Source organism: Streptomyces sp. NC-S4, from assembly GCF_054353315.1.
Genome location: NZ_CM135937.1, coordinates 3,501,306 through 3,558,976 on the forward strand (window position 1 = coordinate 3,501,306; position 57,671 = coordinate 3,558,976).

At 71.0% G+C, this 57,671-nt stretch carries 44 protein-coding genes and 3 rRNA genes (1 of these 47 only partly in view); 19 read left to right on the top strand and 28 right to left on the bottom strand.

What is annotated here, in order from left to right:
* Positions 1–1,456, bottom strand: partial view of a preprotein translocase subunit SecA gene (secA, locus tag ACXNSR_RS15365; protein ID WP_458642578.1) — the 5' portion only. It extends 1,343 nt beyond the left edge of the window; the window shows 1,456 of its 2,799 coding nt (coding positions 1–1,456); the start codon lies at positions 1,454–1,456; the stop codon falls past the left edge of the window.
* Positions 1,457–1,696: 240 nt separating this feature from the next.
* Here secA and ACXNSR_RS15370 point away from each other — a divergent pair, with 240 nt between their 5' ends.
* Both ACXNSR_RS15370 and ACXNSR_RS15375 read left to right on the top strand, forming a co-directional pair.
* Positions 1,697–2,278, top strand: a complete 582-nt coding sequence (locus ACXNSR_RS15370; RefSeq protein WP_458642579.1) for a GNAT family N-acetyltransferase — start codon at positions 1,697–1,699, stop codon at positions 2,276–2,278.
* A 10-nt stretch (positions 2,279–2,288) separates the two neighbouring features.
* Positions 2,289–3,461, top strand: coding sequence for a winged helix-turn-helix domain-containing protein (locus ACXNSR_RS15375; RefSeq protein WP_458642580.1), 1,173 nt, complete (start codon positions 2,289–2,291; stop codon positions 3,459–3,461).
* Positions 3,462–3,473: 12 nt separating this feature from the next.
* Here the strand turns inward: ACXNSR_RS15375 and ACXNSR_RS15380 are convergent, their stop codons facing one another.
* From ACXNSR_RS15380 to mtrA, 6 genes are all read right to left on the bottom strand, one after another.
* On the bottom strand, positions 3,474–4,217 hold the full coding sequence (locus ACXNSR_RS15380) for a response regulator (RefSeq protein ID WP_458642581.1): 744 nt from the start codon (positions 4,215–4,217) through the stop codon (positions 3,474–3,476).
* A 210-nt stretch (positions 4,218–4,427) separates the two neighbouring features.
* Positions 4,428–5,123 carry a ribosome hibernation-promoting factor, HPF/YfiA family gene (gene hpf, locus ACXNSR_RS15385; protein WP_030010104.1) on the bottom strand — a complete coding sequence of 232 codons (696 nt, stop codon included), beginning with the start codon at positions 5,121–5,123 and terminating at the stop codon, positions 4,428–4,430.
* Positions 5,124–5,449: 326 nt separating this feature from the next.
* The gene (locus tag ACXNSR_RS15390) at positions 5,450–6,220 is read right to left on the bottom strand and encodes a ComF family protein (RefSeq protein WP_458642582.1); all 771 of its coding nucleotides are present in this window, start codon (positions 6,218–6,220) and stop codon (positions 5,450–5,452) included.
* Positions 6,221–6,283: 63 nt separating this feature from the next.
* Positions 6,284–8,170: an LpqB family beta-propeller domain-containing protein gene (locus ACXNSR_RS15395; RefSeq protein WP_458642583.1), complete on the bottom strand. Its 1,887-nt coding sequence runs from the start codon at positions 8,168–8,170 to the stop codon at positions 6,284–6,286.
* Positions 8,160–10,130: an MtrAB system histidine kinase MtrB gene (gene mtrB / locus ACXNSR_RS15400; protein ID WP_458642584.1), complete on the bottom strand. Its 1,971-nt coding sequence runs from the start codon at positions 10,128–10,130 to the stop codon at positions 8,160–8,162. Before mtrB ends, ACXNSR_RS15395 begins: the two co-directional genes overlap by 11 nt.
* 1 nt (position 10,131) lies before the next feature.
* Entirely contained in the window at positions 10,132–10,821 is a 690-nt protein-coding gene (gene mtrA / locus ACXNSR_RS15405; protein ID WP_189747360.1) for a two-component system response regulator MtrA, read from the bottom strand.
* 313 nt (positions 10,822–11,134) lie between these two features.
* On the opposite strand from mtrA, the gene ACXNSR_RS15410 reads away from it, so the two are divergent.
* The 5 genes from ACXNSR_RS15410 to ACXNSR_RS15430 are packed head-to-tail and all read left to right on the top strand — an operon-like array spanning position 11,135 to position 16,670.
* Positions 11,135–12,394, top strand: a complete 1,260-nt coding sequence (locus tag ACXNSR_RS15410; protein WP_458642585.1) for a glycerophosphoryl diester phosphodiesterase membrane domain-containing protein — start codon at positions 11,135–11,137, stop codon at positions 12,392–12,394.
* Between the two features lie 7 nt (positions 12,395–12,401).
* Positions 12,402–13,082 (top strand): DUF4129 domain-containing protein, encoded by a 681-nt coding sequence (locus ACXNSR_RS15415; protein WP_458642586.1) that lies wholly within the window; start codon positions 12,402–12,404, stop codon positions 13,080–13,082.
* A complete protein-coding gene (locus ACXNSR_RS15420; RefSeq protein WP_458642587.1) occupies positions 13,079–14,377 on the top strand; it encodes a DUF4350 domain-containing protein in 1,299 nt (432 codons plus the stop codon). Before ACXNSR_RS15415 ends, ACXNSR_RS15420 begins: the two co-directional genes overlap by 4 nt.
* The gene (locus tag ACXNSR_RS15425; RefSeq protein WP_458642588.1) at positions 14,374–15,360 is read left to right on the top strand and encodes an AAA family ATPase; all 987 of its coding nucleotides are present in this window, start codon (positions 14,374–14,376) and stop codon (positions 15,358–15,360) included. The genes ACXNSR_RS15420 and ACXNSR_RS15425 overlap by 4 nt, the downstream gene beginning before the upstream one ends.
* Positions 15,360–16,670, top strand: a complete 1,311-nt coding sequence (locus ACXNSR_RS15430; RefSeq protein ID WP_458642589.1) for a DUF58 domain-containing protein — start codon at positions 15,360–15,362, stop codon at positions 16,668–16,670. Before ACXNSR_RS15425 ends, ACXNSR_RS15430 begins: the two co-directional genes overlap by 1 nt.
* A gap of 4 nt (positions 16,671–16,674) precedes the next feature.
* On the opposite strand, the gene ACXNSR_RS15435 is transcribed toward ACXNSR_RS15430, so the two are convergent.
* From ACXNSR_RS15435 to ACXNSR_RS15460, 6 genes are all read right to left on the bottom strand, one after another.
* Positions 16,675–16,965: a hypothetical protein gene (locus tag ACXNSR_RS15435; protein ID WP_458642590.1), complete on the bottom strand. Its 291-nt coding sequence runs from the start codon at positions 16,963–16,965 to the stop codon at positions 16,675–16,677.
* A complete protein-coding gene (locus ACXNSR_RS15440; protein ID WP_458642591.1) occupies positions 16,962–17,330 on the bottom strand; it encodes a DUF6247 family protein in 369 nt (122 codons plus the stop codon). Before ACXNSR_RS15440 ends, ACXNSR_RS15435 begins: the two co-directional genes overlap by 4 nt.
* Before the next feature lie 87 nt (positions 17,331–17,417).
* Positions 17,418–17,534: ribosomal RNA gene (gene rrf, locus ACXNSR_RS15445) — 5S ribosomal RNA — on the bottom strand.
* Positions 17,535–17,611: 77 nt separating this feature from the next.
* Positions 17,612–20,731: ribosomal RNA gene (locus ACXNSR_RS15450) — 23S ribosomal RNA — on the bottom strand.
* A gap of 280 nt (positions 20,732–21,011) precedes the next feature.
* A 16S ribosomal RNA gene (locus tag ACXNSR_RS15455) occupies positions 21,012–22,535 on the bottom strand.
* The 16S, 23S and 5S rRNA genes sit together here, the layout of an rRNA operon.
* A gap of 607 nt (positions 22,536–23,142) precedes the next feature.
* Positions 23,143–24,150: a stage II sporulation protein M gene (locus ACXNSR_RS15460; RefSeq protein ID WP_458642592.1), complete on the bottom strand. Its 1,008-nt coding sequence runs from the start codon at positions 24,148–24,150 to the stop codon at positions 23,143–23,145.
* 114 nt (positions 24,151–24,264) lie between these two features.
* Between ACXNSR_RS15460 and ACXNSR_RS15465 the strand changes: the two genes are divergently transcribed.
* Positions 24,265–25,164 carry an RDD family protein gene (locus ACXNSR_RS15465; protein WP_458642593.1) on the top strand — a complete coding sequence of 300 codons (900 nt, stop codon included), beginning with the start codon at positions 24,265–24,267 and terminating at the stop codon, positions 25,162–25,164.
* A gap of 4 nt (positions 25,165–25,168) precedes the next feature.
* Here the strand turns inward: ACXNSR_RS15465 and ACXNSR_RS15470 are convergent, their stop codons facing one another.
* Both ACXNSR_RS15470 and ahcY read right to left on the bottom strand, forming a co-directional pair.
* Positions 25,169–25,789 (bottom strand): hypothetical protein, encoded by a 621-nt coding sequence (locus tag ACXNSR_RS15470; protein ID WP_458642594.1) that lies wholly within the window; start codon positions 25,787–25,789, stop codon positions 25,169–25,171.
* Positions 25,790–25,888: 99 nt separating this feature from the next.
* On the bottom strand, positions 25,889–27,325 hold the full coding sequence (gene ahcY, locus ACXNSR_RS15475; protein ID WP_458642595.1) for an adenosylhomocysteinase: 1,437 nt from the start codon (positions 27,323–27,325) through the stop codon (positions 25,889–25,891).
* Between the two features lie 380 nt (positions 27,326–27,705).
* Here ahcY and lepB point away from each other — a divergent pair, with 380 nt between their 5' ends.
* Positions 27,706–28,356 (top strand): signal peptidase I, encoded by a 651-nt coding sequence (lepB, locus tag ACXNSR_RS15480; RefSeq protein WP_458642596.1) that lies wholly within the window; start codon positions 27,706–27,708, stop codon positions 28,354–28,356.
* A gap of 75 nt (positions 28,357–28,431) precedes the next feature.
* Here the strand turns inward: lepB and ACXNSR_RS15485 are convergent, their stop codons facing one another.
* The 6 genes from ACXNSR_RS15485 to ACXNSR_RS15510 all read right to left on the bottom strand — a co-directional run bounded on the left by ACXNSR_RS15485 (position 28,432) and on the right by ACXNSR_RS15510 (position 34,088).
* Positions 28,432–29,355 carry a cation diffusion facilitator family transporter gene (locus ACXNSR_RS15485; protein WP_458642597.1) on the bottom strand — a complete coding sequence of 308 codons (924 nt, stop codon included), beginning with the start codon at positions 29,353–29,355 and terminating at the stop codon, positions 28,432–28,434.
* A 72-nt stretch (positions 29,356–29,427) separates the two neighbouring features.
* The gene (gene manA / locus ACXNSR_RS15490; RefSeq protein WP_458642598.1) at positions 29,428–30,585 is read right to left on the bottom strand and encodes a mannose-6-phosphate isomerase, class I; all 1,158 of its coding nucleotides are present in this window, start codon (positions 30,583–30,585) and stop codon (positions 29,428–29,430) included.
* A 37-nt stretch (positions 30,586–30,622) separates the two neighbouring features.
* Entirely contained in the window at positions 30,623–31,756 is a 1,134-nt protein-coding gene (locus tag ACXNSR_RS15495) for an SIS domain-containing protein (protein WP_458642599.1), read from the bottom strand.
* A 104-nt stretch (positions 31,757–31,860) separates the two neighbouring features.
* Positions 31,861–32,046, bottom strand: coding sequence for a Trm112 family protein (locus ACXNSR_RS15500; protein WP_327385137.1), 186 nt, complete (start codon positions 32,044–32,046; stop codon positions 31,861–31,863).
* Between the two features lie 217 nt (positions 32,047–32,263).
* Entirely contained in the window at positions 32,264–33,634 is a 1,371-nt protein-coding gene (locus ACXNSR_RS15505) for a phosphomannomutase/phosphoglucomutase (protein WP_458642600.1), read from the bottom strand.
* Positions 33,635–33,713: 79 nt separating this feature from the next.
* Positions 33,714–34,088, bottom strand: coding sequence for a DUF3499 domain-containing protein (locus tag ACXNSR_RS15510; RefSeq protein ID WP_458642601.1), 375 nt, complete (start codon positions 34,086–34,088; stop codon positions 33,714–33,716).
* Between the two features lie 90 nt (positions 34,089–34,178).
* Here ACXNSR_RS15510 and ACXNSR_RS15515 point away from each other — a divergent pair, with 90 nt between their 5' ends.
* Positions 34,179–34,658 carry a metallopeptidase family protein gene (locus tag ACXNSR_RS15515; RefSeq protein WP_458642602.1) on the top strand — a complete coding sequence of 160 codons (480 nt, stop codon included), beginning with the start codon at positions 34,179–34,181 and terminating at the stop codon, positions 34,656–34,658.
* Positions 34,659–34,712: 54 nt separating this feature from the next.
* Here the strand turns inward: ACXNSR_RS15515 and ACXNSR_RS15520 are convergent, their stop codons facing one another.
* From ACXNSR_RS15520 to ACXNSR_RS15530, 3 genes are all read right to left on the bottom strand, one after another.
* Positions 34,713–36,194 carry a DUF5719 family protein gene (locus tag ACXNSR_RS15520; protein WP_458642603.1) on the bottom strand — a complete coding sequence of 494 codons (1,482 nt, stop codon included), beginning with the start codon at positions 36,192–36,194 and terminating at the stop codon, positions 34,713–34,715.
* Positions 36,191–39,856 (bottom strand): glycosyltransferase family 2 protein, encoded by a 3,666-nt coding sequence (locus tag ACXNSR_RS15525; RefSeq protein WP_458642604.1) that lies wholly within the window; start codon positions 39,854–39,856, stop codon positions 36,191–36,193. The genes ACXNSR_RS15520 and ACXNSR_RS15525 overlap by 4 nt, the downstream gene beginning before the upstream one ends.
* 181 nt (positions 39,857–40,037) lie before the next feature.
* Positions 40,038–40,301: a WhiB family transcriptional regulator gene (locus tag ACXNSR_RS15530; RefSeq protein WP_003983763.1), complete on the bottom strand. Its 264-nt coding sequence runs from the start codon at positions 40,299–40,301 to the stop codon at positions 40,038–40,040.
* Between the two features lie 629 nt (positions 40,302–40,930).
* On the opposite strand from ACXNSR_RS15530, the gene ACXNSR_RS15535 reads away from it, so the two are divergent.
* The 3 genes from ACXNSR_RS15535 to ACXNSR_RS15545 all read left to right on the top strand — a co-directional run bounded on the left by ACXNSR_RS15535 (position 40,931) and on the right by ACXNSR_RS15545 (position 43,866).
* The gene (locus ACXNSR_RS15535; protein WP_458642605.1) at positions 40,931–41,470 is read left to right on the top strand and encodes a cysteine dioxygenase; all 540 of its coding nucleotides are present in this window, start codon (positions 40,931–40,933) and stop codon (positions 41,468–41,470) included.
* 141 nt (positions 41,471–41,611) lie between these two features.
* Positions 41,612–42,571, top strand: coding sequence for a 2-phospho-L-lactate transferase (gene cofD, locus ACXNSR_RS15540; RefSeq protein WP_458642606.1), 960 nt, complete (start codon positions 41,612–41,614; stop codon positions 42,569–42,571).
* The gene (locus ACXNSR_RS15545; protein ID WP_458642607.1) at positions 42,568–43,866 is read left to right on the top strand and encodes a coenzyme F420-0:L-glutamate ligase; all 1,299 of its coding nucleotides are present in this window, start codon (positions 42,568–42,570) and stop codon (positions 43,864–43,866) included. Before cofD ends, ACXNSR_RS15545 begins: the two co-directional genes overlap by 4 nt.
* Before the next feature lie 257 nt (positions 43,867–44,123).
* Here ACXNSR_RS15545 and ACXNSR_RS15550 read toward each other — a convergent pair whose 3' ends face one another.
* A complete protein-coding gene (locus tag ACXNSR_RS15550; RefSeq protein WP_458642608.1) occupies positions 44,124–45,122 on the bottom strand; it encodes a DNA-3-methyladenine glycosylase family protein in 999 nt (332 codons plus the stop codon).
* 329 nt (positions 45,123–45,451) lie between these two features.
* The gene (locus ACXNSR_RS15555; RefSeq protein WP_458642609.1) at positions 45,452–46,840 is read right to left on the bottom strand and encodes a peptidoglycan recognition protein family protein; all 1,389 of its coding nucleotides are present in this window, start codon (positions 46,838–46,840) and stop codon (positions 45,452–45,454) included.
* Positions 46,841–46,979: 139 nt separating this feature from the next.
* On the opposite strand from ACXNSR_RS15555, the gene ACXNSR_RS15560 reads away from it, so the two are divergent.
* The 4 genes from ACXNSR_RS15560 to ACXNSR_RS15575 all read left to right on the top strand — a co-directional run bounded on the left by ACXNSR_RS15560 (position 46,980) and on the right by ACXNSR_RS15575 (position 52,878).
* Entirely contained in the window at positions 46,980–47,729 is a 750-nt protein-coding gene (locus ACXNSR_RS15560) for a TIGR03089 family protein (RefSeq protein WP_458642610.1), read from the top strand.
* A 185-nt stretch (positions 47,730–47,914) separates the two neighbouring features.
* Positions 47,915–49,141 (top strand): LCP family protein, encoded by a 1,227-nt coding sequence (locus tag ACXNSR_RS15565; RefSeq protein WP_458642611.1) that lies wholly within the window; start codon positions 47,915–47,917, stop codon positions 49,139–49,141.
* Between the two features lie 222 nt (positions 49,142–49,363).
* Positions 49,364–51,106 (top strand): LCP family protein, encoded by a 1,743-nt coding sequence (locus ACXNSR_RS15570; RefSeq protein WP_458642612.1) that lies wholly within the window; start codon positions 49,364–49,366, stop codon positions 51,104–51,106.
* 59 nt (positions 51,107–51,165) lie between these two features.
* Positions 51,166–52,878 carry an LCP family protein gene (locus ACXNSR_RS15575; protein WP_458642613.1) on the top strand — a complete coding sequence of 571 codons (1,713 nt, stop codon included), beginning with the start codon at positions 51,166–51,168 and terminating at the stop codon, positions 52,876–52,878.
* A gap of 76 nt (positions 52,879–52,954) precedes the next feature.
* Here ACXNSR_RS15575 and ACXNSR_RS15580 read toward each other — a convergent pair whose 3' ends face one another.
* Positions 52,955–53,980: a glycosyltransferase family 2 protein gene (locus ACXNSR_RS15580; protein ID WP_458642614.1), complete on the bottom strand. Its 1,026-nt coding sequence runs from the start codon at positions 53,978–53,980 to the stop codon at positions 52,955–52,957.
* A 188-nt stretch (positions 53,981–54,168) separates the two neighbouring features.
* Here ACXNSR_RS15580 and ACXNSR_RS15585 point away from each other — a divergent pair, with 188 nt between their 5' ends.
* Positions 54,169–55,662 carry an LCP family protein gene (locus ACXNSR_RS15585; protein ID WP_458642615.1) on the top strand — a complete coding sequence of 498 codons (1,494 nt, stop codon included), beginning with the start codon at positions 54,169–54,171 and terminating at the stop codon, positions 55,660–55,662.
* Between the two features lie 18 nt (positions 55,663–55,680).
* Here ACXNSR_RS15585 and ACXNSR_RS15590 read toward each other — a convergent pair whose 3' ends face one another.
* Positions 55,681–56,217 carry an acyl-CoA thioesterase gene (locus ACXNSR_RS15590; RefSeq protein ID WP_030014427.1) on the bottom strand — a complete coding sequence of 179 codons (537 nt, stop codon included), beginning with the start codon at positions 56,215–56,217 and terminating at the stop codon, positions 55,681–55,683.
* Between the two features lie 106 nt (positions 56,218–56,323).
* Here ACXNSR_RS15590 and ACXNSR_RS15595 point away from each other — a divergent pair, with 106 nt between their 5' ends.
* On the top strand, positions 56,324–57,643 hold the full coding sequence (locus tag ACXNSR_RS15595; RefSeq protein ID WP_458642616.1) for an LCP family protein: 1,320 nt from the start codon (positions 56,324–56,326) through the stop codon (positions 57,641–57,643).
* Positions 57,644–57,671: the final 28 nt, after the last annotated feature.

The following is a 57,671-nucleotide window of genomic DNA, read 5'->3' on the forward strand; positions in this document are numbered from 1 at the left end:
CCTGGGCGACGATCGTCGCCTCACGGTCGTGCTGCTTGGCGTTGAGCACCTCGTGCGGGATGCCGCGCTTGGAGAGCTGCTGGGAGAGGTACTCGGACTTCTCGACCGACGTCGTACCGACGAGGATCGGCTGGCCCTTCTCGTGCTTCTCCGCGATGTCGTCGACGACGGCGGCGAACTTCGCGACCTCGGTCCGGTAGATCAGGTCCGGCTGGTCCTTGCGGACCATGCCCCGGTTGGTCGGGATCGGGACGACACCGAGCTTGTAGATCTGGTGGAACTCGGCGGCCTCGGTCATGGCCGTACCGGTCATGCCCGACAGCTTCGAGTAGAGGCGGAAGAAGTTCTGCAGGGTGATCGTGGCGAGGGTCTGGTTCTCGTCCTTGATGTCCACCCCTTCCTTCGCCTCGATCGCCTGGTGCATGCCCTCGTTGTAGCGGCGACCGGCGAGGATACGGCCGGTGTGCTCGTCGACGATCATGACTTCGCCGTCGATGACGACGTAGTCCTTGTCGTTCTTGAAGAGTTCCTTGGCCTTGATCGCGTTGTTGAGGTAACCGACGAGCGGGGTGTTCACCGACTCGTAGAGGTTCTCGATGCCGAGCCAGTCCTCGACCTTGGCGACACCGGACTCGTGGATGGCGACGGTGCGCTTCTTCTCGTCGACCTCGTAGTCGCCGGTCTCCTCGATGCCCTTCAGCGGCTGGCCGGCCTCGCCCTTGGTCAGGCGGGTCACCAGCTTCGCGAAGTCGCCGTACCACTTCGTGGCCTGGTCGGCGGGGCCGGAGATGATCAGCGGGGTACGGGCCTCGTCGACGAGGATCGAGTCGACCTCGTCGACCACGGCGAAGTTGTGGCCGCGCTGGACGAGCTCGTCCTGGGACCACGCCATGTTGTCGCGCAGGTAGTCGAAGCCGAACTCGTTGTTCGTGCCGTAGGTGATGTCGCAGCTGTACTGTTCGCGGCGCTGCGCCGGCGACATGTTCGCCAGGATGCAGCCGACCTCGAGGCCGAGGAACTTGTGCACCCGGCCCATCAGCTCGGAGTCGCGCTCGGCGAGGTAGTCGTTCACCGTGATCAGGTGGACGCCCTTGCCGGACAGCGCGTTCAGGTACGCGGGCAGCGTGCCGACGAGGGTCTTGCCCTCACCGGTCTTCATCTCGGCCACGTAGCCGAGGTGCAGCGCCGCGCCACCCATGATCTGGACGTCGTAGTGCCGCTGGCCGAGGACGCGCTTGGCCGCCTCGCGTACGGTCGCGAAGGCCTCGGGCAGCAGGTCGTCCAGGCTCTCGCCGTCCTGGAAGCGCTGCTTGTACTCGTCCGTGAGCGCCCGCAACTCGGCGTCGGAGAGGTTGACGAAGTCCTCTTCGATGGAGTTGACCTGGGCCGCGATGCGGTGCAGTTTGCGCAGGATCTTGCCCTCGCCTGCACGCATGAGCTTGTTGAAGACGGACACCGAGGTTTGTCTCCTTGCCGGTCGGGCCTGGGCACTGTGCGTACCTGGGCACGGCAGGTGGGCCCCACCGCAACGGCCATCGTAAGCGAGGACGTGGCCGCGTCGGGAGGTCCGCCGTTCCCGTGAGGGCACGGGTGCCCGTATTGAGAACGTACGGGGGACACCGAAGGTGCCGCATCGCCCGGAGGGATCACCTAAAAATGTTCGCCGCGGATACCCGCGCGGCAGCAGAATTCGTTCATGGAACCCAGAACACTCAGCACGGACCGATTGGTATTGCGGCCTTTCGTCCCGTCGGACGAGGACGAACTGTATGCGGCGGCCCAGGATCCGGACGTCCAGCGCTGGACGCTGGCGCCCTCCCCCTACGAGCGCGAGCACGCGCACACCTTCGTGAACGAGACCGCGCCGAACGACTGGCGCGACGGCAGGGCCTTCGCCTTCGCCGTGCGCCTCGGGGCCGAGGGCCCCCTGGTCGCGTCGGTCGGCGTGCACGTCCACACCGCGGAGAGCACGGAGATCGGCTACTGGGCGGTCAAGGAGCACCGCGGCCGGGGCTACGTGACCGAGGCGGTCCTGGCCGCTGCCCGCTGGGCCTTCACCGAACTGGGCGTCGGGCGGCTGGAATGGCGCGCCGAGGTGGGCAACGCGGGCTCCCGCGCCGTGGCCGAGAAGGCCGGCTTCCGGGTCGAGGGCCTCCTGCGGGCCGGCATCATCCAGCGCGGCACCTACCGCGACTGCTGGGTCGGCGCCCTCCTCCCCTCCGACCTCGGCCTCACCTCGCGGCTTCCGTACCTGCCCGCTGTCAGTGGTGCCGCCTAGGCTTCGGCGCATGAGCAACCCGCCGCCGCACGTGTCCCTGTCCGCCGACGAGGCGCGGCGCATCGCCCTGCGCGCGCAGGGCTTCATCGGCGCCCCCGACCGGCGCGGCGGGGTCCGCGGGGTCCTGCGCCACCTGGGGGCCGTACAGCTGGACACCATCTCGGTCCTGGCCCGCTCGCACGAGCTGATCCCGTACGCGCGCCTGGGCGCGGTGGGCCGGGACACCGTGGAGAAGGCCTACTGGTCGGACCGGCACGCCTTCGAGTACTGGTCGCACGCCGCGTGCATCCTGCCCATCGAGGAATGGCCGCATTTCGCGTTCCGCCGCCGGGCCAACCGGACCCGCGGCCACCGCTGGCACATCCTCCAGGACAAGCAGCACTCGACGCGGGCGGTCCTGGACCGGCTCCGCGCCGACGGCCCGCTGACCGCCACCGAGCTGGGCGGCGCCAAGAACGGCGGCGAGTGGTTCGAGTGGTCCGAGACCAAGATCGCGGTGGAGTGGCTGCTGGACACCGGAGAGGTGGTGTGCAGCGAGCGCCGCGGCTGGAAGCGGGTCTACGACCTCCCCGAGCGGGCCGTTCCCGACGCGCTGCTCCACGACGACCTGGACGACCGCGAGTGCGTACGCCGGCTGGTCGCCCTGGCGGGCCGGTCCCTGGGCGTCGGCACCCGTGCCGACATCGCGGACTACCACCGCCTCAAGGGCGAGCAGTTCGACGCGGTCGTCGCGGACTCGGGGCTGGTGCCGGTCGAGGTGGCGGGCTGGGACAAGCCGGCCTGGGCGGACCCGGCGGCTCTCGCGCAGGCCCCCGGGGGCCGCCACCGCACGACGCTGCTCTCGCCCTTCGACTCCCTGGTCTGGGACCGCCCCCGCACGGAGCGGATCTTCGGTTTCACGCACCGCCTGGAGGCGTACGTGCCCAAGCCGAAGCGGATACACGGGTACTTCGCGATGCCGCTGCTGGCGGGCGGCCGGCTCCAGGGCCGTGTCGACCCGGCCCGCGAGGGCCGCACGCTGGTCGCCCGGCAGCTCTCGCTGACCTCCCCGAAGGCCGCGGGCGCGATGGCACGGGCCCTGCGGGAAGCGGCGGAATGGGTCGGCTGCGAGGACGTACGCGTCGAGCGCGCGAGTTCGCCCGCGGAAGCGGCGGCCGTCACCGCGGAACTGGCCGCGCTCTAGACCGCCCGGCCCTCAGCGGATTTCGAGGATCTTTTCCCGCATCGCGTAGACCACGGCCTCCATCCTGGAGTGCAGTTGCAGCTTCTCCAGGATGTTGCGGACGTGGTTCTTCACGGTGTTCTCGGAAATGAACAACTCCTTGGCGATATCACGGTTGTTCATACCGGTGGCCACCAGTTTCAGGACCTCCAGCTCCCGGTCCGTCAGCCGCGGCGCCGGCACCAGCCGCCGCTCGTCGGTCCGCTGGATCATCGACTTGAACTCGGTGAGGAGCTTCGACGCCATCGACGGGCTGATCTGCGACTGGCCGTCCGCGACCGCGCGGATCGCCGTGGCCACCTCGTCCGTGGAGATCTCCTTCAGGAGGTAACCGGTCGCGCCCGCCTTGATCGCGTCGTAGAGATCGGCCTCCTCGTCGCTGATCGTCAGCATGATGATCTTCGCGGAGGGGGCCACCTCCTTGATCGAGGTGCACGCCTCGATCCCGCCGCGCCGGGGCATCCGCACGTCCATCAGCACGATGTCCGGAAGCAGGTCGGCCGCCTTGTCCACGGCCTCCGCCCCGTCCCCGGCCTCGCCGACGACCTGGATGTCCTCCTCCTGCGCGAGGACGATCTCCAGTCCCCGCCGGAAGAGCGCGTGGTCGTCGACCACGAGCACCCTGATGGGCTCCCGGGCGGGCTCCTGCGCCGGGTCGCTCCCGTGGCAGCCCGCGACGCCACCGTCCGCGCGCACCGGCCCGAAGCTGTCCGCCATCGTTCCTCCCCCTGCATGTGCTCAGCTGCTGGGCCAACCGGACACACACCGCTGCCGGTTGACTGCACGCCATGATTCCATGCCCGCACCACGGCCCGGGGGCCAAAAGTGAGCCACCTGGCGCAAACCCGTCGGATACCGGTCATGCAGGCGCCCCCGCGAAGGCGCCGGAGCGCCCTCACGGGGGCGGTTGTACGGATGTGCCCGGCGTCAGCCGCCGAGCGCGCCACCGGCGCCGCCCCGCGGTTCCTCCGAGCTGGAGGCACCGTCGGGGTTCACGTGGATGACGCCGTAGTCATAGGCATGACGGCGGTAGACGACACTGGGCAACTTCGTCTCGGAGTCGACGAACAGATAGAAGTCGTGACCGACCAGTTCCATCTCGTACAGGGCCTGGTCGAGCGACATGGGCGCGGCCGAGTGGGTCTTCTCGCGAACGATCAGCGGGCCTTCGCCCTGCACCTCGAGGGATCCGATCCGGGTGATCGGCACCCCGTCCGTCTTCTCCTCCGAAACCGGCTGTCCACTGCCGTTCAGCGATGCGACGCCCGGCACCACGTCGGCGACCTCCGCCGCCGAGAGCCGGCCGTTGCCACGGCGGGTGTAACGCTTGTCGTGCTGCTTGCGCAGCCGGGCCTCCAGCTTGTCCTGAGCCAGGTCCAGCGCCGCGTACGCGTCGGCGGCGGCGGCCTCGGCACGGATCACCGGGCCCCGCGAACGCAGGGTGATCTCCACGCGGTCGGAACGGTCGGCCTGGCGCGGGTTGTGCTCCTTGGACACCTCGACGTCCAAGCTGATCACCTTGGCGTCGAGCTTCTGGATCCGCTCCGGATTCAGCTTCTCGGCCACGTGCTTGCGGAACCGCTCGGGCACCTCGGTCTTGCGGCCCTTGACGACGATGTCCACGCAGAACTCCGTTCCCGGATAGCTCCGCCCGACGGGGCGAAGCGTCTCCCTTTCGCACCAGACTCCGGTGAAGGCCGGAGCCTCGGACTTGGCGACTTTCACCTCCTCCTCCCCCATCGGCAAGATCAACACCCCACCGACTTCGGAGTCGAGAGACAGTCTCCTGAGTTCCTTACAACCGAACATATCCCTCTATGGCGGTTGTCGGCACCCGCTACCGGAATGTACTTCCAGTCAGGTGACTGTTCCCTCTTACTACCTGCAACGATGGGCCTTCCCCGCCAGTTCCAAATCTATTCACAAGATTTTTGTTCTGTCCGAGTTGCTCAAAGACGTGGCGTCCGTCCGATCCGTCCGAACGAGTCCGCCGGCGCGGCCACCACCGCCGCCCCCAGCACCGCCCCCGGCCCTGCCCCCGGGGCCGTCGCCACCCCCGCCACCAGCCCCTCGGCGCGCACCGCCCGGGCCGCCTCCGCCAGCGTCGCCCCCGTGGTGATCAGGTCGTCCACGAGCACGATCCGGGCCGCCCCGGCCATCAGCCGCCGCCCGCCCCGACGCACCCCCAGCGCCCCCGTGAGGTTCTCCCGGCGCTCCCGCGCCCCCAGCCCCGCCTGGTCCGCCACCGCCCGCCGCAGCCCCAGTACGGGCGCCACGCGCGCGGGAACACCGGCCCGCCGCAGCCGCCCCGCGGCCGCCAGCGCGATCCTGCGCGCCGGATCGTGCCCGCGCGCCCGGACCTGCCGCCGCGCCGACGGGACCGGGACCAGCGCCACGTCCCCCGCACCGCCCGCACCGCCCGCACCGCCGCGACCGCCCGCCAGGACGGCCGCCGCGAGGCCCGCCCCGAGCACCCCGGCCAGCGGCAGCGCCCCGCGCTCCTTGTGCGCCAGCAGGAGGCTCCGTACGGCCCCCTCGTAGACGGCGGCGGCCCGTACCACCGGCAGGCCCGCGGGCCGCGGGGACGGCCGCACCGGCCCTTCCCCGGCCCCGCTCAGCGCGTCCCGGCACGCGGCGCACACCAGCACCCGGACCGCCCCGCAGCCGGCGCAGTCGACGGGCAGGACCAGCCCGGCGAGCTCCTGCCACCAACCCCGCATGGCTCCACACTGACGGGCCGGGCCACCGGGCGCGACCCCTGTGGAAACCGGCCCGGGGGCAGGTCAGCCCGGGTACACCGGCCCCCGGCCGCCCGCACCCGCCGCCACCGTGCGCCACTGGGCACCCGGCGGCAGCCACACGATCCCGTCCTCCGAGAACGCGACCACCGGCTTCGGCTTCGCCTCGTCCTCCGTGGCCGCGACCGCCACCTCCGACAGCCCGGTGGCCCCGGGCAGGCTCGCCGCGACCATCGAACCGTCGGCCAGCATGTAGCGGGCCTGCTGCACGCCGCCGTTCTCCCGGCCCACCACGAGCAGCCGCCCGCGCGGCGCCCAGCTCATCGCCGTCACGTCGACCATCTGCGGGGCCGCCTGACGCAGCTCGCGCACCGACACCGCCGAGGAGTCGCCCTTGCCGTCGGGCCGCTCGATCCGCCCGACGTAGAGGACCTTGCTGCCGCCGCCGGGCTGCTCCACCAGCAGGGCGATCCGGGCCCCGTCGGCGGACGCCTTCAGCGAGGCGATCTTCCGTCCGTCGAGCCCCGCCACCTGTACCTTCTCGGGCGTTCCGGCACCACCGGGGACCCGCCACAGCCCCGGGGACTGCGGATCCCGGTCCGCGACCCACAGATCACCGGAGGCGTCCCAGCTCGGCGCGGTCAGCAACGCCGTCTTGCCGCCCTTGCCGATCGGCATCGGCTGCGGCATCGCCCCGCCCCCGACCAGCGGCACGACGTACAGCGCGTGCTCGTCCTCGGAGACCACGGCCGCGCGCCGCTCGTCGTGCGAGACCGCCGCCGATCTGACCTTGAACCCGGGAGGGGTGGCCAGCGGCCCCGGCACCGGTTCGGGCCGGACCTGCAGGTCCTCGCTGCTCGTGTCCAGCTTCATCCGGACCAGCCGCTTCTCGCTGTCGACGAAGTACTGGAACTCGGGGATCTTGGGCCGGCCCGCGATCGAGGCCGCGCTCACCTCGCTCACCGAGCACAGCGAGGTCGACTTGCCGCCCGCCCGCACCAGTTCGACCTGGTCGAGCCGGGAACCCGTCAGATCCTTGACCGTGTAGAGGAGTTGGGTGGCCATCTTCTTGCACTGCGGCTGCGCGACGTTCTCGGCCTTCTCGTTGAGCGGCACGCGCAGCGTGTTCTGCCCGTCGTACGAAAGGGACTTGGTGCCCGGGCTCAGTTCCGTACCGGTGGGGAAGCTGGACTCCACGACCGGGGCGAGCCACCGCGACGGCCCCGCCAGCAGCGACTGCACGGTCTGCGTGGTCGGGTCCATCCGCGAGTCCGGGTCGGTGCGCTGACGCACGTAGACGGGGTCGGCGACGAGCGTGCCGCCCGCGAAGTAGTACTTGTTGACCGGCATGTAGATGCGCTGGAAGTCCGACTCGCTGAGCACGAGCCCGCTCGGCGGGGTCGAGATCCGCCACTGCTTGTCCTCGTTCTGGACGAGCTGGAGGAACTCCTCGTACTCCCTTGCCCCGGTCTGCGGCTGGTACGCGCTGTGCTCGTCGACGGTCGCGAGCTTCTTGCCGGTCACCTTCCAGCGGGGACCCTCGGGGTCCTTCTCGCCCCGGTTCGGAACCCGGTTGAGCCCGGAGGAGAGCACGGTGACGGCCGAGCCGGGCTTCCAGCTCTCCGCGGCCGCCTTGGTCAGGTACTTGCGGGCCGTCTCCAGCTGCGGGTCGTCGCTGGTCATCGCCTCCAGGAAGCCGTCGACGATCTCCGCCGGGCTGGCCTTGTCCGCGGGCGGTACGCCGAACACCCGGACCTGCGAATCCACGCCCTGCGAGGCCTGCACCGGGCGGATGTCGCCCCGGTTCGGCATGGAGGCGCACCCCGCGAGCAGCAGCCCGGCCGCGCCGAGGGCGTACGCCCGTACGGTGCGCAGCCGACGGCGCCGCACCCGCGCACGCCCCGCCCGTGCGTCCAAGGGCTCAGCGTCCATCGGCTCGGTCCTCCTGTTGTGCCTGCTCGGCCGGGCGGGCCACGACCCGGGCCCCGTTCCCCGGCAGGGCCGTCGGGTCGGCGGGCACCGGCATCGCCCCGGCGACGGGCGAGCGCGGCGGTATCGGCGAGCGGTCGCCCGCGTCGGCGGGCTTGCGGTCCGCCGCACCGCCCGCGGCCTCGGCCTCGGCCGCGGCCCTGGCCCGGTTGGCGCGGTTGGCCCGGGAGTCCTCGGGCTCCAGCGGGATGGGCGAGCCCCGCAGCGGCTCGTCGGCGGTGCGCGGCAGGGTCAGCCGGAACTGCGAACCGCCGCCCGGCTCGCCCCAGGCCTGCAGCCAGCCCCCGTGCAGCCGGGCGTCCTCGACGGCGATGGACAGGCCGAGGCCGGTCCCGCCGGTCGTGCGCGCCCGCGCCGGGTCGGCCCGCCAGAAGCGGTTGAAGACGCGCGTGGCCTCGCCGGGCTTCAGCCCGACCCCGTAGTCCCGTACGGCGACGGCGACGGCCCCGCCCGCGGACGCCAGCCGGACCACCACGTCGCGGCCCTCGCCGTGCTCCACGGCGTTGACGACCAGATTGCGCAGCACCCGCTCCACACGCCGGGCATCGGCCTCGGCGATGACCGGCTGGGTGTCGCCCAGGACCCGGATCCGGGTGCCCTTGTGCTCGGCGAGCGGCTCGGCACCGTCGATGACCCGGCGCACGACGTCACGCAGGTCGATGGGCTCGGCCTCCAGGGCCGCGGCCCCGGCGTCGAAGCGGCTGATCTCCAGCAGGTCGGCGAGGAGCGACTCGAACCGGTCGAGCTGCCCTGCGAGCAGCTCGGCGGAGCGCGCGGTGATCGGGTCGAAGTCGACCCGGGCGTCATGGATGACGTCGGCGGCCATCCGTACCGTCGTCAGCGGCGTGCGCAGCTCGTGCGAGACGTCCGAGACGAACCGGCGCTGCATCCGGGACAGCTCCTCCAGCTGCTGGATCTTGTTCTGGAGGTTCTGCGCCATCTTGTTGAAGGCCTCGCCGAGGCGCGCGATGTCGTCCTCGCCCGTGACCTTCATCCGCTCCTGGAGGCGCCCGGCAGAGAGCCGCTCGGCGATCCCGGCGGCCATCCGGACCGGGGTCACCACCGAGCGCACCACGAGCCAGGCGATGCCGCAGAGCAGGACGACGACGAACAGCCCCGCGGTCACGATGGTGACCTTGATCAGATTGAGGGACTCCTCCTCCTGCGTGAGCGGGAAAAGGTAGTACAGGTCGTACGGGTCGCCGTTGATGTCCGAGAGCCGCTTGCCGATGACCAGCGCCGGCTCGGGCTCCTTGGCCCCGTCCCCGCTGGTGTAGCGGATCTCGGAGAAGGTCTTGAAGGCACCGGTGGCATGGTTGACGGCCCGGCGCAGCGGAAGCGGGACACTGGCGGTCGGATCCACGTTGCCGGAGGCCCGGGCGCCCTTGACGCCCTGCGTTCCGGGCAGCGCCTCGTCACCCGTGCCCGCGCCCAGCGCGACGACCTCGAAAGCGGTCTGGCCACCACTGGCCAACTGTTTGACCAGCGAGTTCATCCAGGTACTGGCGTCCCGGCCGACCTTGTTGTCGGTGGCGTCGGGCCCGTCGACCGTGGCCGGGGCGTTGGCCTTCTCCTGCGCCACCGCGAACCCGCCCGCGGCCTGGCTCTGCGCCGCCTCCTCCTTGGCCTCCAGGAGACCCCTGCTGACCTGCGCGATGACGACGAACCCCAGCGCGAGGACCACGGCGAGCGAGATCAGCAGGGTGGCGGCGACCACCCGGAGCTGGATGTTGCGCCGCCACAGCCGGACGGCCGGAAGCACCGGCCGGCGCGCCAGGCGCAGGAACAGCCTCAGGACACGGCTGCTGGACGCCCGGTCCCGGAAGAGCCGGCCGAAGCGCAGCCGCCACGGGCGCAGGCCGCCCGGAACCCTGCCGGACACGCCGGACGTACCGGACTGCACGTCAGCTGGGTCCGGCCTTGTAGCCGACACCACGCACCGTCACGACGATCTCAGGGCGCTCCGGGTCCTTCTCGACCTTGGAGCGCAGACGCTGCACGTGCACGTTGACCAGGCGGGTGTCCGCCGCGTGCCGGTAGCCCCAGACCTGCTCCAGCAGCACCTCACGGGTGAAGACCTGCCAGGGCTTGCGCGCGAGGGCGACCAGCAGGTCGAACTCGAGCGGGGTCAGCGCGATCGAGGCACCGTCCCGCTTGACCGAGTGCCCGGCCACGTCGATGACCAGGTCACCGATGGCCAGCTGCTCGGGCGCGGGCTCCTCCGACCGGCGCAGACGGGCCCGGATGCGGGCCACCAGCTCCTTCGGCTTGAACGGCTTCACGATGTAGTCGTCGGCCCCGGACTCCAGGCCCACGACGACATCGACCGTGTCGCTCTTGGCGGTGAGCATGACGATCGGCACTCCGGACTCCGCCCGGATCAGGCGGCACACCTCTATGCCGTCCCTCCCGGGCAGCATGAGGTCCAGCAGCACCAGGTCCGGCTTCGCCTCCCGGAAGGCAGCAAGTGCCTTGTCACCGTCCGCTACGAACGACGGCTCAAAACCTTCTCCACGCAGCACAATGCCGAGCATCTCGGCCAGCGCGGTGTCGTCGTCGACGACAAGGACGCGTCCCTTCATGGTTGACATCATCCCATTAGCTAATCGTGACCCGGCGGTGAGCTGTCCCACAGCCAAAAGGGCTGGAAATCGACCCTCGGACCTGCGTGGAGATCAGCTCCACCAGTCTGCCCCCGATCGGGTCGACTATTGAAGGTACGGGCTGCGAAGAACCCTCGGTACCGCCCGGAACCGTCCGACCGGTCGTGATCACGCCGCAGCGACCCTCCCCACCCCGCCACCGCACCGGATCCGCCGCCCACCCCCTACTCCGTTCGGGCCCCCCACGTGGCACGATGGCAGCGACCAGCGCCCCGCCGCGGCAGGCGCACAAGAAGGAGTGACGATGAACGACTCTCCGGGCTGGGCTTCGCCCGGATCCTCTCCGTCCGACGGCGAGCGGCCGGGCACCGAGGGCGGTACGCAGCAGCCCGCACCGTCCGCCCAGCCCGCACCTCCCGCGCAGCCCGCCGGCGACCCGAAGTGGTCCGCCGAGCAGCCGCCGCCCGGTCAGTGGTCGAGCCCGGGCACCACTCCGGCGGCCCCGCAGGCGCAGCCGCAGCCCACCACGGGCTGGGGGCAGCAGCCGGGCACCCCGCAGGCGGGCCAGTACGGCCCCCAGCAGGGCTACCCGGGCGGCCCCGGCCAGTGGGGCCAGCCCCCCGCCGCCAAGCCCGGTGTGATCCCCCTGCGGCCCCTGGGACTCGGCGAGATCCTCGACGGCGCGGTCGCCACCATGCGCACCCACTGGCGCGCGGTACTGCCGATCACCCTGGTCGTGGCCACCGTCGTCCAGGTGATCAGTGTGATCGTCCAGAAGTTCATGCTGGACGACCTCGCCTTCGCCACGAACCCGGACGCCGGCCCCGAGGAGATCTTCGACTCGCTCGGCAGGACCCTCGGCGCGTCCGTGGTGATCCAGTTCATCCAGTTCCTCGGAACCATCCTGGTCACCGCGATGCTCACGATGGTCTTCAGCCGCGCCGTGCTCGGCCAGCACTCCTCGGTCTCCGACGCCTGGCGCGAGGCCCGCCCCCAGCTGCTGCGCCTGATCGGGCTCACCCTGCTGATGGCCCTGGGCGCCGTCCTGCTGGGCGCCGTCCTGATCCTGCCCGGCGCCCTCACCGAAAGCATCGGCCTCGTCATCCTCGGCGTCGTCCTCTGGGTGCCGCTCCTGGTCTGGCTGGGCATCAAGTTCACCCTGGCCTCACCCGCCCTGATGCTGGAGAAGAGCAGCGTCTTCAAGGCCTTCGCGCGCTCCTCGAAGCTCGTCAAGAACACCTGGTGGCGCATCTGCGGCATCACGGTGCTCACCACCGTCATCGCCTTCTTCATCTCGGGGATGATCGTCGCCCCGTTCCAGATCATCAGCCTCCTCGCCTTCGGCGGCGGCATCGACGCCCTCGAGGACGGCACCGGCATGAACAGCTGGGGCGCGCTGATCGGCCCCGCGATCGGCCTGATCATCGCGCAGACCATCGTCATGCCGTTCCAGTCCGGCGTCACCGTGCTCCTCTACGTCGACCAGCGCATCCGCCGCGAGGGACTCGACCTGGAGCTCGCCCGCGCCGCCGGCATCGAGAACTACGGCACGACCGGAGGCTGACGCACAGATGATGAGTACGGGGGGCCTCATCACCCGCGCCACGGCGCTCCTGCCGAGCGCCGAGACACCACCGGTGACGACACCGCGCGAACCCGCCAGGGAGGCGGCGGAGCGCGAACTGTCCAAGCCGATGTACCACGAGAACGACCCGAGCCTGTTCGACCGCGCCGTGCGCAAGTTCTTCGACTGGCTCGACGACCTGTTCGGCGCCGCCTCCGGGGCGACCCCCGGAGGCGGCTTCGGCCTCCTCGTCATCCTCCTCCTCGTGGTCCTCGCCGTCGGCGCCCTCTGGTGGCGCCTGGGCACCCCCGGCCGGACCGCCACCGGCCCCGGCGTCCTCTTCGCCGACGGCACCCGCAGCGCCGCCGACCACCGCACCGCGGCCGACGCCCACGCCGCCGCCGGCCGCTGGACCGAAGCCGTGCAGGAACGGATGCGCGCCGTCGTCCGCTCCCTGGAGGAGCGCACCCTGCTCGACCCGCGCCCCGGACGCACCGCCGACGAGGCCGCCGCCGAAGCCGCGGTCTCCCTGCCCGACCACGCCGCGGACCTCCGCGCCGCCGCCCGTACCTTCGACGACGTCACCTACGGCGGCCGCACCGCCGACGCCGACACGTACGCCCGCCTGCGCGCCCTCGACCTCACCCTGGACCGCGCGAAGCCGCTGCTGACGGGACCCACCGCATGACCGGCCCGACCGACCCGGCCCCGAAGGCGGCCGCTTCGGCCCCGACGTCCCCCGCGGCCACCACGGCCACCACGGCCGCCGCCGCTTCCGAGGGGCCGGAGCCCGGGGGCAACGCCACCGCCACCGCCGCCGCCCCGCGCACCCGCAACCTGCGCCGGATCCGCCGCGCCCTCACCGCCGTGGCCGTCCTCGCCGCCGGCGCCATCGCCATGGCCGCCCTCAGCTCCGGCAGCCGCCACGGCCAGCTCGACCCCCGCAGCACCGACCCCTTCGGCAGCCACGCCGTCGCCGAGCTCCTCAAGGAACGCGGCGTCACCACCCGCGTCGTCACCACCGCCCGCGAAGCCGCCGACGCCGCCGGCCCCCGCACCACCCTCCTGGTCACCGCCCCCGACCGGCTCGGCGCCACCCAGCGCGGCGTCATCCGCTCGGCCATCGACCTCTCCGGCGGCCGCACCGTCCTCCTCGCCCCCGGCAGCCACAGCCTCGGCGACCTCTCCCCCGGCGTGCACACCGCCGGCGACGCCCCCACGAACCGCCCCGACCCCGGCTGCACCCTGCCCGCCGCCACCTCGGCCGGCCGCGCCGACACCGGCGGCGGCCTCAGCTACACCACCGCCCTCCCCCGGGCCACCGCCTGCTACCCCAGCGGCGGCCACCCCACCCTCCTCGTCCTCCCCACCGGCCCCACCGGCGGCGACACCGTCCTCCTCGGCTCCGAGACGATCCTCCTCAACGAGTCCCTCGCCGACGAGGGCAACGCCTCCCTCGCCCTCCAGCTCCTCGGCTCCCGCCCGGACCTCGTCTGGTACCTGCCGTCCCTCGCGGACTCCGACCCCGACACCGCGCCCTCCGACGAGGACAAGGGCCTCCTCGACCTCATCCCGGCCGGCTGGTCCTGGGCCCTGCTCCAGCTCTTCGTCGCCGCCGCCCTCGCCGCCCTCTGGCGCGCCCGACGCCTGGGCCCCCTCGTCACCGAGAAGCTCCCCGTCGCCATCCGCGCCTCCGAGGCCACCGAGGGCCGCGCCCGCCTCTACCGCAAGGCCGACGCCCGCGACCGCGCCGCCACCGTGCTGCGCGCCGCCGCCCGCGAACGCCTCGCCGCACTGCTCGGCGTACCGCACACCCAGGCCCACGACCCCGCGGCACTGGTCCCGGCCGTCTCCGCCCGCCTGACCGGCGAGCCCCGTGACGCGACCGCCCTCCTCTTCGGCACCACCCCCTCCGACGACGCGGCACTCGTCGCGCTCGCCGACCACCTCGACGCCCTCGAAAGAGAGGTCCGTACGTCATGACGTACCCGGCCACCGAGTCCACGGCAGTGACCGCGGACAGCGCCCGCGCTTCCCTCGAAGCGCTCCGCACCGAGATCGGCAAGGCCGTGGTCGGTCAGGACTCCGCCGTCACCGGACTCGTCGTCGCGCTCCTGTGCCGCGGCCACGTCCTCCTCGAAGGCGTCCCCGGCGTCGCCAAGACCCTCCTCGTACGGGCCCTGGCCGCCGCCCTCGAACTCGACACCAAGCGCGTCCAGTTCACCCCCGACCTGATGCCGAGCGACGTCACCGGCTCGCTCGTCTACGACGCCCGCACCGCCGAGTTCTCCTTCCAGGACGGCCCGGTCTTCACCAACCTCCTCCTCGCGGACGAGATCAACCGCACCCCGCCCAAGACCCAGTCCTCCCTCCTCGAAGCGATGGAGGAACGCCAGGTCACCGTCGACGGCACCCCGCGGAAGCTGCCCGACCCGTTCCTCGTCGCCGCCACCATGAACCCGGTCGAGTACGAGGGCACGTACCCCCTCCCGGAAGCCCAGCTCGACCGCTTCCTCCTCAAGCTCACCGTCCCCCTCCCCTCCCGCGAGGACGAGATCGGGGTCCTGACCCGCCACGCCGCCGGCTTCAACCCCCGCGACCTGCACGCCGCCGGCATCCGCCCGGTCGCCGGACCGGCCCAGCTCGAAGCCGCCCGCCGGGCCGTCGCCCAGGTGTCCGTCTCCCCCGAGATCGCCGGCTACGTCGTCGACGTCTGCCGCGCCACGCGCGAATCGCCGTCCCTCACCCTCGGCGTCTCCCCCCGCGGCGCGACCGCCCTGCTGGCCACCGCCCGCGCCTGGGCCTGGCTCACCGGCCGCGACTACGTCACCCCCGACGACGTCAAGGCCCTCGCCCTGCCGACCCTGCGCCACCGCGTCCAGCTGCGCCCGGAAGCGGAGATGGAGGGAGTCACGGCCGACGCCGTCATCACGGCGATCCTCTCCCACGTCCCCGTCCCCCGCTGATGGCGCTCACCGGACGCGCCGCCCTGCTGGCGGCCCTCGGCAGCATCCCGGTCGGCCTCCTCGAACCGAGCTGGACCGGCATGCTCGCCGTCAACGGCCCGATCGCCCTGGCCTGCGCGCTCGACTGCGCCCTGGCGGCGCCCGTACGCGGCCTCGTGCTGGCCCGCTCCGGAGACACCTCGGTCCGCCTCGGCGAACCGGCGGACGTCCACCTCACCGTCACCAACCCCAGCAGCCGCAAGCTCCGGGCCCGCGTCCGCGACGCCTGGCCCCCGAGCAGCTGGCTCCCGGGGACGGAGACCGCCGCGTCCCGCCACGAAGTGGTCGTCCCCGCGGGCGAACGCCGCCGACTGACCACCCGGCTGCTGCCGACCCGCCGCGGCGACCGCCGGGCCGACCGCGTCACCATCCGCTCATACGGCCCCCTGGGCCTGTGGGCCCGCCAGGGCTCCCAGGTGCCCCCCTGGACCGTCCGCGTCCTGCCGCCCTTCACCAGCCGCAAGCACCTCCCGTCCCGGCTGGCCCGCCTGCGCGAACTGGACGGCCGTACGAGCGTCCTGACCCGCGGCGAGGGCACCGAGTTCGACAGCCTCCGCGACTACGTCCCCGGCGACGACACCCGCTCCATCGACTGGCGCGCCACGGCCCGCCAGAACAAGGTGGCCGTCCGCACCTGGCGCCCCGAACGCGACCGGCACATCCTCATCTGCCTGGACACCGGCCGCACCTCGGCGGGCCGCGTCGGCGACGCCCCCCGCCTGGACTCCGCGATGGACGCGGCCCTGCTCCTCGCCGCACTGGCCACCCGCGCCGGCGACCGCGTGGACCTCCTGGCCCACGACCGCCGCCCCCGGGCCCAGGTCCAGGGGCGCGCCTCGGCCGACGTCCTCCCGTCCTTCGTGAACGCGATGGCCACCCTCGAACCGGAACTGGTCGAGACGGACTCCCGCACCCTGGTGTCCACCATCCTCCGCAATGCCCCGCGCAGGTCCCTGGTGGTCCTCCTGACGAGCCTGGACGCGGCCCCGATCGAAGAGGGCCTGCTCCCGGTGCTCCCGCGTCTCACGCAGCGCCACACGGTCCTGCTGGCTTCGGTCGCCGACCCTCACGTCGCGGCCATGACAAATTCACGGGGCACGGTGGAGGCGGTCTACGAGGCCGCCGCCGGCACCCAGACCCAGTCCCAGCGCCGCCGCACGGCCGACCAGCTCACCCGCCACGGAGTCCATGTCGTCGACGCCACCCCGGACACCCTGGCCCCGTCCCTGGCGGACGCCTACCTGGCCCTGAAGGCCGCCGGCCGCCTCTGATCGATCAGAGATTGACCCGCTTGAGGTAGACCCGGCAGCGGTGCCCGATGGTCTGGTACCAGACCATCAGGTGCTCGTCCTCGTAGGTACGCAGCCGCATGGGTGCCGGGTCTTCGTACAGGCTGCCGCTCTTCGGGTCGATTCCCATCGCGGCCAGGTCCACCAGGCCGTCCATGATCCGGCTGACGAGCGCTTGGCAGTCGTCGGCCATGTCTCCCAGTACCCACGCACGGCTCGGATCGCACTCCCACGCCCAGCCCTGCTCGTTCTCGACGGCCTCACCGCGGTCGGTCACAGACCGATCTCCCGCTGGGCCTCCGCCAGAATACGACTGCTGGTCTCCATGGATGCCTGGAAGGCCTTCTCGCCCGCCGTCGGGTCGCCCGCGACGCGCTCCGCTTCGGCCAAGGCCGCGGACCTCGCCGGCCACCTGTGGATGGCAACGTGGGTCGCCCACTTGATCAGAAAGAACCGGAGCGGGTTGATGGCCCCCGTCTCGGCTGCCCGGTCGAACGCCTCGTGACACTCCTTGTCGAAGGCCGCGAGGCTCGGCATGTCCAGCCGCCTCACGGCGTCGCGAAGCGCCTCACGAGTCATGGCCGGCTGAGCGATGAGCGGGCCATCGGCTTCTGCGTGCTGTGCTGTCATCGTGTCCTCCACGGAGAACCTTAGGATACCGAGCTCCGCTTGGGTCGTGAACGCAGAAAAGCCCCGCACCATAAGGTGCGGGGCTTTCCCACAATAAAAGTTCGGCGGCGTCCTACTCTCCCACAGGGTCCCCCCTGCAGTACCATCGGCGCTGAAAGGCTTAGCTTCCGGGTTCGGAATGTAACCGGGCGTTTCCCTAACGCTATGACCACCGAAACACTATGAAATTTAGAACGCTGGTGTTTTCACAGCTGTTCGTTATTTCAGAACTAACACAGTGGACGCGAGCAACTGAGGACAAGCCCTCGGCCTATTAGTACCAGTCAGCTTCACCCGTTACCGGGCTTCCACATCTGGCCTATCAACCCAGTCGTCTACTGGGAGCCTTACCCTCTCAAGGAGGTGGGAATACTCATCTTGAAGCAGGCTTCCCGCTTAGATGCTTTCAGCGGTTATCCCTCCCGAACGTAGCCAACCAGCCATGCCCTTGGCAGGACAACTGGCACACCAGAGGTTCGTCCGTCCCGGTCCTCTCGTACTAGGGACAGCCCTTCTCAATATTCCTACGCGCACAGCGGATAGGGACCGAACTGTCTCACGACGTTCTAAACCCAGCTCGCGTACCGCTTTAATGGGCGAACAGCCCAACCCTTGGGACCGACTCCAGCCCCAGGATGCGACGAGCCGACATCGAGGTGCCAAACCATCCCGTCGATATGGACTCTTGGGGAAGATCAGCCTGTTATCCCCGGGGTACCTTTTATCCGTTGAGCGACGGCGCTTCCACAAGCCACCGCCGGATCACTAGTCCCGACTTTCGTCCCTGCTCGACCCGTCGGTCTCACAGTCAAGCTCCCTTGTGCACTTACACTCAACACCTGATTGCCAACCAGGCTGAGGGAACCTTTGGGCGCCTCCGTTACCCTTTGGGAGGCAACCGCCCCAGTTAAACTACCCATCAGACACTGTCCCTGATCCGGATCACGGACCGAGGTTAGACATCCAGCACGACCAGAGTGGTATTTCAACGGCGACTCCACAACCACTGGCGTGGCTGCTTCAAAGTCTCCCACCTATCCTACACAAGCCGAACCGAACACCAATATCAAACTGTAGTAAAGGTCCCGGGGTCTTTCCGTCCTGCTGCGCGAAACGAGCATCTTTACTCGTAGTGCAATTTCACCGGGCCTATGGTTGAGACAGTCGAGAAGTCGTTACGCCATTCGTGCAGGTCGGAACTTACCCGACAAGGAATTTCGCTACCTTAGGATGGTTATAGTTACCACCGCCGTTTACTGGCGCTTAAGTTCTCAGCTTCGCAACCCCGAAAGGTCACTAACCGGTCCCCTTAACGTTCCAGCACCGGGCAGGCGTCAGTCCGTATACATCGCCTTACGGCTTCGCACGGACCTGTGTTTTTAGTAAACAGTCGCTTCTCGCTGGTCTCTGCGGCCACCCCCAGCTCACGGAGCAAGTCCGATCACCAGTGATGGCCCCCCTTCTCCCGAAGTTACGGGGGCATTTTGCCGAGTTCCTTAACCATAGTTCACCCGAACGCCTCGGTATTCTCTACCTGACCACCTGAGTCGGTTTAGGGTACGGGCCGCCATGAAACTCGCTAGAGGCTTTTCTCGACAGCATAGGATCATCCACTTCACCACAATCGGCTCGGCATCAGGTCTCAGCCTTATATGAGGGACGGATTTGCCTACCCCTCGGCCTACACCCTTACCCCGGGACAACCACCGCCCGGGCTGGACTACCTTCCTGCGTCACCCCATCGCTTACCTACTACAAGTCTGGTTCGTCGGCTCCACCACTTTCCTTTCCCCGAAGGGTCCGGAACGGCTTCACGGACTTAGCATCGCCTGATTCGATATTGGGCGTTTCAAAGCGGGTACCGGAATATCAACCGGTTGTCCATCGACTACGCCTGTCGGCCTCGCCTTAGGTCCCGACTTACCCTGGGCAGATCAGCTTGACCCAGGAACCCTTAGTCAATCGGCGCACACGTTTCTCACGTGTGTATCGCTACTCATGCCTGCATTCTCACTCGTGAACCGTCCACAACTAGCTTCCGCTGCTGCTTCACCCGGCACACGACGCTCCCCTACCCATCACAGCGGGCGTTGGCCCTATTGCTGCAATGACACGACTTCGGCGGTACGCTTGAGCCCCGCTACATTGTCGGCGCGGAATCACTTGACCAGTGAGCTATTACGCACTCTTTCAAGGGTGGCTGCTTCTAAGCCAACCTCCTGGTTGTCTCTGCGACTCCACATCCTTTCCCACTTAGCGTACGCTTAGGGGCCTTAGTCGATGCTCTGGGCTGTTTCCCTCTCGACCATGGAGCTTATCCCCCACAGTCTCACTGCCGTGCTCTCACTTACCGGCATTCGGAGTTTGGCTAAGGTCAGTAACCCGGTAGGGCCCATCGCCTATCCAGTGCTCTACCTCCGGCAAGAAACACACGACGCTGCACCTAAATGCATTTCGGGGAGAACCAGCTATCACGGAGTTTGATTGGCCTTTCACCCCTAACCACAGGTCATCCCCCAGGTTTTCAACCCTGGTGGGTTCGGTCCTCCACGAAGTCTTACCTCCGCTTCAACCTGCCCATGGCTAGATCACTCCGCTTCGGGTCTAGAGCGTGCAACTCAATCGCCCTGTTCGGACTCGCTTTCGCTACGGCTTCCCCACACGGGTTAACCTCGCTACACACCGCTAACTCGCAGGCTCATTCTTCAAAAGGCACGCAGTCACGAGATACAGCAAGCTGCATCCGACGCTCCCACGGCTTGTAGGCACACGGTTTCAGGTACTATTTCACTCCGCTCCCGCGGTACTTTTCACCATTCCCTCACGGTACTATCCGCTATCGGTCACCAGGGAATATTTAGGCTTAGCGGGTGGTCCCGCCAGATTCACACGGGATTTCTCGGGCCCCGTGCTACTTGGGAGATGAGCAAGCAAGCCGCTGATGTTTCGTCTACGGGGGTCTTACCCTCTACGCCGGACCTTTCGCATGTCCTTCGACTACATCAACGGTTTCTGACTCGCCCAGCCGCCGGCAGACGACTGAAGCTCATTCCCACAACCCCGCATACGCAACCCCTGCCGGGTATCACACGCATACGGTTTGGCCTCATCCGGTTTCGCTCGCCACTACTCCCGGAATCACGGTTGTTTTCTCTTCCTGAGGGTACTGAGATGTTTCACTTCCCCTCGTTCCCTCCACACTGCCTATGTGTTCAGCAGTGGGTGACAGCCCATGACGACTGCCGGGTTTCCCCATTCGGACACCCCCGGATCAAAGCTCAGTTGGCAGCTCCCCGGGGCCTATCGCGGCCTCTCACGTCCTTCATCGGTTCCTGGTGCCAAGGCATCCACCGTGCGCCCTTAAAAACTTGGCCACAGATGCTCGCGTCCACTGTGTAGTTCTCAAACAACGACCAGCCACCCATCACACACTCCCTGAGGAATGCTTTACCGGGGCCGGCACTGAAGATCTCAACCTTACGGCCGTACCTTCAGGACCCAACAACGTGCCAGGCACGATCCCGTCCACTTCACTGTGTTCCACGCCGAGGCAGTACTTACAGAGAGTTTCGGAAACCGTGCCAACTAATCAACGTTCCACCCATGAGCTGACCGTGCAGAACGTTTGTCTGCAATCGGTACTGTGCTCCTTAGAAAGGAGGTGATCCAGCCGCACCTTCCGGTACGGCTACCTTGTTACGACTTCGTCCCAATCGCCAGTCCCACCTTCGACAGCTCCCTCCACAAGGGTTGGGCCACCGGCTTCGGGTGTTACCGACTTTCGTGACGTGACGGGCGGTGTGTACAAGGCCCGGGAACGTATTCACCGCAGCAATGCTGATCTGCGATTACTAGCGACTCCGACTTCATGGGGTCGAGTTGCAGACCCCAATCCGAACTGAGACCGGCTTTTTGAGATTCGCTCCACCTCACGGTATCGCAGCTCATTGTACCGGCCATTGTAGCACGTGTGCAGCCCAAGACATAAGGGGCATGATGACTTGACGTCGTCCCCACCTTCCTCCGAGTTGACCCCGGCGGTCTCCTGTGAGTCCCCATCACCCCGAAGGGCATGCTGGCAACACAGGACAAGGGTTGCGCTCGTTGCGGGACTTAACCCAACATCTCACGACACGAGCTGACGACAGCCATGCACCACCTGTATACCGACCACAAGGGGGGCACTATCTCTAATGCTTTCCGGTATATGTCAAGCCTTGGTAAGGTTCTTCGCGTTGCGTCGAATTAAGCCACATGCTCCGCCGCTTGTGCGGGCCCCCGTCAATTCCTTTGAGTTTTAGCCTTGCGGCCGTACTCCCCAGGCGGGGAACTTAATGCGTTAGCTGCGGCACCGACGACGTGGAATGTCGCCAACACCTAGTTCCCAACGTTTACGGCGTGGACTACCAGGGTATCTAATCCTGTTCGCTCCCCACGCTTTCGCTCCTCAGCGTCAGTAATGGCCCAGAGATCCGCCTTCGCCACCGGTGTTCCTCCTGATATCTGCGCATTTCACCGCTACACCAGGAATTCCGATCTCCCCTACCACACTCTAGCTAGCCCGTATCGAATGCAGACCCGAGGTTAAGCCTCGGGCTTTCACATCCGACGTGACAAGCCGCCTACGAGCTCTTTACGCCCAATAATTCCGGACAACGCTTGCGCCCTACGTATTACCGCGGCTGCTGGCACGTAGTTAGCCGGCGCTTCTTCTGCAGGTACCGTCACTTTCGCTTCTTCCCTGCTGAAAGAGGTTTACAACCCGAAGGCCGTCATCCCTCACGCGGCGTCGCTGCATCAGGCTTTCGCCCATTGTGCAATATTCCCCACTGCTGCCTCCCGTAGGAGTCTGGGCCGTGTCTCAGTCCCAGTGTGGCCGGTCGCCCTCTCAGGCCGGCTACCCGTCGTCGCCTTGGTGGGCCATTACCCCACCAACAAGCTGATAGGCCGCGGGCTCATCCTTCACCGCCGGAGCTTTCAACCCCCGCCCATGCAGGCAGGAGTGGTATCCGGTATTAGACCCCGTTTCCAGGGCTTGTCCCAGAGTGAAGGGCAGATTGCCCACGTGTTACTCACCCGTTCGCCACTAATCCACCCCGAAGGGCTTCATCGTTCGACTTGCATGTGTTAAGCACGCCGCCAGCGTTCGTCCTGAGCCAGGATCAAACTCTCCATGAATGTTTACCCGTAATCGGGTGCACACATCACTTAGAGCGGGCACGTCATGTCGGAATATGACCGACGCGCCACAACGTCCTCGCTGTGTTGTTGCCTGCAAGCACTTCACGAGGAAGCCTCACAGGTCTTTTTCAAAGGAACCTCATCCACCGGAGTGGACGGGGTATCAACTTCTGGCGTTGATTTTTGGCACGCTGTTGAGTTCTCAAGGAACGGACGCTTCCTTTGTACTCACCCCCGCGACATCCGCTGGGGCTTTCCTCCGGGCTTTCGTTCTGTTCTTGCGTTTCCGACTCTATCAGACTCTTTCGTGTCCGACTTCCTCGGCGCTTTCCAGGTTTTCGCTTTCGCGCTTTCCCTTTCCGGCGGTTCCGACTCTATCAGAAGTTCTCCACCGGATTTCCCCGGCTTCTGATTCCTGAATGAGGAGTCGGTTGTACCCCACTGGAATTCAATTCCGTTTGAGGGGTGAGAGAGAGTTTAAACCATCGCTGCCGAACTTGTCCAGTTCGAGGCAACCGTTCGAATCTACCTCCCCGCGCGCTCCGTGTCAACGGTCTTCGCGGGACGACGAGGAGACTAGCAGCTCAACAGGCTTGTACGCACATCAGGCCGCGGTCGGGAGCGTTGCCGTCTGGTCGGCCTCCTCCACGTCGCCCACGTCGCCGGCGCGCGCGGCCCTGCCGCCCAGGATGAAGACGTAGAGCAGGAAGGCGAGCTCGGCTGCGACGCCGATCGTGATGCGTGCCCAGGTCGGGAGGCCCGACGGGGTCACGAAGCCTTCGATCAGGCCCGAGATGAACAGGACCACCGCGAGGCCGATGGCCATGCCGAGGGCGGTCCGGCCCTGTTCCGCGAGGGCCGCGCGGCGGGTGCGGGGGCCCGGGTCGATGACCGTCCAGCCCAGGCGCAGACCCATGCCCGCGGCCACGAAGACCGCCGTCAGTTCGAGCAGGCCGTGCGGAAGGATCAGGCCCAGGAAGACGTCGAGGCGGCCGGCGGAGGCCATCAGGCCGAGGCCGACGCCGAGGTTCGCCATGTTCAGGAAGAGGATCCAGAGCACCGGCAGCCCGAGGAACGCGCCCAGGACCAGGCAGATCGCGGCCGCCTGGGCGTTGTTCGTCCAGACCTGGGCGGCGAAGGAGCCCGCGGGGTGGCTGGAGTAGTACGTCTCGTACTGGCCGCCCGGCTGCGTGAGCGCCTTCAGTTCGTCGGGCGCTGCGATGGCGCTCTGGACCTCCGGGTGCGTGGCTATCCACCAGCCGATGAGTACGCCGAGCGCCGTGGAGAGCAGGGCCGTCGGTATCCACCAGCGACGGCTGCGGTAGACCGCGGCCGGGAAGCCCGCCGTGAAGAAGAGGGCGGCGTCGCGCCAGCCCGCCCGGCGGGTGCCCGTCACCGTGGCGCGGGCGCGGGCGACCAGCTGGGTCAGCCGTCCGGTGAGCATCGGGTCCGGGGCGCTGGACTGGATCTGGGAGAGGTGGGTGGAGGTGCGCTGGTAGAGCGCGACGAGTTCGTCGGCCTCGTCGCCGGTGAGCTTGCGGCCGCGGCCCAGGAGCTGCTCCAGGCGTTCCCACTCCGCACGGTGTGCGGTCACGAAGACGTCGAGATCCATCCGGTTTGCCGCTCCCCTGTCCCAGGTCCCCTGGCCACTGCCTATTCCTAGTGTGGTCAGCTTGGCAGACTGGAGGCCGTAGGGGCGGGGGCAGGTCACATGAGAGGTGCTGCGGTGAGCGATCTGGTGACGGGGGACGCGGTCGTCCTGGGGCTGAGGCCGGCGCGGCTGCCGAGCCGTGCGCTGGCGATCCTCCTGGACCTGGCCGTGTACGTCACCGGATACGTGCTCATCTCGGTCGGGCTGGCCATGGCCACCGCCTCGCTGGACGACGCCGCCCAGGCGGCCGTCGCGGTGGCGGACTTCCTGCTGTTCCTGGTGGGCGTGCCGATCGCGGTGGAGACGCTGTCCCACGGACGTTCGCTCGGCAAGCTCGCCTGCGGGCTGCGGGTCGTGCGGGACGACGGCGGGCCGATCCGGTTCCGGCACGCTCTGGTGCGCGGGGCCATGGGGGTGGTGGAGCTGATCCTGACCTTCGGGTCGATCGCGTGCATCGCCTCGCTGGCGTCGGCGCGGGGGCGGCGGCTCGGGGACGTGTTCGCGGGGACCCTGGTGGTGCGGGAGCGGGTGCCGGGGACCCGGGTGATGCCGGTGCCCGCGCCGCCTCCGTGGCTGGCGGGGCGGTTCACGGGGCTGGATCTGTCGGCGGTGCCGGACGGGCTGTGGCTGGCGATACGCCAGTACCTGACGCGGATGAACCAGCTGGATCCGCAGGTGGGCGCCGCCATGGCGGCGCGGCTCGCGGACGATCTGGTGGCGCGTACGGGGGCGCCGCCGCCGGCCGGGGTGCCGGCCGCCGCGTTCCTGATGGCCGTGGTGCACGAGCGGCAGTCGCGGGACGCCGCCCGGGCGTTCCGGCCGTCCGCCGCCGTTGCCGGCTTCGGGGCCGCGCCCGCGCCGGTGGCGGGGCCGGTTCCCGCCGTGGCTCCGGTGCCCTACGTGGCTCCCGCACCCGTGGCACCCGCAGCGCCCGCGGAGGCTCCGCGGGCCGGCGGGTTCGCGCCGCCCGCCTGAGGGGTCACTGCTCCTCGAAGGCCGAGGGCGGCGTCTCCAGGTGTTCGAGTTCGATGCCGGGGGCCGAGAGCACCACGTCCCCGGCGATGTGGACCGTGTGGACCTCGCCCGTGTCCAGGGCGCTGACCCGGTACTCGTCCACCAGCAGCGGTCCGCTGTCCGTGGGGTGCTCCTGGCGGGCCACGAGGGCCCAGGCCTGGTCGACCGTACGGGGTGCCAGGACCGGATCGGTGAGGGCCAGCAGCCGGACGCGGGTGGCGGGGGCGCCGGGGGTCGGGCGCAGCAGGCGGGCCGTGGCGACGAGGAAGGCCGGGGAGGTGCCGGTGAAGCCGGGGGCGGCGATGTTGCCTTCGGTGGCCTCGGTGCCGGTGGGGTCGGTACGGACCCAGGTGACGCCGTCGATGGCGGCGCCCCGCACCTGCCAGCTGCCGGCGTTGACCTCCATGCGGATGGGGCGGCCCAGCTCGTCGATCGCGAGGTCGACGGAACCGCGGTGGTCCCCGTCGGGGCCGGTGAGCTGGGAGACGTAGCGCCAGCCGGAGGGTCCGGGGGCGCAGTGGAAGTGCTCCTCGCCGAGCGGGGTGTGGTCGTGCGGGTCGTGGAGCGAGTAGCGGCCGCGGGGCATGTGCGCACACTTCTTCGGATCGGAGGGGATACGGGGCAGGCCCCCGGCACATGTGCCGGGGGCCTGCTTCAGGTACGTCCGCGGTTGATCAGCCGGTGATCAGTAGCGGTAGTGGTCCGGCTTGTACGGGCCCTCGACCTTGACGCCGATGTAGGCGGCCTGCTCCGGGCGCAGGGTGGTGAGCTTGACGCCGAGGGCGTCGAGGTGGAGGCGCGCGACCTTCTCGTCGAGGTGCTTCGGGAGCACGTAGACCTCGGTCGGGTACTCCTCCGGCTTGGTGAAGAGCTCGATCTGGGCCAGGGTCTGGTCCGCGAAGGAGTTCGACATCACGAAGGACGGGTGGCCGGTCGCGTTGCCGAGGTTCAGCAGGCGGCCCTCGGAGAGGACGATCAGGACCTTGCCGTCGGGGAACGTCCAGGTGTGGACCTGGGGCTTGACCTCGTCCTTGACGATGCCGTCGACCTTCGCGAGGCCGGCCATGTCGATCTCGTTGTCGAAGTGGCCGATGTTGCCCACGATGGCCTGGTGCTTCATCTTGGCCATGTCGGAGGCCATGATGATGTCCTTGTTGCCCGTGGTCGTGATGAAGATGTCGGCCGTCTCGACGACGTCGTCGAGGGTGGCGACCTGGTATCCGTCCATCGCGGCCTGCAGCGCGCAGATCGGGTCGATCTCGGTGATGATGACGCGGGCGCCCTGGCCGCGGAGGGACTCGGCGCAGCCCTTGCCGACGTCGCCGTAGCCGAAGACGACCGCGACCTTGCCGCCGATGAGGACGTCGGTGGCGCGGTTGATGCCGTCGATCAGGGAGTGGCGGCAGCCGTACTTGTTGTCGAACTTCGACTTGGTGACGGCGTCGTTCACGTTGATCGCCGGGAACAGCAGGGTGCCCTCGGACATCATCTCGTAGAGGCGGTGGACACCGGTGGTGGTCTCCTCCGTCACGCCGCGGATCTCGGACGCGAGCTGGGTCCACTTCTGGGGGGACTCGCCGAGGGTGCGGTTGAGCAGGGTGAGGATGTGGGCGTACTCCTCGGAGTCCGCCGTCGACGGGTCCGGGGCCGAGCCGGCCTTCTCGAACTCGACGCCCTTGTGGACGAGGAGCGTGGCGTCACCACCGTCGTCGAGGATCATGTTCGGGCCGCCGGTGGGGGTGTTCGGCCAGGTCAGCGCCTGCTCCGTGCACCACCAGTACTCCTCCAGCGTCTCGCCCTTCCAGGCGAAGACGGGGACGCCCTGCGGGTTCTCCGGGGTGCCGTTCGGGCCCACCGCGATGGCGGCGGCCGCGTGGTCCTGGGTGGAGAAGATGTTGCAGGAGGCCCAGCGGACGTCGGCGCCGAGGGCGACGAGGGTCTCGATGAGTACGGCGGTCTGCACGGTCATGTGCAGCGAGCCGGTGATGCGGGCGCCGGCCAGGGGCTGGGCCTCCGCGTACTCGGCGCGGATCGACATCAGACCCGGCATCTCGTGCTCGGCCAGGGTGATCTCCTTGCGGCCGAACGCGGCAAGGGAGAGGTCTGCGACCTTGAAGTCCATGGGTGCTGCTCCTCATGGTTCGAGAGGGTGGGTACGGCTGGGCCGTGCGCCGTCCTGGGGACGGGACACCGAGCACAGTCCGTCGGGGGTCCTCTCTCCCCTCGGCCGGTCGCAGGGACCGCCCGACCCGCCATCAGCAGCGACGTCTGACACTGGGCACGAATCTACACCGATCGGCGGAGTCTGCCCCAGTCAGCCGGAGAACTGGCCCCTCTTTCCTCCGGGCGCCCCGACGGTGCCCCTCATGTGGTGTGACACCCCGTCGGCAGACCGGCGGGACCGGCCCGTACAGTTCGGCCGCACGTCGGATCGAACAGGGCAGGGGCGGGAACATGGGAATGCAGGGCCGGGTGGCGGGACGTCGGCTGGGGGTGACATCGGTGGCACTGCTGGTGCTGGGCGCGCTTCTGGGCTGCGTCGGGGGTCTGGGCGGGTACTTCTTCATGCCGACGAAGGTCATGCCGTCGGGCCACATGGAGCCGACCCTCCCGACGGGCTCGTCGGTGGTCTTCAACCTGTTGACCGTCAAGGTGAATCGCGGCGACGTGGTGCTCTTCGACTCTGCGGCCTGGGGCGAGCAGCACCAGTCCGTGGAACGGGTGGTCGCGGTGGGCGGCGACCGCATCGCCTACACGCCCGGGGACCGGACCCTGACCTTGAACGGGAAGCCGCTGGACGAGCCGTACGTCCTGAACGGCGATCCGGTGGCCGGGTCGCCCGGCGCGTTCAGTGTGAAGGTGCCCGAGGGCCGGCTGTTCGTGCTGGGCGACAAGCGCGGCAACTCCGACGACTCCCGCTACCGGTTCGAGGACTCGGAGGGCGGAACCGTGCCCTTGTCGGACGTGAAGGGCACGATGATCGACCAGGGCGATCCGCTGCTCGTCGGTCTGCGGTCCGCAGCGCTCGTCGGCGCCGCGGTGCTGTGCGCCGGTGCACTGCTCGGCGCCGTCTCGCTGCGGCTCCGCCGCCGGGCGGCAGCGACCGCGGTGCACCCGGCGTACGCGGGGCTGGTGCCGCCGCCGGGGGCCTGAGGGCCCCGGTCGTACCGAAGGCCCCCGCGGGCTGCTGCTCGCGGGGGCCTTCGGGTGTTCGGGGCCGCTCGGTGACTACTTGGCCGCCTCGGGGCGGTAGATGTCCGGCTCCAGGTAGATCACGCGGGCGATCGGGACGGCCTCGCGGATGCGGGCCTCGGCGGCGTTGATCGCGTCGGCCACCTGGGTCGCGGTGTCGTTGCCCTCGACCGCGATCTTGGCGGCGACCAGCAGCTCCTCCGGGCCCAGGTGCAGGGTGCGCATGTGGATCACGCGGGTGACGACGTCCCCGTCGACCACCGCGGCCTTGATCTTCTCGACTTCCTCGACACCGGCGGCCTCACCGAGCAGCAGGGACTTGGTCTCCGCGGCCAGGACGATCGCGATGGCGATGAGCAGGACGCCGATGCACAGGGTGCCGATGCCGTCCCAGACGCCGTCGCCGGTCAGCAGGGCGAGGCCGACGCCGCCGAGCGCGAGCACCAGGCCGACGAGCGCGCCCAGGTCCTCCAGCAGTACGACGGGCAGCTCGGGGGCCTTGGCCCGCCGGACGAACTGGGTCCAGGTCTGCTTGCCCCGGATCTCGTTCGACTCCTTGATCGCCGTGCGGAAGGAGAAGGACTCGGCGATGATCGCGAAGAGCAGGACGCCGACCGGCCAGTACCAGGCCTCGATCGGGTGCGGGTCGTGGATCTTCTCGTAGCCCTCGTAGATGGCGAACATGCCACCGACGGTGAAGAGCACGATGGAGACCAGGAAGGCGTAGATGTAGCGCTCGCGCCCGTACCCGAAGGGGTGCTGCGGCGTCGCCTCGCGCTGCGCCTTCTTGCCGCCGAGGAGCAACAGCCCCTGGTTCCCGGAGTCGGCCAGCGAGTGGACGCTTTCCGCGAGCATCGACGAGGAGCCGCTGAAGAGGAACGCCACGAATTTGGCTACAGCGATGGCGAGGTTGGCGGCGAGTGCCGCCACGATCGCCTTGGTACCGCCCGACGCGCTCATGGGTGCAGGGTGTCCTTCCTAGCCACTGACTACCGGCCGCACATTGTTGCAGCCGGTGGGAGGGGCGCGGCGTCAGACCACCACGGTGGCACGGAAGATCGTCCCGGTTCCGGACAGTTCGACCTTTTCGCCCGCCGGTACGAAGACCGACTCGCCCGGGGTCAGGGCCAGTTCGCCCGCCTGCGGGGAGCCTGCCGTGCAGAGCAGGATCTGCGGGGCGCCGTCCGGGAGTACGTGCGGGGCGCCGCCGGGTGCGAGGAGGAAGCGGGAGAGCCGGAACTCGTCGATGGGGGTCTCGTAGACCTCCTCGGCGTCGCCCTCGGGACGCAGCAGGTTCGGGTCGCCCGGCTCGAACCTCGCGATCTTCAGCAGCTCGGGCACGTCCACGTGTTTGGGGGTGAGCCCGGCGCGCAGCACGTTGTCCGAGTTGGCCAGCAACTCCACGCCGAGGCCGTCGATGTAGGCGTGCGGGACGCCGGCGCCGAGGAACATCGCCTCGCCGGGCTGGAGTCGGACGTGGTTGAGCAGCATCGCCGCGATGACTCCCGGGTCGCCCGGGAAGTGGTGGACCAGCGTGGCGTACGGGGTGTAGCGGCCGCCGATGCGTGTGACGGCGGCGGCCACCTCGTGCACGGTGTGGGCCATCTCGGCGCGGTCCGCGGTCAGTACGGCCGTCAGCATCTCGCGCAGGGCCGCCTCTTCGGGGTGTGCGCGCAGCAGGTCGACGTACGGCTTGAGACTGTCCACCTCCAGGCCCGCGAGGAGGTCCGCGGCCTCCGACGGCGGGCGGAAGCCGCACAGTCCGTCGAACGCCGTGAGCGCGCAGATCATCTCGGGCTTGTGGTTGGGGTCCTTGTAGTTGCGGTGGTCCGCGTCGATCGGGATCCCGCGGCGCTCCTCGTCCTCGAAGCCGGTACGGGCCTGGACCGGGTCGGGGTGGACCTGGAGGGAGAGCGGGGCACCGGCGGCGAGGATCTTGAACAGGAAGGGCAGCCGGGGGCCGAACTTGGCGACGGTGGCGGCGCCCAGCTCGCCTTCGGGATCGGCGGCGATGACGTCCGAGAGTGCCCGCTCGCCCGCTCCCCGGTCGATGCGGGAGGGGGCGCCCGGGTGGGCTCCCATCCACATCTCGGCCTGGGGCTCACCGGTGGGTTCGACACCGAGGAGCGCGGGGAGGGCCGTGGTGGATCCCCAGGCGTAGGGGCGGATCGTGTTCGTCAGGCGGTCCATCGTCGTCTTCCTGGATAGAGCTGGGTACTTCAGTGCCTCAGCTGTGTCCGCCGGAAGCCAACGCCAGGTAGGCGGTGGCGAAATCCGTGACGGCGAGGAGTTCGGCGAGCTGCTCCAGTTCGACGCCCTCCTCCGGTTCGAGCTCGCTGATCGCCGTGTCGTGGCTGTGGGCGAGCTCGCGTGCGGCGGGGGCGGCGGTGAGGCCACCGGCCGGCCGGTCGCGCAGCAGGACGACGCGGGCGCGAAGGGCCTGGGGCTCTTCGACCCGGTCACGGAAGAAGTCGTCGGGGTCGGCACCGGCGGCGAAGGAGCCGGCGAGCAGGATGCCGTGGGCGGGCAGTGCCTCGGGAAGCACGGCGGCCAGGGCCGGGCGGCCGGCGAGCTCGGCGAGGGTGGCGGCGAACCGGCGGCCCGCGGGGGCGGCGCCGGTGCCCTCGCTCCAGATGAGCGGGAGGGAGTCGGCCAGCTCGGCGGCGAGGGTCTTGGCCGGGTTGGAGTAGGTGGCGATGGCGGGCCCGCAGCGTTCGGCCGTACGGTCGAGCCGGTCGGCGACGAGCTGCAGGGTGTCGGGGGCGGCGGTGATCAGGCCGACCTTGTCGAGGAGCAGCAGCAGCGGCGTCAGCAGGGCCCACAGGGCGCCGGGTCCGGCCGCGGCGGACTCGTCGTACTCCTGGTACGGGGCCTTGGCCATCGGTACGAGGAGCCCGTGCGCGCCGTCCACCGCCTCGCTCAGCGGTGAGCGCTCGGGGGCGACGGCGACGACGGTGCAGCCGCGCCGGTACGCCTGTTCGGCGAGGACGGCGAGCCCGGGCTCGGTGCCGTCGGTGGTGGCGAGGAGCAGCAGGTCGACGGATCCGGCCCAGCCGGGCAGGGCCCAGCGCAGCGCGCCGGCGGCGTGGGCGACGCCGGTGGGATCCAGCCGGATGACGGGCGCGGAGGCTCCGGCGAGGGCGCCGAGCAGGTCGGCGACGCCGGTGGCGGCGGTGCCGGGCCCGGCGATCAGGACGGAGCGCGGGCGGCCGTCGGGGCGCAGGTCGGCGAGGCCGGCCTCGGTCGCGTGCCGGGCGGCGGTACGGACTCTGGCTCCGGTCTCGGCCGCACCGCGGAGCAGGCCCCGGCGGTCGACGCGGGCGAGATCGTCCGGTGCGTCGAGGAGCGACTCGTCGAGCATGGCGGCCTCCGGCGGTGTTGACGGATCCAGGGTGGCGGAATCGGTCTCAGCGTCTGCGTGTGCGCCTGCGTCTGCCTGCGCGGCGCGGGGCGGGGCGGGCAGGGTCAGGCGGGGCGGCGGGCCTCGTCCACGAGGAGCACGGGGATGCCGTCGCGGACCGGGTACGCGAGGCCGCAGTCCTGGCCGGTGCAGATCAGCTCGGGGGTCGTCTCGTCCGCCGACTTGTCCTCGAGGGGCGAGTGGCAGGCGGGGCAGGCGAGGATCTGCAGGAGGCCGGCTTCGAGCGGCATGGGGCGGTTCCCTTCGGGCATGTGGGTGGGGCGAGGTCAGCGTACCGCCGAGTTCGCGGCGGTGCGGTGTCGTGCGGGCGGGTCGGACCTGGCCCGGAGCCGGGCCCCGGGCTCCGCCCCGGCCCGCGCCTCAAACGCCGGCGGGGCTGGAGTGGGCGGAGCCCGGCTCCCAGGTGCAGCCCCGTGTGCGCCTCAAACGCCGGCGGGGCTGAAATGGTCAGGCGCGGATGAGGGCCAGGGCCTCGTCGCGGACCTTGGCCAGGGTGGCCTCGTCACGGGCCTCCACGTTCAGCCTCAGCAACGGCTCGGTGTTCGACGCACGCACGTTGAACCACCAGTCGGCCGCCGTCACCGTCAGACCGTCCAGCTCGTCCAACGTGACACCCTCGACGTCACCGAAGGCCTCCTTCACCGCCGCCAGCCGCGCCGCCTGATCACCCACCGTGGAATTGATCTCCCCCGAACCCGCGTAACGGTCGTAGGAAGCCACCAGCCCCGACAGCGGACCCTCCTGACCACCCAGCGCCGCCAGCACGTGCAACGCCGCCAGCATGCCCGTGTCCGCGTTCCAGAAATCCTTGAAGTAGTAGTGCGCCGAGTGCTCACCACCGAAGATCGCACCCGTCCTCGCCATCTCCTCCTTGATGAAGGAATGACCCACCCGCGTGCGGACCGGCGTGCCGCCGTTCTCCCGCACGACCTCCGGCACCGACCACGAGGTGATCAGGTTGTGGATCACGGTGCCCGACCCGCCGTTGCGGGCCAGCTCACGCGCCGCGACCAGGGCGGTGATCGCCGACGGCGACACCCCGACACCCCGCTCGTCCACGATGAAGCAGCGGTCCGCGTCACCGTCGAACGCGATGCCCAGATCCGCACCCTCCGCCAGGACACGGGCCTGGAGGTCCACGATGTTCTTCGGGTCCAGCGGGTTCGCCTCGTGGTTCGGGAACGTGCCGTCCAGCTCGAAGTACATCGGCACCACATCCAGCGGCAGACCCTCGAAGACGGTCGGAACGGTGTGACCGCCCATCCCGTTGCCCGCGTCGACCACGACCTTCAGCGGCCGGATCGACCCCAGGTCCACCAGACCCTTCAAGTGCGCGGCATAACCGGGAAGCGAGTCCAGCTCCGTCACCGTCCCGGGGACGGTGCCCTCGGGGACCGCGGGGGCGCCCTCGTCCGACCACTTCTCCACCAGCGCCCGGATCTGCGACAGACCCGTGTCCTGACCCACCGGAGCCGCACCCGCACGGCACAGCTTGATCCCGTTGTACTGCGCCGGATTGTGCGAGGCCGTGAACATCGCACCCGGCAGACCCAGCGAACCCGACGCGTAGTACAGCTGGTCCGTCGAACACAGACCGATCAGCGTCACATCCACCCCACGCGCCGCCGCACCCCGCGCGAACGCCCCCGACAGACCCGGCGACGACGGACGCATGTCATGACCGATCACGATCGCCGCAGCGCCCACGACCTCCACGAACGCGGCACCGAACAGCTCGGCCAGGGACTCGTCCCACTCGTCCGGCACGACGCCACGCACGTCATACGCCTTGACGATGTTCGAAAGATCTGCGGCCACTGCCTGCCCTCCTGAAGGTCCTGTGCGGTTCAGCAAAACCTACCCTGAACCAGGAGCAGCTCTTCAGACCGCCGGAGCGTCAGGAATCGGGCGATCTCAGGACGCGCAGGTGTCCACGACGGGTCTCGCCGGTGGACGGGCCGCCCTGGCCGGGGCCGCCGGCCTCGGCGGTGCGTCCCGGCGGGCGGGCGGCTTCGCGGACGGCGTTGGCGAGGGCTTCGAGGTCGTCGCCGCTGGGGCGGGACGGCCCGGAGCTGTCGGCAAGGCGCACGACGTCCCAGCCCCGTGGGGCGGTCAGGCGCTCCGAGTGCTCGGCGCACAGGTCGTAGCAGTGGGGTTCGGCATAGGTGGCGAGCGGGCCGAGAACTGCGGTCGAATCGGCGTAGACGTACGTCAGTGTCGCGACGGCAGGGCGGCCGCACGCGGTGCGCGAACAGCGACGTACAAGGCTCACGACGTTGGACGGTACCGCACTCTTGACCGGGCCGCGACGACTCCACCGCCGCTCACTCCCCCGTGTCGTGCTCGGAGCTACCCTGCGGGGGTGACCGACACCCCTCTTCCGCCCTGCCCCGCCGAGCCTCCCGCGGGGGCCCGAACCGAGCCGCGCCCGCGTCGGCGGGACCGGCACGGGCGCGGGATGCGCGGTCCGTTGGCCCCTCCTCAGGTGCCGCTGGCGGCAAGCCGTTCGGAGCTGTTCGGGGACCTCGTACGGGACTCCGTGGAGCGGCTGGAGCGGCGCTGGCCGCAGCTGGAAGAGGTGGAGTTCCTGATCGGGGACGTGCCCGGACCGCCGGGCGGTCCGGACGGCGGCTGGAACGACGAGGCGGTGCCGCTGGGCGCGGTGGCGGAGTCGCGCGAGGGGCGGCCCGCCCGGATCGTGGTCTTCCGGCGGCCGGTGGAGATCCGCACCAAGACGCGGGACGAGAAGGCGATGCTGGTCCACGAGATCGTGGTGGAGCAGGTGGCGGAGCTGCTGGGGCTCTCGCCGGAGACGGTGGACCCCCGGTACGGCCAGGACTGAGAGCCGTCCTGCCGCCGCGTGCCGGGGGCCCGCCGTCCGGTGGTCATCCGGTGGTCATCCGGTCAGGACGGAGAGGTCCTGGACGGCCTTGGGGACCGAGACCGTGGAGTGGTCGTCCGAGAGCCCCTGGACGGTGAACATCGTGATGCCCTCGTGCGGGAGGGTCAGGGTGCGGGACGCGTGGACCGGGCCGCCCGAGACGGTCTCGACGGTGAGGGCGTAGGAGCCCTTGCCGCCGGCGGGGGCCAGGGTGAGCGTCTGCGTGGTGCCCGCCTTGACGGTGACCTCCTGGGAGGCCGGCTCGCCGCCGCCGGTGCCCGGCGAGGCGGTGACCTTGACCTTCGCGTCGGCTCCCGGGGCGGTCAGGGCCAGCAGGGTGGTGTTCTCCTCGGGCCGGTTGTCGGCCACGGTCGCCCGTGCTCCGACCGGTCCGGTGGCGGGGATGAAGCCGATGTCCTGCTTGGCGCCGCTGCCGCGGACCACCCGGAGCGCCGCGACGACCGGGGCCGACTTCTTGGGGTCGGACGGCGTCAGCAGCAGCGAACCGGGTTCGCCGCGCGTGAGGTCCTTGAGGTCCACGGCCGCCGTCATACCGGCCTTGACGTGCACCTGCTCGCTGCCCGCCGGGCTGATCGAGCCTTCGCGTGCGGCCAGGCGCACCTTCAGGTCCGCGTCCTCCTCACCCGGTACGAAGACGACCAGCTTCACGGAGGTGGCGTCCCCCGGGATGCCCGGCAGGACGAGCGAGCCGGCCGGGTCGACGGAGGCCGGCAGCCAGTCGGCGCCCACGCCCTCCTCGCCGACCTGCACCGATGCGCCCACCCGGCCGGCGCGCGTGGTCACGTGGGCGGTGGCGTCCGCGAGCTGGGCTCCCGGGACCAGGGTGGACAGCAGGACGGTCTTGGTGGACTTGGGGTCGACGCGGATGCTCTCGCTGGTCCCCGCGTCGGGCTTGGCCGGACCGTCCGGGCCGAAGAGCTTGATGTCGACGATGGCCGCGGCGTCGTCGGGGTTGGTGAGGTGGACGTAGTCCTCGCGCCCCTTGGCCGTGCTCACCGCGGGGAACCAGAAGTCGGTGCCGGGTGCGGTGCAGCCGACGCCGAGCACGCCACGGGCCCGGCCGACCGAGACCTTGGTCGTCAGCTGCGCGGTCCAGCCGGGGGCGAGGACCCCGTCGGCGCTGCCGGTGAGGGCGGGTGCGTCGGCCCCGCTGGCGGTGGCCCCGAGGGGCTTGCCCGGCTCCTTGGGTTCCAGCACCGGCTTGGCGTCCTTGGTCGCGCCGAGCAGCCGGGCCGAGCCCTTGCCCTCGCCGGCGGGCGCCCCGGGGGTGAAGGACGTGTACGTGGTCTCGGCGATGTCCGAGGAGCTGGGCCCCGGGCACACCAGCAGGGACCGTTCCACCGGCATCCGGGCGGCGGCCGCCCTGCCGTCTGTGGCCTTCCCGTCGGCGGCGGGTGCGGTGAGGGCGGCGACGCCGGTGAGGGCGGCCAGGGCCGCGGTCACCGCCGCCAGCGTCAGGGGTGCGCGCTGCTTCACTGCTGGGGGCTCCCGTCCGGACGCGGGTCGTGCGGTGCGTGGGGGTGGTGGGGGTCGTACGGCTGGTACGGCTCGTACGGGTAGGGGTACTGCTGCTGGTCCGGGTCCTGGACCGGCTGGTGCGGGGGCTGCTGCGGGGGGTAGGGGTCCGCGTAGGCCTGCCCGCCCTGACCGCCCTGCCCGCCCAGGCCGGCCTGCTGGTCGTACTGCGGGTACTGGTCGTACGGGGCCTGCTGCTGCGGCTCGTACGCGTAGCCGCCCTGGTCGCCGTACGCCTGGTACGCGTAGCCGTCGTCGCCGTACGCCGGCTGCGCCGGGATCTGCGCGTACGGGTCGGCGACCGCCGCGGTCTCCACCGGTACGGGGGCGGGCTCGGCCTCGGCTCGCAGCCGGCGGGCGCGGCGGCCCTCGCCGGCCTCGCCCGGGCCGGTCCGGTCCGGGAGCGCGGCCTCCTCCTCCGGCAGGTCGTCGTCGAGCTCCGCGCGGCGGCCGGGCAGGGCCATCACCAGCAGGAGCAGGGCGAGGAGGCCCTGGGTCCAGTACCAGGCGGTCCGCAGCAGGGAGTCCTCGTGGACGAGGTCGAGGCGGCCGCCGCCGGCGGGCAGTTCGAAGCCCTGTGCCCAGCCGTCGAGGGTCTTGGGCTTGAGGGACTTGCCGTCGAGGGTGGCCCGCCAGCCTTCATCGGCCCGGTCGGCGATGCGCAGGACGCGGCCCGCGTCACCGGCGGGGATCTTGCTGTGGACCTCGACGGGTCCGGCCGCGACCGGGATCGGGGCTTCGCCCTGCTTGCCGGAGACGATCACCGCGCGCGGCTGCCAGGGTTCGACGCCCCACAGGGCGGTGCCGTCCTGCTGGTGGCGCCGGCTGAGGCCGGGGGTGGCGTCGAGGACGCGGCGGATCTCCTCGGGACCGCCGGGGCGGAACATCACGAAGCGGATGGCGTAGGCGCTGAGCTGGCTGGACTGGTCGGCACCGGAGCCGGCGACGAGGTTGGAGACGACCTTGTCGAGGCGGGCGTCGGCGCCGGTGCGGGCGGTGACCTCCGCGTCGCCGATGCGGCCGCCCGGGCCCCGGACGAGGCTGTAGGAGACGGTGGCGGGCGGGTTCAGGTCGAGGATCAGGGTGCGGGTCTGGTTGTCGTCGCCGGAGGCGTCGGCGACGAAGGCCGGGACCTGGACGGGGTCGCGGCGCTGCAGCGGGCCGTCGGCGCCGGCGACCATCCAGGTGGCGGCGGCGACCAGCGGTCCCACGGCTGCGGCCAGGGCGATGAGGGCCGCCAGCGGCTGGCGCCAGCCGAAGCTGCGCGCGGCGACGCGTTCCCTGGCGCCGTCGGCGCCGAGGGCGGCGGCCGCGAGCAGGGCGAGCCCGTGGACGAGGGTGGCGGGTCCGGCCCAGGCGCTGCGGTTGAGGACGACGGCGAGGAGCAGTCCGGCCAGGGCGGCGGCCCAGGCGGTGCGGACGGCGAAGGCCCGGTCGGCGCGCAGCAGGGCGGCCAGGGCGGCGAGGACGATGCCGACGAGCACCGGTCCGGCGCCGGTGCCGGGGCCGCCGGGGCTGAGGGTGAGCAGGCCCAGGGCGTCGGCGGAGCCGGCTCCGTAGGGCAGTCCGGCCTCCTGGAGGAGGCGGCCGGGGTGCGTGAACAGGCCCAGTGACCAGGGGGCGAGGACGACGAGGGGGACGGCGAGGGTGGCGAGGAACCGCAGGCCGTACGCCTTCCAGTGCGCGCGGCGCAGCACCAGCGCGGCGGTCCCGAGGACGGCGGCCAGCGGCCATACGACGGGGGTGAAGGCGGTGGTGAGGGTGAGCAGCAGCGTGTACGTCCACAGCGCGCGCCGGCCGCCCCGCCGGTCGGTGGCCTCGGCGCCGTCGGCGAGGTCGAAGGCGGCGACGGCGGCGCGGGCGAGGAGGGGGAGCGTCACGGCGAGGACGGCGGTGCCGAGGCGGCCGCCGGCGAGGGCTCCGGTCACGGCCGGGAGGAAGGCGTAGGCGACGGCCGCCCAGGCGCGCAGCAGCCGGGATTCGACGAGGGGCCGGGAGGCGAAGTAGGCGGTGAGGCCGGCGAGCGGGACGGATCCGGCGAGCAGCAGGGTCAGGGCGGCTTGGGGGGAGCCGAGGAGCAGGGTGGCGAGGGTGCCGAGGAGGGCCAGGTAGGGCGGCGCGGAGGCGGTGGAGCCGGTGCCGACGGCGTGCCAGCCGTCGGTGTAGGCGCTCCAGAGGTCGGAGCCGCTGCCGGGGGCGGGCAGCAGGGCGCCGCCCATGAGGGAGCCGCCGCCGATCAGGCCGCGGCAGGCGACGAGGGAGACGACGGCCAGGAGGGCGAGGAGGAGGGGCGCGGGGTTGCGGGCGAGCCGCTTGAGGCGGGCGAAGCGCTCGGTCTCCAGCAGGTACTCGCCGTCCTCGCGGGGGGCGTCGAGGACGCTGCCCCCGCCGTGCCGGCCCGCGGGGGCGGCGGCGGTGTCGCGGTCGCTGCCGAAGTAGCCGGCGAGCTGTTCCGCGTTGGCCCGCAGGGAGGCTCCGGGCGGGGGGAAGAGCGGGCGCAGTTCGGCGGCGGGGACGGCGGGGCGGCGGCGGGCCTTGCGGGCGGCGAGGAGCCGGCCGGGGCGCAGCAGGGTGGCGAGCAGGCCGGTGAGTTCGTCGACGGCCTGGCCGGGGGCCTTGCCGATGAGGTAGGCGAGGGTGCGCAGCACGGTGCCGAGCAGGACGCGCAGCAGGACGTACGGGAGGGCGCGGCCGGAGCTGTTGGCGAGGATGGTGTAGACGGCGCCGGCCTTGTCGACGCGGTGCGGGCCGGCCGTGGTGCGTCCGGCGCAGTCGACGGTGCGGCGTTCGCGGGCGGCGGCCTCGGCGTGCCGCAGGACGGCGTCGGGGGCGACGAGGACGGTGTGGCCCGCGCTCTGGGCGCGCCAGCACAGGTCGACGTCGTCGCGCATCAGGGGCAGGCGCCGGTCGAAGCCGCCGAGCTCGTCGTAGACGTCGCGGCGGACCAGCATGCCGGCGGTGGAGACGGAGAGGACGGGGCGGACCTGGTCGTGCTGGCCCTGGTCCTGTTCGCGGCGGTCGAGGCCGGTCCAGCGGCGGCCGCTGCGGGCGATGGTGACGCCGGCTTCGAGGAGCTGCTTCTTGTCGTACCAGCCGCGCAGCTTGGGGCCGATGACGGCGGCGTCGGGGTTGTCCTCGGCGACGCGGAGCAGTTCGGTGAGGGCGTCGGGTTCGGGTGCGCTGTCGTCGTGCAGGAGCCAGAGCCACTGGACGGGTTCGCCGTGGGGGAGGTCGGGCAGGTCGTAGGTGTCGTCGCGCCAGGTGCGGCTGACGGGGTCCCAGCCGCTGGGGCGCTTGAGGTACGGGAGGTCCTCGGGGCTCAGGGTGCCCGCGGCGCGTGCGGTTTCGTCGACCGCGGTGCCGAAGCCGGTGCGGCGGGCGAGGTGCAGGACGCGGTCGTCGCCGAGGGCTTCGGTGAGCAGGCGCGCGGAGTCGTCGGAGCTGCCGGTGTCGGCGGCGATGTGGTTCTGCGCGGGGCGTTCCTGGCCGAGGAGGCCGGCGAGTGTCCGGGGCAGCCAGCGGGCGCCGTCATGGGCGACGAGGACCGCGGTGACGACGTGCCGGGGGAACTCGGGTGTGGCTGGGGCCTGGTAGGAGGCCGTCGACTGGCTGTGCAGGGACATCGCGGTACGGGCCCTCCGGCCGGGGGTCCGGGGGTGGTGTGCCCTCGGAGGCTGCTGGACAGCGCCCCACCCTAACGGCTGTCACGACAGCGGTCCGCCTCCTGCGGGGAAGGTGCAGGAGGCGGACCGTGTGCCGTGCTGTGTGCCGTGCCGTGTGCCGTGCCGTGGTGCGTCGGCCGTTTCAGACCGCTGCCTTTTTCAGGCGGCGGCGTTCCCGCTCGGACAGACCGCCCCAGATGCCGAATCGCTCGTCGTTGGCGAGGGCGTACTCAAGGCATTCGGAGCGGACTTCGCAGGCGAGGCAGACCTTCTTGGCCTCGCGGGTGGAGCCGCCCTTCTCGGGAAAGAAGGACTCGGGGTCGGTCTGGGCGCACAGTGCGCGCTCCTGCCACCCGAGCTCTTCGTCCGCCTCCTCGACCAGCAGTTCCTGAAACAGCTCGGTCATGTGCGCCCCTCGCTCTGTCTGTGCGTCCCCGTGACGATGTCGTCACTGATTGCTACGTAACGACACGAGTGAAATTACAAGTGCGTGGCTCCGGGGCAGTCAAGCCGAGATCTGCTATTGGGCCCCTTATTCACTCTGCGGAACCAAGCCTATGCAGTAAGTGTTCATATCGCCAAAAATCGTGACACATGCCACCGGCGTCACAGGATGCCGTCTTTACCCGTATTCCACGTGCCACCTCCGGGCGGGGTTGCGGTCCGGCCGGAGAAGCGGCGCAGATCACATTCAGGTCACGGAAGTCGGGATCTGGTTTGAGCGCCGACACAGCGCCACATCCCCTGTCGCACACTGCACAAACCTTTCTCCGGGCGCAGTAACCGGATGAGGTGAAACTTTTACACCAAAGCGGACATTGAGTTGACAGTCAGGCCTCCCAGCCGTTCTCCTTGTTTTCATGTCAGCGCCCGCAGCCACCACCCGGACCCCCATTCGTGGGTTCCTGTGCGCTGCCCAGGTTCGCTGTTGCTGTTGCAGCTGTTGATGCCCGTGGAGCCCCGGCTCCCGAGAGCTCCGGCCCGCCCCCGCAGCAACCGCCAGCACGACTGACATCCGTCGAGGTACCCCCCACGATGAACAGCACGAACAGCGCCACCCCCGCCGCTCCCGCCGCTCCCGCCACGGTCGAGAGCGACCTCCAGATCGCCGGCGACATCCTCGCCGTCCAGCACCTCCTCCAGCCCGCCCGCGAACACCCGGCCACCGTCGCCGAGTTCGCCGGGCTCGCCCGCTCCATCGCCGAGGACCGCGCCTCCTGGGAGCACCTCGTCGAGTACGACGCCACCACCCGCTGGTACCACCGGCTGCGCACCGGCCCCGGTTACGAGGTCTGGCTGCTCAGCTGGGTCCCCGGCCAGGGCAGCGGCCTCCACGACCACGGCGCCTCCTCCGGCGTCATGACCGTCCTGGAGGGCGAGCTCACCGAGCACACCCCCCGCGGCCGCACCACCCACCGCCCGGGCACCCAGCGCGTCCTCGCCCCCGGCTACGCCCACGAGGTCGTCAACGACACCCTCGACGGCGCGGTCAGCCTGCACGTCTACTTCCCCGGCCTGACCGAGATGCCGATGCACAGCTGCTCCCCGGCCGACTCCGCGTCCGTACCGGCCTGACCTCCACCCCGGCAGCAGCACGGCTGACAGTCCCACCCGTCGCCCGGCCACCACCCCTCAACGACAGCCTTCGGCTGACAGTCCCACCCGTCGCCCGGCCACCACCCCTCCTCGACAGCCTTCGGCTGACAGACTGTCTGCATGCGCATTGTTGTTCTGGCCGGCGGTATAGGCGGCGCCCGGTTCCTGTCCGGACTCAAGTCGGCCGTGCCCGACGCGGACATCACGGTCATCGGCAACACCGGTGACGACATTCACCTCTTCGGGCTCAAGGTCTGTCCCGACCTGGACACGGTGATGTACACCCTCGGCGGTGGCATCAACGAGGACCAGGGCTGGGGCCGCACCGACGAGTCCTTCACCGTCAAGGAAGAGCTCGCGGCGTACGGGGTCGGACCCACCTGGTTCGGCCTCGGCGACCGCGACTTCGCCACGCACATCGTCCGTACCCAGATGCTCGGCGCGGGCTACCCGCTGAGCGCCGTCACCGAGGCCCTCTGCGACCGCTGGCAGCCCGGCGTGCGGCTGCTGCCCATGTCCGACGACCGGGTCGAGACCCACGTGGCCATCACCGAGGCCGGCACCGGGGAGCGCCGCGTCATCCACTTCCAGGAGTACTGGGTCCGGCTGCGCGCCTCGGTGGACGCGGAGGCCGTCGTACCCGTGGGGGCCGAACAGGCCAAGCCCGCGCCCGGGGTGCTGGAGGCCATCGCCGCAGCCGACGTGATCATCTTCCCGCCGTCGAACCCCGTGGTCTCGGTCGGCACGATCCTCGCCGTGCCCGGCATCCGGGAGGCCGTCGCCTCCGCCGCGGCGCCCGTCGTGGGCCTCTCCCCCATCGTCGGGGGCGCACCCGTGCGCGGGATGGCGGACAAGGTGCTCGCCGCGGTGGGCGTCGAGTCCACCGCCGCCGCCGTCGCCCTGCACTACGGGACCGGGCTGCTGGACGGCTGGCTCGTGGACACCTCGGACGCGGACGCCGTCGCCGAGGTCGAGGCCGCCGGGATCACCTGCCGCGCGGTGCCGCTCATGATGACCGATGTGGAGGCCACCGCGGAGATGGCCCGCGCCGCGCTGGCGCTGGCGGAGGCCTCCCGGTGACGCGGACGCCCGCGTACGAGGTGCGGGCCGTCGAGGGGATCCCGGAGGTCAGGCCGGGCGACGACCTGGCGAAGCTGATCACGACGGCCGCCCCGGACCTGCGGGACGGGGACGTCCTGCTGGTCACCTCGAAGATCGTCTCCAAGGCCGAGGGCCGGATCGTCGAGGCCGACTCGCGCGAGGCCGCGATCGACGCCGAGACCGTGCGGGTGGTCGCACGCCGGGGTCCGCTGCGGATCGTCGAGAACCGGCAGGGCCTGGTGATGGCCGCGGCCGGCGTGGACGCCTCGAACACCGCCCCCGGCACGGTGCTGCTGCTGCCCGAGGACCCGGACGGCTCTGCCGCCGCGATCCGCTCCGGTGTCCGCGACGCCCTGTCCGTGGACGTGGGCGTGGTCGTGACGGACACCTTCGGGCGGCCGTGGCGCACCGGGCTGACGGACGTGGCGATCGGCTCGGCCGGGGTGCGGGTCCTGGACGACCTGCGCGGCGGCACGGACGCGCACGGCAATCCGCTGAGCGCGACGGTGGTGGCGACCGCGGACGAGCTCGCCGCCGCCGGCGACCTGGTCAAGGGCAAGGCGGCCGGCCTGCCGGTGGCCGTCGTGCGCGGGCTGGGCCACGTGCTGGGCGAGGGCTCCACGGCCCGGGACCTGGTGCGCTCACCGGCGGAGGACATGTTCCGGCTGGGCACCTCGGAAGCGGTACGGGAAGCCGTGACGCAGCGCCGCACGGTACGGGCCTTCACGGCGGAGCCGGTGGACCCGGGCGCGGTGCGGCGGGCGGTGGCGGCGGCCGTCACGGCCCCGGCCCCGCACCACACGACGCCGTGGCGGTTCGTGCTGCTGGAGTCCGAGGCCTCCCGGGTACGGCTGCTGGACGCGATGCGGGACGCGTGGATCGCGGACCTGCGGGCGGACGGCAAGTCCGAGGAGTCCGTGGCGAAGCGGGTGCGGCGCGGGGACGTGCTGCGGGCCGCCCCGTACCTGGTGGTGCCGTGTCTGGTGACGGACGGCGCGCACCACTACGGGCACGCCCGGCGGGACACGGCGGAGCGGGAGATGTTCGTGGTCGCCATGGGCGCGGGCGTACAGAACCTGCTGGTCGCGCTGGCCGGGGAGCGGCTGGGGTCGGCGTGGGTGTCCTCGACGATGTTCTGCCGGGACGTGGTGCGGGAGGTGCTGGAGCTGCCGCAGGACTGGGACCCGATGGGAACGGTGGCGGTGGGGCACCCGGCGGCGCCCCCGGCGGAGCGGCCGGGGCGGTCCGCGGCGGACTTCATCCAGGTGCGGTGACGCCTGCGGCGAGCCCGGCGGACCGGCGGGTCCCCCGCCCTGCCGGGCGGTCCCCGGTCCGGCGGGGCGGGGGTGCCTGACGGCAGGCCCGGGCCGTCACTTTCCGATCCCGTCGGCCGGGCCCGAGGGTCTGGGTCGTCTCTTTCGGATCTTCGGCAGAGCCCGCGGCGTCCTGGACGTACTCAGGCGCCCCGACAACGCGGCCGGGTGCGGTGCCGGGCGCCGCGGGCCCGGCAGGATCCGGAAGGGGCGGGCGCCTAGAGGCGGCCGATGTCGCCGCGTGGCATGCGGGGTGCGCGGCGGGGCGGGGTGCGGCCCGCGAGGAGGACGAGGCGGGCCGCGCGGTGGCGCTGGCCCGCGTACGGGGCGAGGAGCTCCAGCATCGCGGAGTCGTCGGTGTCGCGGTCGCCCGCGAGGGCGAAGCCGATGATGCCGGGCAGGTGGAGGTCGCCGGTGGTGATCGCGTCGGGGTGGCCGTTGCTGCGCTGGAGGGTCTCGGCGGAGGTCCACGGGCCGATGCCGGGAACGGCCTCCAGCCTTCGTACGGCTTCGGGCAGGTCCATCGCGGCCGCCTCCTCCAGGCGGTCCGCCACGCGGGCCGCCCGCACGATCGTGGCGGAACGCTTGGCATCGACGCCGGCCCTGTGCCAGTCCCAGGACGGGATCATGGCCCAGGTGCGCGGCGCGGGCACGACGTACAGGTCCGGGCCGGCCGGGCCCGGGGCGGGCTCGCCGTACTGCCGGACCAGGCGGCGCCAGGCGCGGTAGGCCTCGTCGGCGGTGACCTTCTGCTCCAGGACCGTGGGGATCAGGGATTCGAGGACCAGGCCGGTACGGGTGAGGCGCAGGCCGGGACGGCGGCGGTGGCTGGCGTGCACGAGGCGGTGGCGGGGCACGAAGGCGGCGGGATCGTCTCCCGCGCCGAGGAGCGCGGGCAGCTCTTCGAGGAACCAGTCGGCGCCGGGGCCCCAGGCCTCGGCGTGCACCTCCTCACCGGCGCGGGACACGCGGAGGGTGGCCGGGCCCTGCGGGGTACGGCCGGTGCGCCAGACCGAGCCGTCGGGGGTGGTGCGGAAGGTGGGGTCGGCGGGGCCGCGGCGGAGCGGGCCGAGGGTGAGGCCGAGGTCGACGGGACCCTCGGGGGTCCAGCGGCGTTCCCGGGCCCCCGAGCCGGCGGCGGCGCCCCGGCCGGCGGGTACGTCCGTGCGGCCGCCGCGCACGGCGGTACGGGTGAGTGGGTCGAAGCGGCCGGCCATGCCACCGAGCGTAGCGCTGCCCGGCCGCGTCCCCCGGGGCTCCGCCCCGGACCCCGCGCCTCGACCTCGCCCGGCCACCGCGGGGAGCGGCCTGCCAGGACGACAGCACGGGTGGTCCCGGCGGCGGGCCGCCGGGCGTCCCGGGCGTGGCTCTGCCGTCCAGCCGGTCGGCGACGCGCCGGGCGGCCCCGCCGGGTGCCCACGCCGGGTGCCCGCGGCGGGGCCGGGTCCGGCGCTCGGGGCGCGGGCGCGGGAGCGCCGTAGGGGGGTGCGGGGCGGCGCCCCCGGCAACGGCGCCGCACGCCCCGGACCCCGTCGGCCGCCGGAGGCTACGGGCGGCCCTGGAGCTTCGCCGAGGCCGTGCGGGTGGCGCCCAGCTTGTTGTAGAGCTTCGTGCCCGGGCATTGGGTGGCGAAGCCGTCCCGGTGGCCGGCGATGACGTTCATCGACACGTTCCTGCCCTTGGGGTAGCGGTTGCCTCCGCCCGACGTGAGGGTCGTCTTCGCGCGCGGGTCCCGGCCGAAGAGGCCGAGCTTCCAGGCGGTGAGGCGGGCGACCGAGTCGACCACCGCCGCCGGCGGGGCCGTGGAGGTGAAGGTGCCCAGCACCGCGACGCCCATGCTGTTGGTGTTGAAGCCCATGGTGTGCGCGCCGAGGACCGCCTTGGCGACACCGCCCGCGCGGCCCTCGTAGACCGTGCCGCACTTGTCGACGGCGAAGTTGTAGCCCAGGTCCCGCCAGCCGTTGCTGATCACGTGGTAGCGGTACAGGCTGCGCAGGACCGCCGGGGCGTCCTTGCAGGCGTAGTTGTTGCCGGAGGCGCTGTGGTGGACGAAGGCCGCCTTGACCGTGCTCGTGTAGACGAAGCCCGTTTCGCGCAGGCCCTCGTTCGCGCCCCAGCCCTTGCGGGTGACGATCCGCGGGCGCGGGCCGATGTACGGGGCGGCCGCCGCGGTCAGTTCGCCGTCGCTCGCGAAGATCGCGTCGGCGGTGGTGTCGGCCTTGTCGAGTGCGGTGATCTCGTTCGCGCCGAGCGAGGCGTGCGGGACGTTCGCGGCGGAGGACTCGGCGGTCTGCATCGACATGGCGGGCACCGCCACCTCGCCCTTGCCGTCGCCGTCGGGGCCGGTGTTCTTGCCGTCGGAGCCCGTGGCGGGGACTTCCTCCCCCGGGTCGACGAGCTCGATCCGCATGCCCGTGGGCAGCCGGGAGGGTGCCCGGGTGGCCGGGGCGCCGGATTCCGCCTGGACGCGGACCTCCACGGCGTCGGACTCGCCCACCCACAGCGGGGCGGTGGCGCCGCGGATCTTGCGGGAGCCGCGTTCCGCCGCGTCGGGGTCGGCGGCGTGCTCGCCGTTGTGGGTCTCGACGTCCTGCCAGTCCGACCACGTGGCGGTCCGGGTGGAGCGGGTCCGCACCTGGACCCGGCCGTGCAGTTCGGTGGCCGCGTCGTCCCAGACCACGCCGACCAGCGAGAACGTCTTGACCTCGCGTGCGGTCAGGCCCTGCGTCTCGGGACGGCCCGGGGAGGCGCTCATTCCGGGGACTCCGGGCGCCCGCGTCGCCGAGGGTCCCAGCGGGACGAGCGGCAGCGATTGGGTGGACCCGGCGGGAGTTACGGGGGCGGTCTCGGCCAGGGCGGGGGTGGGGAGCGCGAGGGGCAGGGCCAGTACGGCGGCCGTCGCGACGCCGATCGAGGAAGCAAGGAATCCACGCATGAAAAGGATGGTGAGCACGTGGATCGCCGCGCGCCATCCGAGAACTGACGCTCCGTCCGACCCGCCGCGCATACCCCTCCTCCGTACGGAGGAGCCGACGGCCCTCGTACGGGGGACGGGCCCGCGTACGCTGTGCCGGGTGAACGCCACTGACCGCACCCCTGCCGACCTGCTGCGATCCGCGCTCGCCGCCGATCCGGGCCGCCCGCTCGTCACCTTCTACGACGACGCCACCGGCGAACGCGTCGAATTGTCCGTCGCGACCTTCGCCAATTGGGTGGCCAAGACCGCCAATCTGCTCCAGGGCGACCTGGGGGCCGAGCCCGGGGACCGGCTCGCGCTGCTGCTCCCGGCGCACTGGCAGAGCGCGGTGTGGCTGCTCGCCTGCGCCTCCGTCGGGGTCGTCGCCGAGGTGGGCGGGGATCCGGCGGGTGCGGATCTCGTCGTCAGCGGGCCGGACACCCTGGAGCGGGCCCTGGCGTGCGGCGGTGAGCGGGTGGCGCTCGCGCTGCGGCCGCTGGGCGGACGGTTCCCGCAGCCGCCGGCCGGGTTCGCCGACTACGCCGTGGAGGTGCCGGGGCAGGGCGACCGCTTCGCGCCCTTCGTGCCGGTGGATCCCGAGGGCCCGGCGCTGGTCGTCGGCGGCGAGGAGCTCACGCAGTCGGAGCTGGTGGCCCGCGCCCGCGAGGACGCGGCGAAGCTCGGCCTCGGCGAGGGATCGCGGGTGCTGACCGGGCTCGGCTACGACACCTGGGACGGGCTCTCGGCCGGGCTCTACGCCGCCCTGGCCGCGGGCGGGTCCGTGGTGCTCTGCCGGAACCTGGACCGGCTGTCGGCCGACGGGCTGGCGCAGCGCGGCGAGAGCGAGCGCGTCACCCACACCGTCTGATCGCCGCCCGGAGGCCTGTCACTCACACTGGTGAAAGGCGAGTTCGGGCGATTTGTCACCCGGACGGCCCTAGACAGGCCCCCGCCCCCGGGCTGCTCCGGCGCCCCGGGGGCAGCATCGGCAGTGGCCGTGCTCACCCGTACGGCCGACGGCCCGTAGTCGTAGCGGCGAGGGGACGGACGCCAGTGACGGACAGCGCAGGCATACCGGGCGGCACCGACGCGGCCGGAGGCGCGGGGCGGCCCCCGCGCGGCCGCGGGCGTCGGCGCCGGCTGCTGCGCTGGGTCGGCCTCGGTGCGGTCTTCCTGGTCCTGGCGGGCACGGCCACCGGCTGGTGGCTCTACAACAAGCTCGACGGGAACATCACCGAGGACACCTCGGCCGCGGCCGAGCTGAGGCGCTACGAGCGCGAGCGCCCGGCACACCGTGCCACCGGGTCCCAGAACATCCTGCTGATCGGCTCGGACTCGCGCTCCGGCAGGAACAACGCCGGGTACGGGCGGGACAAGGGCACGGAGCGCTCGGACACCACGATCCTGCTGCACCTGCCGCAGGACCGCAGGAGCGCGACCGCGGTGTCGATACCCCGGGACCTGATGACGGACATCCCGTCCTGCCTGCAGGTGGACGGCAGCCGCACCGCCGAGCGGTTCGCGCAGTTCAACTGGGCGTTCCAGTGGGGCGGGGCCGCCTGCACGATCCGTACGGTGGAGAAGCTGACCGGGATCCGCGTCGACCATCACATGGTGATCGATTTTGACGGGTTCAAGAAGATGGTCGACGCCATCGGTGGGGTGGAGGTCTGCCTCAAGGAACCGGTGAACGACTCCGAGGCCAAGCTGCGGCTGGCCGCCGGGCGCCAGACCCTGCGGGGCGAGCAGGCGCTGGGGTACGTCCGCGCCCGCCACAGCCTGGGCAACGGCAGTGACACCGAACGGATGGACCGTCAGCAGCAGTTCCTCGGTTCGCTCGTCAAGAAGGTGCAGAGCAACGGGGTGCTGCTGAATCCGGCGCGGCTGTACCCGCTGCTGGACGCGGCGACCTCCTCGGTGACCACGGACCCGGGGCTGGCCTCGCTGCGGGGCCTGTACGAACTCGTGCGGGGCATGCGGGACATACCGACCGATCAGGTCAAGTTCCTGACGGTGCCCCGCAGGCCCTACGCACCCGACCCGAACCGGGACGAGCTGGTCGAGCCCGACGCGGCGCGGCTGTTCCAGCAGCTGCGCATGGACAAGCCGGTCACCGTCGCTCCGCCCAAACCCACCCCGACCGCACGTCCGGCCGAGGCTGCGGGGTCGGGCACGGAGGCCGATTCGAACACGGACCCCTCCGGCGAGGGAACCATCACACCTCAGGTACCCGTCCCTACTTTTACGGGAACCACTGCGGGCAACGCCGACTGCCGGTAAAGCAATCCCAAAAGGCGGTGACCGAACCGAGCGGGATGGGCGGTTCGCCCCGTTATAAGGGGAGTGGAATTTGTCACCAGCATGGTTTGCCGCCGAACAGGGCGGATAAGGTGAGCGATCCGGTGCCCGGCCGGATCAGAAACGGGCACCAGCAGCCGGATCGTTGACCGTGCGCCTTGGGGGAGGCGCGTCGCGAGGCACCGACGGAGGATTCGAGCAACCGTGGATGCGCAAAGCCGTGGACGGGCGGACGAGATCGACCCCGCCGACCAGTGGGTGATCAATCCCCGCACCGGCAACTACGAACTGCGACTGGCCGACTCCGCCGCGCAAGCGCGGCCGAAGGTCACCGCACCCCGCAGATCACCGTCTGCTCCCTCGACTCCCACCACCCCCTCCCCCGGGGTGCCGAGGCCGCGCCGTGGCGACCCGCCCCCCGGCGGCCGTCGCGGCGGCCGCTCCCGCAAGGGTGCGGGCGCGGGCGGCGGTGGACGCCGCAAGAAGGCGCTGGCCGTCACCGGCGGCGTGACGGCGTTCCTGCTGGTCGGCGGCGCGGTGGCGGGGTACCTCTACTACGACCACCTGAACGGCAACCTCAGCGTCACCGACGTGGCGGGCGCGGGCACGGGCGGTTTCAAGAAGGACCAGGCCATCAACATCCTGGTCATCGGAACCGACAAGCGCACCGGCGCGGGCAACGAGGACTACGGGGACAAGGACAGCGTCGGCCACGCCGACACCACGATCCTGTTCCACGTCTCGAAGGACCGGACCAACGCGACCGCGCTGTCCATCCCCCGCGACCTGATCGCCAACATCCCGGCCTGCCCGACGAAACAGCCGGACGGATCGACGAAGACGATCGCCCCCTCCAAGGGCACCCGCTTCAACACCAGCCTGGGCCAGGAGGGCCGCGACGCGGGCTGCACCATGCGCACGGTCAAGGAACTCACCGGCATCGAGGTCGACCACTTCATGATGGCCGACTTCAACGCCGTCAAGACGCTGAGCACGGCGGTCGGCGGAGTACCGGTGTGCCTGGAGAAGGCCGTCAACGACGAGGAGGGTTCCCACCTCAAGCTGGACGCCGGCGAACACCGGCTGCAGGGCGAACAGGCCCTCGCCTTCGTCCGCACCCGGCACGGCTTCGGCAACAACAGCGACCTCGACCGGATCAGGATCCAGCAGCAGTTCCTGGGTTCGATGATGCGCGAGATGAAGTCGAAGGAGACGCTGACCAGCCCCAAGAAGTTCCTCTCCCTCGCGGAAGCCGCCACCAAGTCGCTGGGCGTGGACTCGGGAATCGGGTCCATCGGCAAACTCACCGATCTGGCGGGCGAGTTGAAGGGCATCGACACGAAGAACATCACCTTCACCACCCTGCCGGTGCTCGACAACCCGGCCGAACCGGTGGGCAAGAAGGCGACCGTCGTCGTCGACCACGCCCTGGCCGATCCGCTGTTGCAGATGATCCGGGGGGACGTCTCGCTCACGGAGGTCGAGAAGAAGGAGCAGGCCGCCAAGGAAGCGGCCGACGCGGACACCAAGGCCAAGCAGGACGCGCTGCTCCAGGGCGCCCGCGCGGCCGCGGCGGACGTACGGGTGAGCATCTACAACGGAGGCGGCCCGAAGGGCTCCGCCTCCACCACGCTGAACTGGCTGCAGAACAGCAAGGGCGTGCAGAGGTCCAGCAACGTCGGCAACGCGCCGGAGAAGGTCGGCGCCACGCAGCTGGAGTACGCCCCCAACCAGGCCGACCAGGCCCGGGCGTTGGCGGACATCATGGGTCTGCCCTCGACCGCGCTGAAGATGGGGACCGCGGACGCCTCGGCGAAGACCCCGATGAAGCTGACGCTGGGTCCCGACTTCCAGCAGCCGGGCGCCCCGCTGGCGGCCCCGGTGCCCCAGCAGCTGCCCGAGGACGTGCAGCGGTCGCAGGCCGACAAGGCGACCTGCGCCAAGTAACAGGACTCGGCCGGAGACACCGGCACTCTGTTGACCAAGAAGGATCTTGAGGGGGACGTGTGAGGCGCAGCAGCGTGCGAGGAGAGGGGGCGAACGCCCCCGCCACCGAGGAGATATCCGGCGGCGGGGCGAACGCGTCCGGCACGGTGCCCCCACAGCGGGGCGGCTCCAGGACGGGGCGCCCGGAGGCCGGTGCCGTCCCCGCCCGCAGGCAGGGCCGGCGGCGCGTGCTGCGCTGGACGGCCTCCGTACTGTCCCTGCTGATACTCGGCACGGCGGGCGCCGGATACCTGTACTACCGCCACCTGAACGGCAGCATCCAGACGGACGCGCTGAACCTCGGTGAGACCAAACTGGGCGGTTCCAAGCCCAACGCCTTCGGGCAGACCCCGCTGAACATCCTGCTGATCGGCTCCGACGCGCGCGACGACGCGGCGAACCAGGCCCTCGGCGGGGCCACGGACACCTTCGACGGCCCGCCGCTGGCGGACGTGCAGATGCTGCTGCACCTGTCCGCGGACCGCAGCAACATGTCGGTCGTCTCGATGCCGCGCGACACGATGCTGATGATGCCCAAGTGCACCGAGCCGGGCGGCAAGGTGCACCCCGCCAGCAAGGGCCTCGTGCAGACCAACGAGTCGCTGCAGCGCGGCGGTCCGGGCTGCACGGTCGCCGCCTGGCAGGAGCTGACCAAGATCCCCATCGATCACTTCATGATGATCGACTTCAAGGGTGTGGTCTCGATGGCGGACGCCATCGGCGGCGTCCCGGTTTGCGTGGAGGAGAACGTCCACTCCCGTACCCGGGACGGCAAGGGCTCCGGCCTGAAGCTGCCGAAGGGTACGAGCGTCATCCAGGGCGAGCAGGCCCTGCAGTGGCTGCGCACCCGCTACGGCTTCGAGGACGGCACCGACATCGGCCGCACCCACGCCCAGCACCAGTACATGACGTCGATGTCCCGCGAGTTCCGCAAGAACGCCAAGCTCACCAACCCGGTGAAGCTCAACAGCCTGGCGCAGGCGGCGATCCAGGCGATGGTCGTGGACACCGGCCTCAACAAGATCGACAAGCTGTACGACCTGAGCATGGAGCTCAAGAAGGTGCCGCCGGGCCGGATCACCATGACCACCATGCCGTGGGTCTACAGCACCAAGCCCGGTCTGGACGGCCGGGTCGAGCCCATGGCGGGCGAGGCCGAGGCCGTGTTCCGGATGGTCCGCGAGGACATCGCGCTCGACGGCAAGGGCTCCGGGACCCCGGCGGAGGGTGCCTCGCCGTCCCCGGGTGCCTCCGCGTCCGGGGGCACGCCGACGACGGCCGCCCCGAGCGCGGCGCCGACCACGGCCCCGGCCGCGGCTCCCGCGAAGATCGCGGTCGGCGTCCGCAACGCCACGGGCGGCAAGGCCGGCGCCGAGGCCCGGGTCAAGAACCGGGCGAACGAGGTGGCCGCGGTGCTGACCGGCAAGGGCTTCACCAAGGCCACCGCCGACACCCAGACCGGCGCCGAGGACACCACGGTCGTCCGCTACGCCACGGACGCCCAGGCGGCCGACGCGGGCGCCGTGGCCACCGCCCTGGGCCTGCCCGCCTCCTCGGTGGAGAAGTCCGAGGAGGTCTCCGGGATCACCCTGTTCGTCGGCAAGGACTGGCGGACCGGCAGCGCGCCGACCCCGCCGCCGCCCGCCCCGTCCGTGGCCCCGACCTCGGCCCACGCGCTCAACGGCGACAACGAGGGCGCCTGCATGGCGGTCCAGCCGGGCTTCACCTGGTAGCGCGCACGCGAAAGGGGCCCGGCCCGGGGACTGCGGCGGTTCGCAGCAGCCTCCGGGCCGGGCCCCTCCGTACGTCTCAGACCTGCGAGGAGTCCCGCCGCACGGCCGGCCGGCGGCTCGCGATGACCTTGTTCGCCAGGGCCCGCGGGCTGGTCAGGAAGCCGAAGCCCCAGGACAGGTGCATGGTCGCCAGGGCGACGGGGATCTGCGCCCGGGCCTTGATCCCGAGCCCCTTGCCCGCCGGTACGGAACCCGCGGTGATCGCCGCGAGATAGCCGGCCGGGACGACGAAGGCCAGGGGGGTGACGGTCGCGCCCACGACCACGCTCGCGGCGATCGCGCACACGAGGGTCGGCGGGGCCAGGTACCGCAGGTTGATGGAGCCCGAGTGGTAGCGGGCCACCACGTGCCGCCAGCGCCCGTAGTCCTTGTACTGCTTGGCCAGGGCCCGTACGGAGCGCCGCGGACGGTACTGGACCATCAGCTCCGGCGAGAACCAGATGAGGCCGCCGGCTTCGCGGATGCGGAAGTTCAGCTCCCAGTCCTGGGCGCGGATGAACTCCTCGTTGTAGCCGCCCTGCTGCTCCAGCGCCTCGCGGCGGAAGACCCCTAGGTAGACGGTCTCGGCCGGTCCCGCCTGGCCGCCGGTGTGGAACGGCGCGTTGCCGACACCGATCTTCGAGGTCATCGCTGCGGCGACGGCCTCCTCCCAGGCGTTCTCGCCCTCGGCGTGCATGATGCCGCCGACGTTCTGGGCGCCGGTCTCCTCCAGGAGGCGGACGGCGGTGGCGATGTAGTTCGGCGAAAGCATGCCGTGGCCGTCCACGCGCACCACGATCGGGTGGCGCGAGGCCTTGATGGCGGCGTTGAGCGCCGCCGGGGTCCGGCCGGTGGGGTTCGGCACGGTGTGGACTCGGGGATCCTCCGCGACGAGTTCGGCGGCGATCTCGTCGGTGCGGTCCGTGGACGGCCCGAGTGCGATCACCACCTCCATCTCGCCCGCGTACTCCTGTTCCAGGATGTGGCGGACGGAATCGCGCAGGTAGTGCTCCTCGTCGAGCACCGGCATGATCACCGAGACTGCGGGCTGCTGGGTGGGCATGTGGTCCTTCAAGGTCGGGTATCGGTGTCACGTTACCGCGTACGGGGGAACCGGGTGCGCGCCGAGCGATCGGTAGGGACAGCTGCTGATCGTATGGGCCTACTGTTCTGCGGAATAGGCCGATCCGGTCGCCGATCCGGTCAGTGTCCCCGGCCGGTCTCCCTGCTGCCCCCGCGGAGGTGTCCACCGTGCCCCAGCCGCACCGTCCCGCCCGTCCTGACGGGCCGCCCCGGCAGCAGCGTGCCCGGCGCGGCGCAGGCGGCCCTGCCCGGCACCGGGGGGAGCGGCCCCGGTGGGGCGTACGGATCGCGGCCGGGCTGTCGGTGGCGGTGCTCGGCTCCGGGGCCGTCGGGCACGCCGTGATGACCGGTCTGGACACCGGGATCGAGCGGGTGGACCCGTTCAAGGACATGAAGAACCGGCCGCAGGCCGGACACGGCCTCAATTTCCTGCTGGTGGGCACCGACGGGCGGGAGAAGATCTCCCCGGAGGAGAAGCGCGAGTACCGCCTGGGCGGCGCGCCCTGCCACTGCACGGACACGATCATGCTGGTGCACCTGTCGGCCGACAAGGAACGGGCCAGTGTCATCAGCCTGCCCCGCGACAGCTACGCCGAGGTGCCCGCGCACCGGGACCTCGTCACCGGCAAGGCGCACAAGGCCCACCCCGTTCGGCTGAACGCGGCGTACGCGGAGGGCGGGCCCAACCTGACCGTGCGGACCGTGGAGAACATGACCCGGGTGAAGATCGACCACTACCTGGAGGTCGACTTCACCAGCTTCATGAAGACGGTCGACGCGATGGGCGGCGTGGAGATCTGCACGGCCAAGACCATGCGGGACCGCAACACCGGCCTCGACCTGCTGCCGGGCAGCCACCGCCTCAGCGGCGGGCAGGCCCTGCAGTACGTGCGCTCGCGCCATGTCGACGGGGCCTCCGACCTCGGCCGGATGCAGCGTCAGCAGCGCTTCGTCGCCGCACTGATCAAGCAGGCGACCGGGGGCGGGGTGCTGCTGAACCCGGTGAAGTTCAAGGAGGTCAGCTCCACCCTCCTCGGTTCCGTCCGGGCCGACAGGGGCTTCGGCTCGGAGCAGATGCTCGCCCTCGGGCAGGCGATGCGGGACTTCACCCCGACCTCCTCGGAGTTTGCCTCGGTGCCCATCGGCAGCCCCTCCTTCCCCGTCAAGGGCATCGGGTCCACCGTGAAGTGGGACGAACCGAAGGCGGCCAAGCTGTTCGAGGCGCTGCGCCAGGACCGGCCGCTGGCCCCGGCCCGGCCCGCACGGACCGGCGGCGGCCCGCCGGCGGCCGTGCCGGTGGACGTGCCCCCGCGCGAGGTCCGGGTCCAGGTGGAGAACGGCACCCGGATCGACGGAATGGGCGGCCGGGTGGACGCCGCGCTGCGCGCCACCGGCTTCGACACCACCCGGGCCCCGGGCAACGGGGCCGGCCGCGAGGTCAAGCGCACGGTGATCACGTACGACCCCCGCTGGGACCGCTCCGCCCGCTCGGTGGCGACCGCGCTGCCCGGCAGCGAGCTGCGGGCCGTGGCGGGCCAGGGCCGGACGGTGGTGGTGATCGCGGGCGCGGACTACCGCAAGGTGGTGCCGGTGCGCGCCGAGGACCCCTACCAGGGCTCCTTCGGGGTGGTCACCGGTGACCAGGTGGTCTGCGGGGACTGAGCCCGGACGGGCGGGGCGTCAGTCGTCGAAGCCCTGGGCCGCCCGCTCCTCGCGCAGCGCCATGATCGCCTGGCGGCGGGCGAGCCGGTGGGTGCGGCGGATCTGGGCCTCCTGGTAGCGCCGCTCGTCCTGCTCCGTCTCCGGGAGGACGGGCGGGACCTCGCGCGGCTTGCCGTCGGCGTCGACCGCGGCGAAGACGAGGTAGGCGGTGCCGACCTGGGTGGCGGGGGTGGACTCGTTCCACCGCTCCGCGAGGACGCGTACGCCGATCTCCATGGAGGAGCGGCCGGTCCAGTTGCACTGGGCCTTCACGTGGACGAGGTCGCCCACGCGCACGGGCGCGAGGAAGGCCATCTCGTCCATGGAGGCGGTGACCGCCGGGCCGCCGGAGTGGCGGCCGGCCACGGCGCCCGCCGCGTCGTCCACCAGCTTCATGATCACGCCACCGTGCACCGTGCCGAGGAGGTTGGTGTCGTTGGCGGTCATGATGTGGCTGAGGGTCGTCCGGGAGGCTGCGGTGGGCTTCCCGGGCAGCTCGCCCGGTATCTGTGTCATACCGATACCTTAGATGGCTCGTGGAGGCATCAGCTCTGCAACAGCAGCGGTACGGAATGCGGACCGGGCTGTCGGAGCACGCACCCGGGCGTGCATTCTTGGGCGCATGAATGACTGGCCAGAAGGTCGTGACGACGCGTACGGGCGCGGCAGCGCGCAGCCGCAGCCCGAGGGTGTGCAGCGGATGCGGCACATCCAGCGGCAGCCGCAGCCGCAGCAGCCTCCTCGGCCCGCGCAGCCCCCGCGCCCGCAGCGCCCGGCGGGCCCGCCGCCCGCGTACGGCGTACCCCCGCAGCAGGCGGGCGGCCACGACGCGTACGGCGGTTACGACAGCGGCTACAACACCGGCCAGGTCTACGGATCTCCGCAGGGCGGTGCTCCGGGCGGGCCGGGAGGCCCCGGCGGGCCGTCCGGGCCCGGCCGCCCCGGCCGGGCGCCCGGTCCCGCGCCGGACTGGCGCAAGCGGATCAAGGTCGGCTCGATCGTGCTGGTCTCCGCGCTGCTCGTGACGTCCGTCGCCACCTACTTCTGGGCCGACTCCAAGGTGCGCCGCGAGGTGGACCTCTCCAAGGTCATCGAGCGCCCGAAGGAGGGCGACTGCACGACGTACCTGATCGTGGGCTCCGACAGCCGCGAGGGGATGTCCGACGAGGAGAAGAAGAAGCTGCACACCGGCTCGGCCGAGGGCAAGCGGACCGACTCGATGATGATCCTGGCGAAGTGCTCCAGCGGGAACACCATGATCTCGCTGCCCCGTGACTCGGACGTGGAGATCCCGTCCTTCGTGGGCTCGCAGTCCGGCAAGACGTTCCCCGCCCAGGGCCGACGGGTCAAGCTCAACGCCGCGTACGCGGAGGACGGCCCCGAGCTGCTGGTGCGGACGGTGGAGCACAACACGGGCCTGCGCATCGACCACTACGCGGAGATCGGCTTCGCCGGCTTCGCGAACATCGTGGACGCGCTGGGCGGTGTGGAGCTGAACATCGAGGAGGGCTTCAAGGACGAGAAGTCGGGCGCCGACTTCAAGGCCGGCAAGCAGACCCTCAACGGCGAGCAGTCCCTGGCCTTCGTCCGGACCCGGTACGCCTTCGCCGAGTCCGACCTGCAGCGCACGAAGAACCAGCAGAAGTTCCTGTCGGCGCTGGCCAGTCAGGCCGCGACGCCGTCGACGATCCTCAACCCGTTCTCGCTCTATCCGATGCTGGGCGCGGGCCTGGACACCCTGATCGTGGACAAGGACATGGGCCTGTACGACATGGGCCAGATGTTCTTCGCGATGAAGGGCGTCAACGGCGGTGACGGCGTGTCGATGAACATGCCGATCTCCGGCCAGCGCGGCGGCAACCTCGTCTGGGACAAGGCGAAGGTGCAGCAGCTGGTGAAGCAGATCCAGAACGACGAGAAGGTCACCGTCCGCGGCAACTGACCGCGGCGGCGGCCTCCCCGCCTCCCCG

Excerpts from the sequence above, each read along its gene's own strand:
- ACXNSR_RS15370 (WP_458642579.1), top strand. The coding sequence starts at position 1,697 with ATGGAACCCAGAACACTCAGCACGGACCGATTGGTATTGCGGCCTTTC.
- ACXNSR_RS15375 (WP_458642580.1), top strand. The coding sequence starts at position 2,289 with ATGAGCAACCCGCCGCCGCACGTGTCCCTGTCCGCCGACGAGGCGCGG.
- ACXNSR_RS15380 (WP_458642581.1), bottom strand. The coding sequence starts at position 4,217 with ATGGCGGACAGCTTCGGGCCGGTGCGCGCGGACGGTGGCGTCGCGGGC.
- ACXNSR_RS15390 (WP_458642582.1), bottom strand. The coding sequence starts at position 6,220 with ATGCGGGGTTGGTGGCAGGAGCTCGCCGGGCTGGTCCTGCCCGTCGAC.
- ACXNSR_RS15395 (WP_458642583.1), bottom strand. The coding sequence starts at position 8,170 with ATGGACGCTGAGCCCTTGGACGCACGGGCGGGGCGTGCGCGGGTGCGG.
- mtrA (WP_189747360.1), bottom strand. The coding sequence starts at position 10,821 with ATGATGTCAACCATGAAGGGACGCGTCCTTGTCGTCGACGACGACACC.
- ACXNSR_RS15410 (WP_458642585.1), top strand. The coding sequence starts at position 11,135 with ATGAACGACTCTCCGGGCTGGGCTTCGCCCGGATCCTCTCCGTCCGAC.
- ACXNSR_RS15415 (WP_458642586.1), top strand. The coding sequence starts at position 12,402 with ATGATGAGTACGGGGGGCCTCATCACCCGCGCCACGGCGCTCCTGCCG.
- ACXNSR_RS15420 (WP_458642587.1), top strand. The coding sequence starts at position 13,079 with ATGACCGGCCCGACCGACCCGGCCCCGAAGGCGGCCGCTTCGGCCCCG.
- ACXNSR_RS15425 (WP_458642588.1), top strand. The coding sequence starts at position 14,374 with ATGACGTACCCGGCCACCGAGTCCACGGCAGTGACCGCGGACAGCGCC.
- ACXNSR_RS15430 (WP_458642589.1), top strand. The coding sequence starts at position 15,360 with ATGGCGCTCACCGGACGCGCCGCCCTGCTGGCGGCCCTCGGCAGCATC.
- ACXNSR_RS15460 (WP_458642592.1), bottom strand. The coding sequence starts at position 24,150 with ATGGATCTCGACGTCTTCGTGACCGCACACCGTGCGGAGTGGGAACGC.
- ACXNSR_RS15470 (WP_458642594.1), bottom strand. The coding sequence starts at position 25,789 with ATGCCCCGCGGCCGCTACTCGCTCCACGACCCGCACGACCACACCCCG.
- ahcY (WP_458642595.1), bottom strand. The coding sequence starts at position 27,325 with ATGGACTTCAAGGTCGCAGACCTCTCCCTTGCCGCGTTCGGCCGCAAG.
- ACXNSR_RS15485 (WP_458642597.1), bottom strand. The coding sequence starts at position 29,355 with ATGAGCGCGTCGGGCGGTACCAAGGCGATCGTGGCGGCACTCGCCGCC.
- manA (WP_458642598.1), bottom strand. The coding sequence starts at position 30,585 with ATGGACCGCCTGACGAACACGATCCGCCCCTACGCCTGGGGATCCACC.
- ACXNSR_RS15495 (WP_458642599.1), bottom strand. The coding sequence starts at position 31,756 with ATGCTCGACGAGTCGCTCCTCGACGCACCGGACGATCTCGCCCGCGTC.
- ACXNSR_RS15500 (WP_327385137.1), bottom strand. The coding sequence starts at position 32,046 with ATGCCGCTCGAAGCCGGCCTCCTGCAGATCCTCGCCTGCCCCGCCTGC.
- ACXNSR_RS15525 (WP_458642604.1), bottom strand. The coding sequence starts at position 39,856 with ATGTCCCTGCACAGCCAGTCGACGGCCTCCTACCAGGCCCCAGCCACA.
- ACXNSR_RS15530 (WP_003983763.1), bottom strand. The coding sequence starts at position 40,301 with ATGACCGAGCTGTTTCAGGAACTGCTGGTCGAGGAGGCGGACGAAGAG.
- ACXNSR_RS15535 (WP_458642605.1), top strand. The coding sequence starts at position 40,931 with ATGAACAGCACGAACAGCGCCACCCCCGCCGCTCCCGCCGCTCCCGCC.
- cofD (WP_458642606.1), top strand. The coding sequence starts at position 41,612 with ATGCGCATTGTTGTTCTGGCCGGCGGTATAGGCGGCGCCCGGTTCCTG.
- ACXNSR_RS15550 (WP_458642608.1), bottom strand. The coding sequence starts at position 45,122 with ATGGCCGGCCGCTTCGACCCACTCACCCGTACCGCCGTGCGCGGCGGC.
- ACXNSR_RS15555 (WP_458642609.1), bottom strand. The coding sequence starts at position 46,840 with ATGCGTGGATTCCTTGCTTCCTCGATCGGCGTCGCGACGGCCGCCGTA.
- ACXNSR_RS15580 (WP_458642614.1), bottom strand. The coding sequence starts at position 53,980 with ATGCCCACCCAGCAGCCCGCAGTCTCGGTGATCATGCCGGTGCTCGAC.
- ACXNSR_RS15590 (WP_030014427.1), bottom strand. The coding sequence starts at position 56,217 with ATGACACAGATACCGGGCGAGCTGCCCGGGAAGCCCACCGCAGCCTCC.
- ACXNSR_RS15595 (WP_458642616.1), top strand. The coding sequence starts at position 56,324 with ATGAATGACTGGCCAGAAGGTCGTGACGACGCGTACGGGCGCGGCAGC.